Here is a 57,671-nt window from a genome sequence, read left to right on the forward strand (position 1 = left end):
CGCCGCGAGCCGCGCGGTCACCGTGGCGTCGTTGAACGTGTTCGCGATGTCGCCGATCGACTCGAGGTGCGTCCCGACCTCGGCGACCGCGAGCCCGAGGACGACCGACACCGGGTCGTTGTGCGGGTGCCCGAACGACACCGGTTCGCGCAGGGTCACGACGGCCAGCCCGTCCCGCAGCACCGCCGGTCCCGGCCGGGCGTGCGCGAACGCGAGTCCGGGCGAGATGACGATGTACGGGCCGTGCTCCTCGACCAGGTCGATCATCGCGTCGGTGTACGGCGGCGTCGCCGACCCCGAGGTGACGAGCGCGGCACCGGCGAGCCGGAGCGCGTCGCGCCACGAGGACGCGCTCGCTCCGAGCACGACGGCGTCGTCCGGCAGCGGCGGCAGGGACATCGCTAGGCCTCCTGGTGTCCGGCCGTGATGGTCGCGATGATCTCCTCGCGGTCCTCGAGCGGCAGGAACGAGCCGAGCGCGGCGTTGATCTGGAACGCGGCGAGGTCGTCGAGGTCGTAGCCGAAGGTGCCGGCGAGCAGGGCGAGCTCGCGTGACAGCGACGTGCCGCTCATCAGGCGGTTGTCGGTGTTCACCGTCACGCGGAAGCCGAGCTGGTACAGCACGTCGAACGGGTGGTCGGCGAGGTCGTCGCCCCACGCGGCGATCGCACCGGTCTGCAGGTTCGACTGCGGGGCGACCTCGAGGGGGATCTCGCGGTCGCGGACCCACGACGCGATCTCGCCCAGCGACGCCAGCGTGGAGCCGTCACCGGCGTCCGACAGGGTGATGTCCTCGAAGATCCGGACGCCGTGGCCGAGGCGGAGCGCCCGACCGTCCACCAGTGCCGAGCGGATCGACGCCAGCCCGTCGGCCTCGCCGGCGTGGACCGTCACCGGGAACAGCTCGGATGCCAGGTACTCGAACGCCGCACGGTGGTTCGCGGGCGGGAAGCCTGCCTCGGCCCCCGCGATGTCGAAGCCGACCACGCCGCGGTCCCGGTGCCGGACGGCGAGCTCGGCGATCTCGAGCGACCGGTCCGCATGACGCATCGCGGTGACCAGCTGGCCGATCCGGATCGCGCCACCGGCGGCGTCGACCGCCTCCTCGATGCCGGCCTGCACCGCCTCGACCGTCTCGTCGAGCGTCAGCCCACCCCGCAGGTGCTGCTCCGGTGCCCACCTGATCTCGCCGTAGACGACCCCGTCGGCCACGAGGTCCTCGACGAACTCCTTCGCCACACGGTGCAGCTGCGGCGCGGTCTGCATCACCGACGTCGTGACGTCGAAGGTCTTCAGGTACTCGACGAGCGAGCCGCTGTTCGACTGCTCGGCGAACCATGCGCCGAGTGCCTCGGGGTCGGTCGTCGGCAGCTCGATGCCCGCCTCGTCCGCCATGTCGACGATGGTCGCCGGGCGCAGACCCCCGTCGAGGTGGTCGTGCAGCGAGACCTTGGGCAGGTCGTCGATGACCGCTCCGGCGTCGGGCAGGCGGTAGGTCGGGGCGTCGGCGCTCATGCTCCCAGGCTAGCGGTGGTCGCCGACGCCGCGTCGGCACCTGTGCACAACAGACGGACGGACCGACTGGAGGCTCCCCACAGACGAGTGGGGAGCCTCCGGTCGGTGTGGCCGGGTCGCGGCCGCGGCGCTCAGCCGGTGATGCGCTCCCGCACGATGGGGCCGCGCTCGGGCGCGGACGACCCGATCGCCCACGCACCCTCGAGCGACTCCAGCGCGCGGTCGAAGCGCGCCGGCTCGTCGGTGTGGAGCGTCCAGAGCGGCTGGCCCGCGGTGACGGTGTCGCCGGGCTTGACGTGCAGCTCGATGCCGGCTCCCGCCTGCACCGGGTCCTGCGCGCGGGCCCGGCCGGCGCCGAGACGCCACGCGGCGATGCCGAACGGCAGGGCGTCCTGCTGGACGAGCACACCCGACTCCGTCGCCGTGACCACGTGCTGCTCGCGGGCGACCGGCAGGTCCGCAGCGGGGTCGCCGCCCTGTGCCTCGATCATCCGGCGCCACGTGTCCATCGCCCGACCGTCGGCCAACGCTGCCGCCGGATCGGCGTCCGGCAGACCGGCGAGCCGCAGCATCTCCGACGCGAGCTCGACCGTCAGCGAGACCACGTCGGACGGGCCGCCGCCGGCGAGGACCTCGACCGACTCCCGGACCTCGAGCGCGTTCCCGATCGTCAGGCCGAGCGGGACCTCCATGTCGGTGAGCAGCGCCGAGGTCGCCACGCCCGCGTCGTTGCCGAGGTCGACCATCGTCTGCGCCAGCTCCTTCGACGCCTCGTACGTCGGCATGAACGCACCGGAGCCGAACTTGACGTCGAGCACGAGCGCACCCGTGCCCTCGGCGATCTTCTTCGACATGATGCTCGACGCGATGAGCGGGATGCACTCGACGGTGCCGGTGATGTCACGGAGCGCGTAGAGCTTCTTGTCCGCCGGTGCCAGTCCCGAGCCGGCCGCGCAGATGACCGCGCCGACGTCGCGGAGCACCTCCATCATGCGGTCGTTCGAGATCGACGCCTGCCATCCGGCGATCGACTCGAGCTTGTCGAGCGTGCCGCCGGTGTGGCCGAGCCCGCGGCCGGAGAGCTGGGGCACCGCCACCCCGAACGACGCGACGAGCGGCGCGAGCGGCAGCGTGATCTTGTCCCCGACGCCTCCGGTGGAGTGCTTGTCCACCGTGGTCTTGCCGAGGGCGTCGAACGACATCCGCTCCCCCGACGCGATCATCGCGAGCGTCAGGTCCTTGATCTCCCGCCGTTCCATGCCGTTGAGGAAGATCGCCATCGCCAGGGCCGCCATCTGCGGGTCCTCGACGAACCCGCGCGTGTACGCGTCGACGAGCCAGTCGATCTCGGCGGTGGCCAGGGCCTCGCCGGAGCGCTTGGTGCGGATGAGGTCGACGGTGTCGAAGGGCTCGACTGCCATGTCAGTGCTCCTGCTGGTAGGTCGCGAGGGTGCGGGGCCCGAACGCGTCGGGGAGCACCTGGTCGATCGTGCGGATGCCCGAGACCGTCTCGAGGAGCATGCCCTCGGTCGAGTGCTCGAACAGCAGCTGCCGGCACCGGCCGCACGGCATGAGCGTCGCACCGTCGCCGTCCACGCAGGTGAACGCGACGAGCTTGCCGCCGCCGGTCATGTGCAGCTGCGAGACGAGCGAGCACTCGGCGCACAGGGTGACCCCGTACGACGCGTTCTCGATGTTGCAGCCGGAGACGATCCGTCCGTCGTCGGTGAGCGCAGCAGCGCCGACCGGGAACGACGAGTACGGCGCGTAGGCCCGCCGCATCGCGGCGGTCGCAGCGTCCCGCAGGGCGCTCCAGTCGACGTCGACGCTCGCGTCGATCACGGTGTCCGGGTCGGACGGGAGGCTCGTGGCCGGGTCCGTCCAGGACGGCTCGCCGGTCGCGGGGCCGGTGGTGACCTCCTGGTCACCGGAAGGGTTCGTGTCGGTCATGTGCCGCGCCTCCAGGCCGTCAGCTCTTGGTGTACGGCTTGCCGGCGGCCGCCGGTCCGCGCGACTGCCCGACCAGGCCGGCGACCGCGAAGATCGTGACCACGTAGGGCAGCATGAGCAGGAACTCGCTCGGCACCGGGGAGTCGATCGCGCCGAGGATGTTCTGCAGGTTCGACGCGAAGCCGAACAGCAGCGCCGCGAGCGTCGCCCGGATCGGGTCCCAGCGACCGAAGATGACGGCGGCCAGGGCGATGTAGCCCGCGCCCGCGGTCATGTCCTTCGTGAACGGGCCGACCGCGTCGAGCGTGAAGTACGCGCCGCCGAGACCGGCGATCGCGCCGGCGAGCGAGACGTTCCAGAAGCGCGTCCGCGCGACGTTGATGCCCACCGTGTCCGCGGCCTGCGGGTGCTCGCCGACCGCGCGGAGGCGCAGGCCCCAGCGGGTCTTGAACAGCGCGAAGGTGACGACCGCGACCGCGACGTAGGCGAGGTAGACGACGACCGTCTGCTCGAAGAACACCGGGCCGATGACCGGGATCTGGTGCAGGACCGGGATCTCGAGCTTCGGGAAGCGCACGCCGATGTTGAGCGTCTGCTCGTTCGGCGAGAGCACCTGCGAGTAGAGGAAGCCCGTCAGGCCCGAGATGAACGCGTTGATGACGACACCGACGATGACCTGGTCGACCAGGTACTTGATGCTGAACGCCGCCAGGAGGAACGAGACGAGCACGCCGGCGACGAGCGCACCGACGAGGCCGACCCACGCGGAACCGGTCAACGAGGCGATCATCGCCGAGGTGAACGCGCCGGCGAGGAACTGGCCCTCGATGGCGATGTTCACGACGCCGACACGCTCCGAGATGACGCCGCCGAGGGCTCCGAACACGAGCGGGACGCTGAGACCCAGGGCGCCCAGGAGCAGGCCCGGCACGGGGATGGTGTCACCGGCGGCCGACCAGGCGAGGAAGCCGACGACGAAGACGACCGCGAAGACCGCGGTCAGCCAGAGCGGGATCCGGCGGTTCGCTCGGACCTCGACGACGGCGTACACGGTGGCGAGCGCCAGCAGGACGATGACGACGATGCCGGTGCCGGTCGCGGGGAGCGGCACGTTCGGCAGCGCGAAGAAGTCGCCGCCGTTGGCGAGCCGGAACGTGGTGTCGCCGGCACGGTGGAGCACGCCGAAGAACAGCAGCGCGAGCAGGGTGAAGACGCCGAAGCCGATCGGGGCCTTCCAGCTCCGGGTCGTCTCGATCGGGCGGTCGGACAGCGCCGGTGCGGGCGCCGCGGTGGTGGTGGTGCTCATGCGGCGACCGCCTTCCGGGAGTTCTTCGCGGCACGACCGCGACGACGCGCACCCGGCTGCGGGATGCGGAAGATCGCGCGGACGAGCGGCGGTGCGGCGATGAACAGGACGATGAGCGCCTGGATCACGCCGACGATGTCGATCGGGATGTCGTTCGCGGCCTGCATGGCGTAGCCGCCGTTCTTCAGGACGCCGAACAGGATCGCGGCCCAGAACACGCCCCACGGCTTCGAACGGCCGAGGAGGGCGACCGTGATCGCGTCGAAGCCGATGCCGGCGTCGATGCCCGAGGTGAAGCCCGAGGTCACGGCGCCCTGCACCTGGTAGGCGCCGGCGATGCCGACGAGCGCACCGGAGATGACCATCACCCAGATGGTGAGCGCGGGGACGCTCATGCCGGCGACGCGGGCGGCGCGCGGGTTCTCACCGATCGTCCGGAAGCGGAAGCCGAGCGACGACTTGTTGACGAGCCACCACACCACGACCACGGCGATCAGCGCGACGACGAAGCCGAGGTCGATGCCGTACCGGGGACCGAACAGCGCCGGGAAGACCGCGCTCTCCTTCGTGGCGGGCGAGATCGGGTTCGAGCTGCCCGGCGCCTGCAGCAGCCCCGGCGTGCGGAGCAGGTAGCTGACGAGGTAGAGCGCGACGTAGTTGAGCATGATCGTCAGGACGACCTCGTTGGCACCGGTGCGGGCCTTGAGGACCCCGACCAGGCCGCCCCAGACCGCACCGCCGACGATGCCGGCGACGACGGTGAGCGGGATGTGGATCGCGGCGGGGCCGTCGAACGAGAAGCCGACCCAGCCGGCGGCTGCGGCACCGATGAGGATCTGACCCTGGCCGCCGATGTTGAAGAGGCCGGCCCGGAAGGACAGCGCGATGCCGAGGCCCGCGGCGATCAGCGGCACGGCGTAGTCGACCGAGCGCGTGATCGGCGCGATGGCCTGCGCGAAGGAGCTCGCGCCGAAGTTCACGACCGAGCCCTGGAAGAGCGACCGGTACGCGCCACCGACCGCGGTGCCGACGGCCTGGAAGGTGTCGGCGGGGCGGGCGAAGAAGTACCCGGCCGCCGCGCGGACGTTCTCGTCGGTGACGGCGATCAGGATGCCGCAGGCGACGAGGGCGAGGACGACGGCGAGGACGGTCACGAGCACGGAGCCGTTGACGATGCTTTGCAGCGCCGTGCTCCAGCGGTCACCGCCGGCAGCCCGACGCTCGGTGTCGTCCGCCGAGTCCGTCATGAGGTGCGGGGTGCCCTCGACGTCCTGCATGCGGTCGTCGGTGGGTGCCTCGGCCGGGGTCGCCGGCTGCGTGTTGTCTGGCGTGGGGGTGCTCACGCTGCCAGCTCCGTTCCTTCTGGGATCTCCCCGGCCATCATGAGGCCGAGGACGTCGCGCGGGGTGTCCGCGGGGACGATGCCGACGATGCCGCCGCGGTACATGACCGCGATCCGGTCGGCGAGCGCCACGACCTCGTCGAGCTCCGTGGAGACGACGATGACCGGGACGCCGGTGTCGCGGGTGGCGACGATGCGCTTGTGCACGAACTCGATCGAGCCGACGTCGATGCCGCGCGTGGGCTGCGCGGCGACGAACAGCCGCAGCTCGCGGCTCAGCTCGCGGGCGAGGACGATCTTCTGCTGGTTGCCGCCCGACAGCCGACCGGCCGCCGTGGTGCGGGACGGCGTGCGGATGTCGAACTCGGCGATCTTCTCGTCGGCGAACGCGTCGCGCTCGGCGGCGCGGATCGTGCCGGCGCGCACGAACTCGTCGTGGTCGGCGCGGTCGAGCATGAGGTTCTCGGCGATCGTGAACTCCCCGACCAGGCCGTCCTCCTTGCGGTCCTCGGGCACGAAGCCCACCCCCGCGTCGAGGACCTGCTTCACCGTGCGACCGGTGAGCTCCTTGCCGTCGAGCGTGATGCGACCCGCGTGCACGGGCTCGAGGCCGATGATCGCCTCGGTCAGCTCGGTCTGCCCGTTGCCCTGCACACCGGCGATGGCGAGGACCTCGCCGCGGCGGACGGTGAACGAGACGTCGTCGACGAGCACGACGCCCGACGGGTCGGTGACGGTCACGCCCTCGACCACGAGGGCGTCCTCGCCGCCGGACGCGGGCGTCTTGTCGACGACGAGCGAGACGGCCCGGCCGACCATGAGCGCAGCGAGCTCGTTGTTCGTCGCGGTCGGCGAGGCCTCGCCGACGACCTTGCCGAGGCGGATCACCGTGATCCGGTCGGCGACCTCGCGCACCTCGCGCAGCTTGTGCGTGATGAAGACGATCGCGGTGCCGGCCTCGCGGAGCTGGCGCATGATGCCCATCAGCTCGTCGGTCTCCTGCGGCGTCAGGACCGCCGTCGGCTCGTCGAAGACGAGGACCTTCGCGTCGCGGGACAGCGCCTTGATGATCTCGACGCGCTGCTGCACGCCGACGGGCAGGTCCTCGATGCGGGCGTCGGGGTCGACGTCGAACCCGAAGCGGTCGCTGATCTCGCGCACGCGCTTGCGGGCGCCGGCGAGGTCGAGACGACCGCCGAAGGTCGTCTGCTCCTGACCGAGCATGACGTTCTCGGCGACGGTGAACACCGGCACGAGCATGAAGTGCTGGTGCACCATGCCGATGCCGGAGCGCATGGCGTCACCGGGGCCGTCGAAGTCCTGGACGACGTCATCCAGGAGGATCTCGCCCTCGTCCGCCTGGTACAGGCCGTAGAGCACGTTCATCAGGGTGGACTTGCCCGCACCGTTCTCGCCCAGGAGGCAGTGCACCTCACCGGGTTCGACCGTGAGGGAGATGTGGTCGTTCGCGACCAGGGGGCCGAACCGCTTGGTGATTCCGCGGAGCTCGAGCTTCATGTTGTCTACTGCGTTCCTGTTGGTCAGCGCGTCACCCGTCGGTGGACGCGCGGAAACGCGGGCGGAGGATCGATCCCCCGCCCGCGTTCACCCGACTACTTGTCCGACTGCGTCTCGACCGTGATCGAGCCGTCGATGATGCCCGACTTGATCTTGTCGAGCTCGTCCTGCAGACCCGAGTCCACCTTGGACTCGTAGTCGTGGAACGGCGCGATGCCGACGCCGTCGTTCTTCAGGGTGCCGACGTACGGCTCCTTCGAGAACTTGTCGTCCGCCGCCTGCTCGACGACGTCCTTGACCGCCGGGCGCATGCCCTTCATCACCGAGGTGAAGGCGATGTCCTTGTAGCGGGGGTCGGCCTCGTAGAGGTCGCTGTCCGCGCCGATCAGGACCGAACCGTTGTTCGCGTCCTTGATCGCCTCGGCTGCCGACTGGTAGATCGGGCCACCGACGGGCAGGATCACGTCGGCGTCCTGGTCGAGCAGGGTCTGCGCGACCGACTTGGCCTGCGTGCCCGCCTCGAAGCCACCGGTGAAGGAGCCCTTGCCGGTCTCGACGTTCCAGCCGACGACCTTGACGTCCTTCTTCTTCTGCTCGTTGTAGTACTTCACGCCGTCCGCGAAGCCGTCCATGAAGATGGTGACGGTCGGGATCTGCATGCCGCCGAAGGTGCCGACGACGCCGGTCTTCGAGTAGGACGCCGCCGCGTAGCCGGCCAGGAAGGCGGCCTGCGAGGTGTCGAACGTGATCGGCTTGACGTTCTTCGCGTCGATCGAGTTGTCGTCGATGATCGCGAACTCGGTGTCGGGGTTCGCAGCTGCCTGCTTCTTCGTGGCGTCTGCGAGGTTGAAGCCGACCGTGATGATCATGTTGCAGTTCTGGTTGACGAGCTGCTCGATGTTCGAGTCGTAGACCGTGGCGTCCTTGGACTCGGCCTTGTTGTAGTCGGCGCCGAGCTCCTTCGCCGCGTCGACCATGCCGTCGAAGCCGAGCTGGTTGAAGGACTTGTCGTCGAAGCCACCGGCGTCGGAGACCATGCAGGGGCGGAAGTCGGTCTTCTTCGCCGAGGTGGTGTCGGACGGGGCAGCCGAGCAGCCGGCCAGGACGGCCATGGTGCCGGCGAGCGCGAGGCCGCTGAGCAGGACCTTGCGGGTACGAGATGTCACGGGTTGGTTCCTCCGGGGGGCGGTGCCCGGACCACGTGCGTTCCGGGCGATCGTGGCGACAGTACACGACCGTCGGGCCGGTACAGAACGCCCCTGAGGGACTCCTGGGATCAGTTACACGATCGCGACCCCGACGAAACGCGCTCGTAACGCCGACGTCCCCCGGGGACCCGGTCCGGGGGACGATCCGAGGATTTCGTGGTGGAGCGCTACAGCGAGCGACACCTGCCGTCGTTCGTGCACGGAAGCACCAGACGACGGTCCTGCATCACTCGTCGGCCTGCTGCTCCGCAATGCGGTCGGCGTCGCCGGGGAAGCACAGGGACACTGCCTGGACCGTGGAGTTGCCGGGGGAGGCGTACGCACTGATCGAAGCGATCTGTTCACCGCCGCGCCCGAGCACCGCCGGTCCGTCGTCTGGATCACGGACGATGACCCGCAGCCCCTGCCCACGCCAGTGCTCCGCAATCCGGGCGCCGTCCTCGGACGGGTCACCCGCCAGCGTGCTCCCCGAGAGGTACCGCCACTGCGCACCCTGCTCGCCGTCGGACAGGACGCAGTCCTCGGGGTGGTCAGGTCCGGCTCGCGCCTTCCAGTGCCCGCCGAGGAGTCGGGTTGCATCGTCCACGGCGTCGATCATCTGCTGTTTCGCGGTCGCTGCATCCGGGTAGGACTCCGTTCGTCGGTCCGTCGCTGTGTCGGTCGCGCTGGGGACACAGCCGCGCAGCAGACCCGCGAGCGCGAAGACGACGGCGGAGCTCGCGACGATCCGCTCGCTGCTCCGGCGAACGGAGACCGCCGTGAACGATGCTCCGTGCGTCACCCGTCGGCCTGCTGCTCCTCGGCCCGTGGTCGTGGTCAGACGACGCGCGGGCCGTCCTGCGTGCATGCGCATCCTCCTTCGACGGAGCGGATCAGGACCCGCTGCTCTGCTCCTCTTCGATCTCGTCGGCACTCCCCGGGAAGCAGAGCGATTCGGCCTCCAGCGTGTACTTGCCCGGGAACGCGTACAGATCGATCAGCGCGGTCGAGGCTCCACCCCGTCCGACGACGACCGGGCCGTCAGGATCCGCGACTCGTCCGACGGTCATGCCCGCGGACTGCCAGGTCTTCGTGACCGCCGCAGCATCGTCGTCCGGATTGCCCCCTCCGTCCGTCCTGGTGGTCAGGTAGACCCAGTTGGCTCCTTGTCCACCGTCGGGGAGCGTGCAGCTGTCGACGTAGTCCGGACCCTGCGTGGTGACCCATTCGCCCCCGAGCGCCGCAGCGGTCCTGTCGACGAGCTCGGTCATCTTCCGCTGAGCAGTCTCGGGGTCCACCTGGGCCGTCCTTCCATCGTCGGACAGCGTCTCGCCGACCGGAGGGTGTTGCGTGCAACCGCTGATGACGATCAGCAATGCGAGGGGTGTGAGGGCAACGCTCGTCAGGCGCCGCATGGTCAGCTCGGCAGACATTCGTCTCCTCTCGAGACGCTCCGGCGTCTCGTCCTCGGAGGCTCACTCGACCTCGTCGGCGTCGTCCTCGGCCATGCGGTCGGCGTCGCCGGGGAAGCACAGCGAGACGGCCTGGACGGTGTAGTTGCCGGAGACCGCGTAGAAGCTGATGGACGCGATGTCCCCGCCTCCCCCACCGAAGACCACCGGCCCGGTGCTCGTGTCCCGCGCGCTCACGCGCTTGCCCTGCGCACGCCAGTGGTCGGCCATCGCCGAGCCGTCTTCCTCCGGCCGCCCCTCGATCGCGCTCCCCGTCAGGTACCGCCAGTGTGCTCCGCGCTCCCCGTCCGGCAACGAGCACCGCTCCGCTGCGTCCGGTCCGGTCCGCGCCGTCCACACTCCGCCGAGGAGCTCGGTGGCGTCGTCCACAGCGGCGATCATCTGTTGCTTCGCGGTCACTGCGTCCACGATCGGATCCGTTGCGCTGGCCGTCCTCGTCTCGACCGCTCGGGACGCACACCCGGTGCTCAGTCCCGCGAGCGCGAGGACGACGATGAGGCTTGCGAGGTCGCGCGCGCTGATCCGGCACGGCCAGGACACCACGAACCCGGGATCGCGGGTCATTCGTCGGCCTGCTGCTCCTCGATCTCGTCTGCGTCGCCAGCGAAGCACATCGAGAGCGCTTGGATGCTGTAGTTGCCGGGGAAAGCGAAGAAACGGATCATCTCGACGCGATCGCCGCCGCGAGCGACCACCGCCGGCCCCTTGGAGTCAGCGAGTCGGTCCACGGTCAGACCGGCGGACCTCCAGACATCGGAGGCAGCAGCAGCGTCCGCCTCGACGTCGGCGGACTCTGCTCGAGCAACTCGGTACACCCACCGAGCTCCTTCCTCGTCGCTCGACAGCTGGCAGCTCTCGACGTAATCGGGAGACGTCCGCGTCTCCCATTCGCCGCCGAGCGCGGCCGTTGTCTGATCGACGATGTCGATCATGTTTCGCTTCGCAGTGTCTGCGTCCACGGAGTACGTCCTCTCAGTCGGTCGGGTTGCATCATGTTGCTGCCCGGCACATCCGGCGGTCACGACGACGACTGCCAGTAGCGCCGCCGTCGCCGCGAGTGCGCGACGAGCACGGTGTCGTGCGTTCATGTGCCTCCTCCTTCGTCGGACCGGGTCATCGATCTCGCGCCCCGGTCAGCAACTCGTCCTGACCTGTGGTGGCGAGTGCCACGTTGTGCAGTGACTCGGTACCACGGTCCAGGTAACCTCGGTGGTCCTTGAACACCGGGGCGTGATGCAGGACCGACGCAAGGGTCTGCCCCTCGCTCCCAGTCCCGCCGTCGGCGCCGAACACGGTCGCTCCGAAACCCTGCGCGGTCGGGTCGACGCGATGGGCGAGGCTCTTCTCCCGGCCGAACGTCGCCCATTCGTCACCCTGTCCGGACTCGCCGGTGGGGCCGTCCTTCGCCTGAGCCGCGAAGACCTGGTCTGCGTGCAGCTGCTGCGCATCGTCGAGCCCATCGGGCAGCCCGGCAGAACCCAGTGCGACGAACCGATCAACGTGGACACCCCGCTCGGCCAGAGCCACAGCGCCCGCGGTCGTGCCGTAGGAGTGCGCCACGACGTTCGTCTGCACGTCATCAGTTCCGCGGACGGCTGAGAACCCGCGGATCGAATCTGCGAGACGCTTGCCGCCCTCCTTCGCCTTGGCCATGAGGAGCACATCCTGTGGTCCCGGGGTGGTGTAGCCGACCCAAGCGACGACTGCTCGATCCGAAGGGTCTGCGACGTCTGTGGTGTCCGCAACGTCCGTTTGCTCATCGGCGATGTTCTGAGCGGCCCTCGCCCACGTCGTCATGTCCGCTGTCGTGGTGTCCATACCAGGGACAGCCCAGGTCGCTGACTTCGCACGATCGAGATCGCCGATCGAGACAGCAGCGAGCGGCGGTCGATCGTCGGTGAGTGCGATGAGGAAGCGCTTGCCGTCGGAACCCTTCTTCGTCAAGGCAGCATTGACGTTCCGGAGGGCCTTGCGGTCCGCGTACCGCGCCGTCAGTTCCCGCGCCAACACCCGTGAGCCGTCACCCGCCGATGCGACCGTCCGCTCCAGCTGCTCGATCTGGCACTCCACGTCGACCAGTCGCTGGTTCAGCACGAGGGCGTTCGCCGTACTCCGCGCCCAGTACGGGACACCCTCGAGGTTCCCGAGTCGCGCGAGGACGTCCGTCGGGAAACCGTCGAACACGCTGGCGTCGGCCGTCGTCAGCCCGAGCGCAGCCCAGCGCTCCGCGACCTCCGTCGGCGTCAGGTGCTCCGCGAACAGCCGTTGGAGGGCAGGCGCCGCCTGTCCGGTCGCCGCGATGTCGAGAGCCGCGTTCGACAGCGACCCACTGCCGCCGGCGGCCTCGAAGGCGTCGGCGATCCTGCCGATCCAGCTCCGATCCTCGTCGTTCTCGCGCACGTAGCGCGCGAAACCCGCCGGCATGCTCGCGCGGTCGACCGTGACCCAGGCGCAGGAGGACCGGAAGGAGGACCACGCCGATCGCACGCGCTCGGACTCGGCCGACGCGGTCGTGCCCGGTCCCGAGGTCGTCGTCACGAAGGCCCGGAGCGCGCTCGGATCGGCAGAACTCCTGCCACGGCTCGCTCCGTCGCCGTAGCGCGCACACTCCCGACCGCGGAACTCGGCGTCGACCTCCGGCCTCGGCTCGGGTTCGGTCGCCGGCTCGGGATCGGTGAAGCGCTCCAGTGCGTCGACGACCGATCGTCCTGCGGACCGGCGAAGGCCTCGGCCACGGACGCCGCCCGTTTCCGGTCGGCGTCACGCGCCTTCCAGTCGGCGTGGTCACGCTGGCGCTCCCGTTCGCGCTCCGCAGCAGCGACCGCGGCGTCGATCTGGTCGGCGAGGTCGACCAGCAAGGTCGGCGGACCGTCAGAGCACGTCCCCCCGACCGCTCAGCTTCAGTGCGTCCACCACGCCCTTGACCCGCTGCGCGTTCGCGCTCGTGGTGACGAGCAGCGCGTCCGGGGTGTCGACGACGACGATGTCCTCGACCCCGATGAGCGAGATGAGTCGCTGGCTGTGCGCCACGACGATGCCGCTCGACGAGTCGGCGAGGATCCGCGCGCCGTCCCCGAGCACGGCGAGGTTGTTCGCCCGCCCGCCGGACTGCAGCTTCGCGAGCGAGGCGAAGTCGCCGACGTCGTCCCAGTCGAAGTCGCCGGGCACGACGGCCATGCGCCCCGCGGCGGCGGCGGGCTCGGCCACGGTGTAGTCGATCGCGATCTTCTCGAGCCCCGGCCAGATCGCGTCGACGACCGCGCCGCGCGAGGAGGTGTCCCACGCCGCGGCGAGCTCCTCGATGCCGGCGAGCAGCTCGGGCTTCGTGCGGCCGATCTCGGCGAGCAGCACGTCGGCCCGCGCGATGAACATGCCGGCGTTCCAGAGGTACGAGCCGTCCTCCAGGTAGCCGCGGGCGGTGTCGAGGTCGGGCTTCTCGACGAACGACTTCACCGCGTGCACCGTCGACGCACCCTCGACCGGGAGCGCAGCGCCGTCGGCGTGGATGTAGCCGAAGCCGATCGCCGGCTCGGTCGGGGTGATGCCGATGGTCGTCACGTACCCGGCGCGTGCGGCGGCGACGGCCTCGCGCACCGAGCGGCGGAAGCCCCGGGCGTCACCGATGACGTGGTCCGCCGCGAACGAGCCGATGACCACGTCCGGCTCACGGCGGCGCAGGATGGCGGCGGCGAGCCCGATGGCCGCGGTCGAGTCCTTCGGCTCGCTCTCGAGCACGACGTTGTGGTCGGCCACGCCGGGCAGCTGCGCCTCGACGGCTGCTCGGTGCGCCCGCCCGGTCACGACCATGATCCGCTGCTCGCCGGCGAGCGGTGCGAGCCGGTCCCAGGTCTGCCGCAGGAGCGACGCGCCGGACCCGGTCAGGTCGTGCAGGAACTTGGGCGCGTCGGCGCGCGAGAGCGGCCAGAGGCGGGAACCGATGCCGCCGGCCGGGATGATCGCGTAGAAGTCCTCGAGTGCGTCTGCCACCCGCTCACCGTACCGGTGTCGCCGGACGTGACCTGGACGCCACCCGGACGACCGCCGCACCGCTCCTGCGGGTGCCCGCAGCGGCCGCTCGCAGCGGGACGGGCCGCAGCCGACGGGACGGCCGGGCCCCGCGCCTCCCGACCGGCTCGCAGCGCAGCGCGAGTTCACCGGCTGCGCGCCGCCCGTTCACCCGCGCCGCCCCGGCCGGTCACGGCGCGCGCGGACCATGGACAGCACCATGAGCGCACGCAGCGTGGAGCGCGGCACGTCCCAGCGGACCGTCGCCGTCGTGACCGAGAGCTTCCTGCCCACCCTGAACGGCGTCACCACCAGCGTCCTGGCGGTCCTCGACCACCTGGAGCGCCGCGGCCACCGCGCGGTGGTGATCGCCCCGGACACCCCCGGTCTCGCTCGGTTCCGCTCGGGGACCCGGGTCGAGCGCTACCGGTCATTCGACGTGCACCGGGTGCCCGCCGTGGCATACCGGCAGTTCCCGGTCGCGCTCCCCCACCCCGTGCTCGACACGATCCTCGCCGCCTCCGGCGCCGACGTGCTGCACGCTGCGAGTCCGTTCCTGCTGGGCGGTCGCGCGATCACGGCGGCCGGGAGGCTCGGCATCCCCTCCGTCGCCGTCTTCCAGACCGACGTGGCCGGGTTCGCCCGCCGCAACGGGCTGACCGCGACCGTCCCGTTGGTCAGGAGGATCCTGGGCCGCATCCACGCGGGGGCGTCGCTGACGCTCGCCCCGTCCAGCGCGACCGCGGCGATGCTCGCCGAGGACGGCGTGCCCCGCGTCGCCCGCTGGGGCCGCGGTGTCGACACCGACCTGTTCCACCCGGACCGGCGACGCTCGGCGCACGTCCGTGCGGCGCGGCGGCGGATCGCACCGGGTGGCGAGACCATCGTCGGCTACGTCGGTCGACTCGCGCCCGAGAAGGAGGTCGAGCGGCTCGCCGAGCTCGGCGGCGTCCCGGGCATCCGGCTGGTCGTCGCCGGCGGCGGGCCGTCGCGTGCGTCCCTCGAGCGTCGGCTGCGACACCTCGACGTCACGTTCACGGGACCCCTGCGCGGCGACGCCCTGGCCGACGCCTACGCGATGCTCGACGTCTTCGTGCACACGGGTCCGGCCGAGACCTTCGGGCAGACCCTGCAGGAGGCCCACGCGAGCGGCCTGCCGGTCGTCGCGCCGGCATCGGGCGGCCCGATCGACCTCGTCGCGCCCGGCCTCGACGGCGAGCTGTACGACCCCGACGTGCCCCAGGCACTCCGTCACGCCGTGCTCGGGCTCGTGACGGACCCGGCGGCGGCCGCACGGATGGGCTCGGCCGGGCGTCTCCGGGTCGAGGGCACCACGTGGGAGGCCGTCGGCGACCAGCTCCTCGCACACCACGACACCGCCCGCACGATCGGGGCTCCGCCGACCCTGTCCCGGACCCTCCGTGTCGGGTGGGACGAGAGTGTCAGCGCACGCGCATAGGATGGGTCGTGTTCCACACGAACACGAACGGCAAGGGCTCGCCGATCGGACGAGCCCGTCCTATGGGAGGACTCGCTCATGGCCGAGCAGACCGCAGGCGGGACGACGATCGTCGAACCGAGAGTGACGATCGAGGCGCCCCGTGCGTCCCGGAAGCTCGAAGGAACGCTGTACCGCGGGTCCACGGGGATGTGGTCCTGGGTGCTGCACCGCATCACCGGTGTCGCGATCTACTTCTTCCTGCTCGTGCACATCCTCGACACCGCGCTGGTGCGCCTGTCCCCCGAGGCGTACAACGCCGTGATCGGCACCTACAAGACGCCGATCATGAACATCGGTGAGATCGCGCTCGTGATGGCGATCGTCTTCCACGCGCTGAACGGGCTGCGGATCATCCTGGTCGACTTCTGGTCGAAGGGGCCGAAGTACCAGCGCGCCATGTTCTGGATCGTCCTGGTCGTGTGGGCCGTCCTGATCGCGGGCTTCCTGCCCCGTCAGCTCATGAACCTCGTCGCGGACTTCCAGTAGGCGAAGGGACCCACGGACATGACCACGCAGATCGTCGAGCCGCCTCGTTCGGCCGCAGCAGCCCGCCGCACCACCAACTGGGAGAAGTGGGGGTGGATCTACATGCGCGCCTCGGGCGTCCTGCTCGTCGTGCTGATCTTCGGCCACCTCTTCGTCAACATGGTCGCCGGCGAAGGCGTCAAGCAGATCGACTTCGCCTTCGTCGCCGGCAAGTGGGCGAACCCCTTCTGGCAGGTCTGGGACTCCCTGATGCTCGTCCTCGCCCTCGTGCACGGCTCGAACGGCATGCGGACGATCATCAACGACTACGTCGCGAAGCCCGGCATCCGGAAGACCCTGCTGCTCGCGGTGCTCATCGCGTGCGTCGCGCTGGTCGTGCTCGGCCTGCTCGTCTGCTGGACGTTCGACCCGTGCCCGGCCGGCGCCGCCGCTGCCGACCTGCCGTCGTTCTGCCCCGCGCAGTAGCAGCACGGCTCGGCCACGAGCACCGCGCCGTAGACCCACGCGCACGCCGCGACCACCCCGCCGGCGCGCTGACCCACCCCGAAAGGCCCCAGTGAGCGAGACCACCGTCCACCACCACCAGCACGACATCGTCATCATCGGCGCGGGCGGTGCCGGCATGCGTGCCGCCATCGAAGCCGGCCCGAAGGCGAAGACGGCCGTCATCTCGAAGCTCTACCCGACGCGCTCGCACACCGGTGCGGCCCAGGGCGGCATGGCTGCGGCCCTGGCCAACGTCGAGGAGGACTCGTGGGAGTGGCACACCTTCGACACGATCAAGGGCGGTGACTACCTGGTCGACCAGGACGCCGCCGAGATCCTGGCGAAGGAGGCGATCGACGCCGTCATCGACCTCGAGAACATGGGCCTGCCGTTCAACCGCACGCCCGAGGGCAAGATCGACCAGCGGCGCTTCGGCGGGCACACGCGTGACCACGGCAAGGCCCCCGTCCGCCGGGCCTGCTACGCGGCCGACCGCACGGGCCACATGATCCTGCAGACGCTGTTCCAGAACTGCGTGAAGCTCGGCGTCGAGTTCCACAACGAGTTCTACGCGCTGGACCTCGTCATGGTCGACGTCGTCGGCGACGACGGGGTCACCCGCCAGCAGCCCGCCGGCGTCGTCGCCTTCGAACTCGCGACCGGTGAACTGCACGTCTTCCACGCCAAGGCCGTGATCTTCGCGACCGGCGGCTTCGGCAAGATGTACAAGACGACCTCGAACGCCCACACCCTGACCGGTGACGGCGTCGGCATCGTCTGGCGCCAGGGTCTGCCGCTCGAGGACATGGAGTTCTTCCAGTTCCACCCGACCGGCCTCGCCGGCCTCGGCATCCTGCTCACCGAGGGTGCCCGCGGCGAGGGCGCGATCCTCCGCAACGCCTCGGGCGAGCGCTTCATGGAGCGGTACGCCCCGACCATCAAGGACCTCGCGCCCCGCGACATCGTCGCCCGGTGCATGGTGCAGGAGGTCGCCGAGGGGCGCGGTGCCGGTCCGAACAAGGACTACGTCCTCCTCGACTGCACCCACCTCGGTGCCGAGGTGCTCGAGACGAAGCTGCCGGACATCACCGAGTTCGCCCGCACCTACCTCGGTGTCGACCCGGTCGTCGAGCCGGTACCGGTCATGCCGACCGCGCACTACGCGATGGGCGGCATCCCGACGAACACCAACGCCGAGGTGCTCTACGACAACACCACGGTCGTGCCCGGCCTGTACGCCGCCGGCGAGTGCGCCTGCGTGTCCGTGCACGGCTCGAACCGCCTCGGCACCAACTCGCTGCTCGACATCAACGTCTTCGGCAAGCGCTCGGGCAACAACGCGGCCGAGTGGGTGCAGACCGCCGAGTTCCTCCCCCTGCCCGAGGACCCGGCCGCCGGCGTCCGCGGGATGCTCGACCAGCTCCGCGCCTCGACCGGGACCGAGCGCATCGCCGTCCTCCGCAAGGAGCTGCAGGACGAGATGGACAAGAACGCGCAGGTGTTCCGCACCGACGAGTCGCTCGGCAAGATGACCGAGACGATCCACCAGCTCCGCGAGCGGTACCTGAACATCGCCGTGCAGGACAAGGGCAAGCGCTTCAACACCGACCTGCTCGAAGCCGTCGAACTCGGGTTCCTGCTCGACCTGGCCGAGGTGGTCGTGTTCTCCGCGCGGAACCGCAAGGAGAGCCGCGGCGGCCACATGCGCGACGACTACCCGAAGCGCGACGACGAGAACTACATGCAGCACACCATGGCGTACCTGACGGGCGACCCGCACTCGTCACTCGCCGACGACCACATCACACTCGACTGGAAGCCCGTCGTCGTGACGCGGTACGAGCCGATGGAGAGGAAGTACTGATGACCGACACCCTGGTCTCCGACAGCCCGCGCACCGACACCGTGCAGAGCGCTCCTCCCGGATCGTTCCCCGTCACGATCATCGTTCGACGGTTCGACCCGGACGTCGACGACGAGCCGCGCTGGCAGGACTTCGACGTGATGATGCTGCCGACGGACCGCATCCTCGACGCCCTGCACCAGATCAAGTGGGAGCAGGACGGCTCGCTCACGTTCCGTCGGTCCTGCGCGCACGGCGTGTGCGGCTCGGACGCGATGCGCATCAACGGGCGCAACCGGCTCGCGTGCAAGACCCTGATCAAGGACCTCGACGTGTCGAAGCCGATCTACGTCGAGGCGATCAAGGGCCTGCCCCTCGAGAAGGACCTGGTCGTGGACATGGAGCCGTTCTTCCAGTCCTACCGCGAGGTCCAGCCGTTCCTGCAGGCCTCGAGCAAGCCGGAGAAGGGCAAGGAGCGCGTGCAGTCCGTCGCCGACCGCGCCCGGTTCGACGACACCACGAAGTGCATCCTCTGCGCCGCGTGCACCTCGTCGTGCCCCGTGTTCTGGACCGACGGGCAGTACTTCGGCCCGGCGGCGATCGTCAACGCACACCGCTTCATCTTCGACTCGCGCGACGACTCGGCGAACGTGCGCCTCGACATCCTCAACGACAAGGAGGGCGTGTGGCGGTGCCGCACCACCTTCAACTGCACCGACGCCTGCCCGCGCGGCATCCAGGTGACCAAGGCGATCTCCGAGGTCAAGCAGGCGATCATGCGCGGCGGCGTGTGAGACGTCGACCCACCGGAGGCACGGCGGTGTCTCGGCGAACGGCATGGAAGCGGCCGGTAGGCTCGCGCCCATGACGTTCGCGGAGACCCGCCCCATCCTGGACCAGCTCGGCTACACGATCCGCTACGTGCAGCTCCCCGGTGAGACGCTCGGCGAGCCCCCGGTCGAGGGTGCACTCCGGGTCGTCCCGACCGAGGCCCACGGCGACTTCGCGCTCGAGGTCGTCGACTACGGCACCGCTCGCCGACTCGCCACCGCGCGTGGTGAGGACGACGCCGTCGAGATGCTCCGCCGCTTCCTGAACCGCGCCTTCCCGGCACCGCGGGACATCCCCCGGCACGAGCTCGACGGGCTGCGTGACCGTGCTGCGTCGACGTACCCGCAGCTCGCGCAGCAGGTCGGCCAGGCCGGTCCGCAGGGGCTCACCATCCAGATCCCGGTCGGCGTCCCCGTCGACCGCGTCGGCGGCCCCGACGGCTACCTGCTGCACCCGCTCGACACCCCGCTCCCCCAGCGGTCACTGCCGCCGCACGTCGCGGCGGCACCCGAGGTGCACCGCTACGTCGTCGACCGCCCCTTCATGGTCACGGTCACGTTCGTGCAGCCCTGGTTCGACCAGCCGGGAGGCGCGCTCCGGTTCGCGACGGCCGACCCGTCCGTCACGGTGCGCGACCTCGTCGTGGACGGTTCGCTGGTCCGTCTCCGGGTGGTCTGAGCCTCCGCCCATCTCCCTGACCTGACGAAGCGGCCCACCCCTGCCGGGGTGGGCCGCTTCGTCGTGTCCGGGTGCTCAGACCTGCGGGCCGGGTGCCTCCGGTCGGTCGTACTGCGCCCCGGCGGGGCTCGACTCCAGGCACCCGAAGACGATGCCGGCGACCCCAGCCGCGAAGGAGACCAGCCAGAAGGGGCCGGCGAGACCGGCGTCGTGCACGCGGCGCCAGCCGAGCGCGAGGGACGGGACGAACGTCGCGAGTCCCCACAGCCCGAGCAGCCCGGCGAACAGGAGCGCGACCGCCGGGAAGCCGCCGGTCGAGGTCGTGGTGCCGTACTCGTCCGTCGTGGTGGCCCCGGCCGCCCAGACGAGGATCGAGGCGATGTACGCGCTGAACAGGACCGTCACCACGATCGCGTTCGCCAGGTACCACCACCAGAACTCACTGCGGCTCGCGCGCCCGTCGAACCGGGCGTACTTCTTCCAGAACCGGACGAAGGCGTCGAGGAACCCGGCGCCGTACCAGGGCGCCCAGAGCGGCGGGGCGCCGCTGGCGTCCGTCGGGATCGGCGCCTGCTGCTGGTACTGCGGGTACGGCTGCTGCTGCTGGGGGTAGGGCTGGCCGTACGGCTGCTGCTGGCCGTACGGCTGCTGCGGCTGCTGCGGCTGCGGCGGCTGCGGCTGCTCAGGGTTCCGGTCGTGCTGCTCGCCGTTCGTCACCGCGATCCCTCCGGTCGGTCGAAGCGGGCGCCTGCGGGCTTGGAGTCGAGCAGGGTGAAGACGAGGAGCGCGATCCCGCCGAAGAACGGGACCAGGCCGAGGAAGAAGAACGGGCCCGCCAGGTTCGCGTCGTGCAGGCGTCGCCACGCCAGGGCGATCGAGGGCAGCACGATCACGAGCATCCACAGGGTCCCCACGTACCCCATGATGAAGAACAGCGCGGACGGCTCGCTGACGACCGTCTCGACCCCGGACGGCGTCACGTACGTCTCGCGGCCGGACTGCGCGAACCCGATGCCCCAGATCGCGCCCAGCACGACGGAGATCGCGACGTTCCAGAGGTACACCCACCAGAACTCGCTGCGGCTCGCACGCCCGTCGAAGCGGACGTACTTCCTCCAGTAGCGCGCGTACGCCTGGACGAAGCCGATGCCGTACCAGGGTGCCCAGAGCGGAGGGCGCCCGTCCGGTCCCACCGGCGCCGTACGCTCGAACAGCGCCTGGCCCTGCGGTCGGAACTGCGGCGGCTGGTCGTACTGCGTCTGCTGGTACTGCGGCTGCTGGTACTGCGGTGCCGACGGTGGGCCCGTCGGTCCCGGTCGATCGGACGGTCGTTGGTCGCTCACGTGATCCCCCTCGTGGTGTTCGGTCGTGCGACGTACCCGTCGAGTCAACCAGAACCGAGTGCGCTCACGGGATCAGTGCGAGCTTGCCGCCCGGGTGCTGCGACTCGAGCAGCTCCGCCGCGGCCTTCGCCTCGGCCAGCGGGAACGTCCGGGCCACCGGCACCTCGAGCTCCCCCGCCGCGGCGAGGTCGACCAGCCGCTGCCGCACGGAGTCCCGGAAGGCCTGGCTCTCCGGCTGCGCGCCGCCCACCGCGGGGAAGCCGTCCTGCTGCGCGCGGCCGAAGGCCGCGATGGTCACGATGCGGGAGCGGTCGGCGACGAGTGCCAGCGACACGTCGACCGCCTCGTCCGTCCCGACGCAGTCCAGCGCCACGTCGACACCGGAGGGTGCGAGGTCCCGGACGCGCGCCTCCAGGCCGTCACCGTACGCGACCCACTCGCCCCCGAAGCGGCGGACGGTCTCGGCGTTGCGTTCCGAGGCGGTGCCGATGACGCGTGTGCCGAGCTGGCGGAGGAGCTGCAGGACGGCGACCCCGACCGCACCGGAGGCGCCGTGCACCAGGACCGTGTCGCGCCCCTCGGCACGGGTGACCCGGATCATGTCGGCGGCGGTGGTCCCGGCGAGCAGCAGGTTCGCGGCCTGCGGGTGGTCGAGCGACGCGGGCTTGGCGAAGACGTCCGCGGCCGGGACGGTGATGCGCTCGGCCCAGCCGCCCTCGACCCGGAAGGCGAGGACCTCGTCGCCGACCGCTCCCCCGCCCGACGCGATCTCGGTGCCGGGACCGACCGCGCTGATCACGCCGGACACCTCGTACCCGACCGCGATCGGCAGGTCGGACCGGTCGCCCTGCCGGGTGTGCTTCGTGTCGGCGGGGTTCATGCCGGCGGCACGGACGTCGATCGTGACCTCGCCGGTGCCGGGGGCGGGCACCTCGACGTCGATGTACTCGAGGACCTCGCTGCCGCCGAACTCGGGGGCGACCCAGTGCTTCGTCATGGGGTGGACGCTACGCTCCGGGACCGGCCTGCCCTCAGGTCCGGGCGGCGCCGCAGCGTGACGGCGGCGTCTCGTCGAGACGCCGCCGGGTCGGCGAGACAACGTCGGATCCGGCGGTGTCTCGCGGGCAGCGCGGCGTCTCGCGGGCGGCGCGGTACCCGGACGCACGGGAGGCGCGGTGCCGGCCGGCACCGCGCCTCCAGAGCGTCGTGTCGTCGCGTCAGCCGCGCGCCGACCGCACCCGGTCGGTGAACGCCGCGTGCAGCGGGTGCTGTGCGTCGAGCCCGGTGATCTCGGTCGCCACGTCGGCGTCCGAGCGGTCCGAACGCAGCAGCTGCTGCAGCTCGACGCTCTGCTCGTCGTCGGCGACGTCGAAGCGCAGCGCAGCGCCCATCGCGTCGAGCAGCGCGGTCGGCTCGGTACCGTCCTCGGCGAGGGCGGCCGCGGGCGAGACGAAGCGCTCGTCACGCGACAGCTTGCGGAGCGGCTGCCGACCGACGCGGGTGACCGTGTCGGGCAGGTGCGGGTTCTCGAAGCGGCCGATGATCGCCTGCACGTACGAGCGGTGCACCTCGGGGTCGAGCTCGTGACGACGCACCAGCAGGTCGCTCGTCTCGGCGAGCACCGACTCGAGCTCCGACCGCACGGCCGGGATCGCGATCGCGTCCGAGATCTTGTCGGCGCCGGCGAGGAAGCCGTGGTACGCGACCGTGGCGTGTCCGGTGTTCACCGTGAAGAGCTTGCGCTCGATCGACGCGGCGAGCCCGTCGACGTAGTGCGCACCGGGGATCTCCGGCTCGTTCCCGCCGAAGGGCGTTCGGTCGATGGCCCACTCGAAGTACGTCTCGACCGTCACGTCGAGGCCGGCGCCCTCGGGCTGGGCCGGGACGATCCGGTCGACGGCGGTGTTCGCGAACACGGCCTTGGCCAGGGCCTCGTCGCGCGACTCGGCCGGGAGCGCCTCGACGATGAACTCGCGCAGGCGGTCGGTCGCGTTGATCGCGTTCTCGCACGCCATGACGGCGAGGGGCGCGGCACCGGCGTCGCGCTGCTGGAGCGCCTTCGCGATGACCGGGGCGATGAACTTCAGGACGGTCGGCCCGACGGCGCAGGTCACGATGTCGGCGGCGGCGACCTCGGCGACCACGCCGGCCTCGTCCTGCGCGCTGTTCACGGCACGGAAGCCGGTGACCTCGTGGTCCTGTGCGCCCTGGCCGACCTCGTGCACGGTGTACGAGTCGGCGGCGGCGAGGGCGTCGATGAGCGGCGCGGCGACGTCCGCGAAGACGACCTCGTAGCCAGCTTCGTGGAGCAGGAGCCCGACGAAGCCGCGCCCGATGTTGCCGGCGCCGAAGTGGACGGCGGTCCCGGTCACTCGTTGACCTCACCGAGGATCGACAGGATCGCGGCGGTGTCCGGCGCGTCGGTGAGCTTCTGGACCTCGTCCTCGTCCGAGAACACGATCGCGATCTTCGACAGGATGTCGAGGTGCTCGTTGTTCACGCCGGCGATGCCGACGACGAAGCGCACGGGGTTGCCGTCCCAGTCGATCGGGGTGGCGTAGCGGATGAACGACAGGGCCGAGGACTTGATGGCGTCCTTGGCGTCGTTCGTGCCGTGCGGGATGGCGAGGAAGTTCCCCATGTACGTCGAGACGCTCTTCTCACGCTCGAGCATCGCCGGGTAGTAGTCCGCCGTGACCGCGCCCGCAGCCTCGAGGATCTCGGCCGCCTCCTTCATCGCCTCCGACTTGGTCGGGGCGGTGTCCTCGGTGTGGATGCGGATCTGGCTCTCCTGCAGGACGGGCATCGGGGTTCTCCTTGTTCTCGACGGACGTGGTGGAGGGGACGGGTTCGCACCCGTCCCCTCCGATACTGCACTTCGTTACTGGTTCTTGAGCTGGTCGACGACCTGGTCGTACTGCGGCGCGTTCATGAAGTTGCCGACCGACACGTGCTGTGCGTTCGGGTTCTTCTGCTTCGCACGGTCGGTCAGTTCCTCCTGCGTGATGATCAGGTCCTCGGTGCCGTCGAGGTTCGCGATCGCCTTGTTGACGACCGTGACGCCCTCGATGCCCGCCTTCTTGACCTTGTTGCGCAGGACGCTGGCGCCCATGGCGCTCGAGCCCATGCCCGCATCGCAGGCGAACACGACGCTCTCGACCCGGGTCGCCGTCGCGGTGGACGCCGAACCGACGCCACCGAGCGCGGCCTCGGCCTCCTCGTCGTTGGCCGGCGCGTTGTTGCCGAGCAGGCCCGAGGTCGCGGCGTTGACGTCGCGGCCCTTGTTGGCCTGGAGCTTCGCCATCGCGGCGCTCATGTCGCCACCGTTGTTCGCCAGGTCACGCTTGCGGCTGGCGAGCAGGAAGAACGAGGCCACCGCGAACGAGACCGCCGCGGACAGGATCACCGAGAGGATGACGCCGACGTAGCTGTCCTTCGCCGTGGCGGTGAGGACGGCGATGATCGAACCGGGCGAAGCCGGGGCGACCAGGCCGGACTGGAACGCGACGTTGGTCGCGACACCGGTCGCACCGCCGAGGATGACGGCGAGGAACAGGACCGGCTTCTGCAGCACGTACGGGAAGTAGATCTCGTGGATGCCGCCGAAGAACTGGATGAGGATCGCACCGGGAGCGGTCGAGCGGGCGATGCCGACACCGAAGAAGGTGAAGGCGAGCAGGATGCCGAGACCCGGGCCGGGGTTCGCCTCGAGCAGGAACAGGATGCTCTTGCCCGACTCCTGGACCTGCTGCGCACCGAGCTGGTCGAGCACGCCGTGGTTGATCGCGTTGTTGAGGAAGAAGACCTTGGCGGGCTCGATGATGACGCTGGCGAGCGGCAGGAGCGAGCTGTCGACCAGGAACTTCACCGCGGCACCGAGGCCCTCGGCGATGAGCTTGAACAGCGGCGCGAGCCAGAAGAAACCGACGAGCGCGAGCACGAAGCCGAGGATGCCGGCCGCGTAGTTGTTCACGAGCATCTCGAAGCCGGGCTTGATCTTGCCGTCCCAGATCTTGTCGATCTGCTTGATGAGCCACGCGCCGAGCGGGCCGCAGATCATCGCGCCGAGGATCATGATCGTGCCGTTGGCGCCGATGATGACACCCATCGCCATGATCGAGCCGACGACGGCGCCGCGGGTCTCGTAGATCATCCGGCCGCCCTGGAAGGCGATCGCGAGCGGGATGAGGTAGGTCAGGATCGGGCCGACGAGACCGATGTTGGCCACGCCGTCGGTCTCACCGAAACCGCCGAGGACGCCCACGGGGGTCCAACCGGTCTCGATGAAGAACGCGGTGATGAGGCCCCACGCGATGAAGATCGCGATGTTCGGCATCACCATGCCGGAGAGGAACGTGCCGAACTTCTGGACGGCGACGCGTGCGCCGCCCCGCGACTTCGCGGGTGCGTCGGGCGCTGCAACGGACGACGTTGTCATGTGCCTGGCTTTCTGTGATGGGTGCTGCTGCGGTGTGAAGGGGTGCTGGTGCTGCGGTGGTGCGGGTGCTGCGGTGGTGCGGGTGCTGCGTGGGGTGGAGCTGGTCGGGTCAGACGGCGTGCGCGGCAGCCGCGGCGGACTTGGCCGCCGCCGCGGTGCTCGCGGCGAGTGCCGCCTTCGCCATCTCGCGGGCCTGCTCGAGCGAGTGCTTGCCGAGTTCGGTGCGCACGTCGGCCAGGGCCGCGGGGGTCATGGACAGGGTGGTGGCGCCGAGGCCGACGAGCACGACGGCGAGCAGCGGGTCGGCCGCGGCCTCGCCGCAGATGCCCACGGCCTTGCCCGCGTCGGCGCCGGCCGCACCGAGCTGTGCGACGAGGCGCAGCACGGCGGGGTGCCACGGGTCCTGGTAGGACGCGACGGTGCCGAGCATGCGGTCGGCGGCCATCGTGTACTGGGTCAGGTCGTTCGTGCCGATCGACACGAAGTCGGCGTTCGTGAAGACCTGCTCGGCCATGAGTGCGAGCGAGGGCACCTCGGCCATGACACCGGCGGTGCGGATGCCGAGCTCGCGGGCCAGGTCGACGAAGTACTCGGTCTCCTCGGCGTCGGCGACCATCGGTGCCATCACCCAGAGGTCGGCCTCGGTCGCCGCGTCGGCCTGGGCGAGCGCGGTGAGCTGGTCGCGGAGGACCTCCTCGTGGTTCCGCAGCGCGCGCAGTCCGCGACGGCCGAGTGCCGGGTTCTCCTCGTCCTTGTCGGTGAGGAAGGGCAGCGGCTTGTCCGCGCCGGCGTCGAGCGCGCGGACGACGACCTTCTTGCCGGGGAACGCCTCGAGCAGCTGGCGGTAGGACTCGGTCTGCTGCTCGACGGTCGGCGCCTTCGGCGAGTCGAGGAAGAGGAACTCGGTGCGGAAGAGCCCCACGCCCTCCGCACCGAGAGCAACGGCGCCGGCGGCGTCGGCGGGGCTGCCGAGGTTCGCGAGCAGCGGGACGGTGTGGCCGTCGGCGAGGGCACCGGCGGTCAGCGGTGCGGCGGCGGCGGCGAGGCGGTCCGCGATGCGCTGGTCGACGTCGGCCACGAGCTCGGTGGACGGGTCGGTGACGACGGTGCCGGCCGCGGCGTCCACGACGACGTGGGTGCCGTCGGACAGGTCGTCGGCGCCGGTGACGCCGACGATCGCGGTGATGCCCTTGGCACGGGCGAGGATCGCGGTGTGGGAGGTCGGGCCGCCGTCACGGGTGACGAGGGCGAGCACCTTGTCGAGGTCGAGCAGCGCGGTGTCGGCCGGCGCCAGGTCACGGGCGACGAGGACGAAGGGGGTGTCCGACTCGGGGACGCCCGGGGCGGGGACACCGCGGAGCTTCGCGATGATGCGCTGTGCCACGTCGTCGAGGTCGGCCGCGCGCTCCCCCATGTAGCCGCCCATGCCGGCGAGCAGGTCGCGGAACTGGCCGAACGCCTCGAACACCGCACGCTCGGCGTTGGTGCCGCCGTCGATGCGGGCGTGCACGTCGTCGAGGAGCGTCGGGTCCTGCGCCATGAGCGCCTGCGCCTCGAGCACGGCCTGGGCGTCGCCGCCGGCGAGCTGTCCGCGCTTGTTGAGGTCCTCGGCCACGGCCGCGAGCGCCTCGGCGACGGCGTGCTTCGCGTCGTCCGCCGTGCCGGCCAGCGCGTCCTTCGAGGGTTCGCCGAGCGGGTCCGCCATGCGGAGCACGGGGCCGTGGGCGACGCCACGGCCGACGCCGGTGCCGAGCAGTTCGGACATTCGAGACTCCTTCATCTCCACGCGCTCACGGTGGGGGTGGTTCGTTCGGTGCGCAGCGACACGAACGGACCACGCCCGTGCGGCTTGGCAGCACACTACCCCGATCCGCGTTGACAAACAAACACATCCGGGGATAAAAATGCAGAAACAGATGCCCGTTTGCGTCTGGCGGACGAAGCGATCCGGACGGATCCGGCGCCGGTCTGCCCGAGCATGCCCGTTCTGTTCCGAGCAGGCCGATCGACCGAGACGACGAGGTCCATGTACGCACCAGAGCGCCACCAGCGCATCGTCGAGCGCGCCAGGTCGCAGGGACGGGTCGACGTGAAGGACCTCGCCGAGCTGCTCGAGGTCACGCCCGAGACCATCCGTCGTGACCTCACCAGCCTGGAGCGCCGTGGGCTCGTCCGTCGTGCACACGGTGGCGCGATCCCCGTCGAGCGGATCACCCTGCACCCGGGCGTCGGCGACCGCGGCGGCATCAACCAGGCCGAGAAGATGGTCATCGCCGAGGCGGCCCTCGCCGAGCTGCCGGAGAACGGCTCGGTGATGATCGACGCCGGGACCTCGACGATCTGCCTGGCCGAGATGCTCCCCACCGACCGCGGGCTCACCGTCGTGACCCACTCGCTGCCGGTCGCCATGGCCGTCGCGAACCGGTCCGGCATCGACCTGCACCTGCTCGGTGGCAACATCCGCAGCGACTCGCTCGCCGGCGTCGGCACGTGGACGCACCAGCTCATCGGCATGGTCAGCGTCGACGTCGCCTTCATCAGCATCAACGGCATCACGCCCGAGCGCGGGCTGACGACCCACAACATGGCCGAGGCCGCCGTGAAGAGCGCGATGATCAAGTCCGCCCGCAGGAGCATCCTGCTCGCGGACCACACCAAGTTCGGCCGCGAGGAGTTCGGTCGCGTCGCGCCGCTCGCCGCGATCGACACGATCATCACCGACCCCGGCGTGAACGCCGACCTCGTGCGCGAGGTCGAGGCCGCCGGCACCGAGGTCCTCTGGCCCGGTCGCGACTGACCGGCGCCGGTCCCCGGGACCGCCCACCACGCGCTCGCTAGCATGAGCGCACCACCCGTCGACAGGAGTCCATCGATGTCCGAAGCCACCCGCACCGTCACCGTCGCCAGCGCGTCCGGCCTGCACGCCCGCCCCGCGTCCCTCTTCGTCCAGACCGTCACCGCGTCCGGTCACCAGGTGACGATCGCCAAGGGCGACAAGTCCGGCAACGCGGGCAGCATCCTCGCGCTCCTCGGCCTGGGCATCGAGAACGGCGACGAGGTCACCCTCACGGTGACCGGCGACGACGCCGAGACGACGGCCGACAGCCTGGTCGAGTTCCTGCAGACGGACCACGACGCGGCCTGAGCAGGTCGGTCGCGCGACGCGACCACGTGACGGACGGGAGGCACGGTGCCAGCTGGCACCGTGCCTCCCGTCCGTCTGTCGCGACCCACGGCGACGGGCTGCGACGGAGCCGTCGGCCCGCGTCGGTAGGGTGGTCGGCATGACACGCCTGCGCCTCGCATCCGTCAACGTGAACGGCGTCCGCGCCGCGTTCCGGAAGGGCATGGGCGACTGGCTCGCCACCCGCGACGTCGACGTGCTCGCCCTGCAGGAGGTCCGCGCCTCGACCGACGACCTGGCGGGGCTGCTCGGCGACGAGTGGGACATCGTGCACGACCCCGCGACGGCGAAGGGCCGCGCGGGGGTGGCGATCGCCTCGCGGCACCGCGCGCACGTCCACCGTGTGGAGCTCGGCCCGTCCGACTTCGACTCCGCCGGGCGCTGGATCGAGGCCGACTACGAGCTCGACGGCACCACGGTCACGGTGGTGTCCTGCTACGTCCACTCGGGCGAGGTCGACACCCCCAAGCAGGACGAGAAGTGGAAGTTCCTCGACGGGATGACCGAGCGGCTCCCCGCGCTGCGCGAGCACAACCCGCTCGCGGTCGTCGTCGGCGACCTCAACGTCGGGCACGACCAGCGCGACATCAAGAACTGGAAGGGCAACGTCAAGCGCGCCGGTTTCCTGCCGCGGGAGCGCGCCTACTTCTCGCGGTTCTTCGGCGCCGAGGGCGAGCAGGTCGAGGGCGCCGACGGGTCCACCGCGCCGGGTCTCGGCTGGGTCGACGTCGGCCGTGAGCAGGCCGGCGACGTCGACGGTCCCTACACGTGGTGGTCGTGGCGCGGGCAGGCGTTCGACAACGACTCCGGATGGCGCATCGACTACCAGGTGGCCACCCCCGACCTCGCCGCGAAGGTCACGAGCTGCACGGTCGACCGCGCTGCGGCGTACGACCAGCGATGGTCCGACCACGCCCCCGTGGTCGTCGACTACGAGCTCTGACCCCCTCCCCTCCACGCAGTACAGGAACACCCTCATGACCAAGACGCGCATCTTCTCGGGCATCCAGCCGTCGGCCGGATCCCTCCACCTCGGCAACTACGTCGGGGCGCTCATGCAGTGGCGCGACCTGCAGGACGACCACGACGCCATCTACTGCGTGGTCGACATGCACGCGATCACGTCCCCGCAGGACCCCGCGGAGCTCCGCGCGAGCACCCGGGCGACCGCGGCGCAGTACATCGCCTCCGGCATCGACCCGACGAAGTCGACCCTGTTCGTGCAGTCGCACGTGCCGGCGCACGCCGAACTCGCCTGGGTGCTGAACACCCTGACGGGGTTCGGCGAGGCGAGCCGCATGACCCAGTTCAAGGACAAGTCGGCACGGCAGGGCGCCGAGGCGGCCTCGGTCGGGCTCTTCACGTACCCGGTCCTCATGGCGGCGGACATCCTGCTCTACGACACCGCCGTGGTGCCGGTCGGCGACGACCAGCGACAGCACGTCGAGCTGACGCGGGACCTGGCGACCCGGTTCAACTCCCGCTTCGGCGACACCTTCGTCGTCCCGAAGGCGCAGATCGGCACCGAGACCGCACGCATCTACGACCTGCAGGACCCGACGAGCAAGATGAGCAAGTCCGCCGCGTCGGACAACGGCCTCATCCGCCTGCTCGACGACCCGAAGCGCACCGCGAAGAAGATCCGCTCCGCCGTCACCGACACCGAGCGCGAGATCCGGGCGGACCGCCAGGAGAAGCCCGGCGTGACCAACCTGCTCGCGATCCTGTCGGCGTTCACGCGGACCCCGGTCGCGTCGCTCGAGGAACGGTTCGTCGGCAAGGGCTACGGCGACCTCAAGGGTGCCGTGGCCGACGCCGTCGTCGCCGAGCTCGAGCCCGTGCGCGCCCGGACGCTCGAACTGCTCGACGACCCTGCGGAGCTCGACCGGCTGCTCGCCGTCGGCGCCGAGCGTGCCGAGTCCATCGCGCAGGCCACGCTCGCCCGCGTGTACGACCGCATCGGCTTCGTGCCCCGCTCGCGCGGCTGACGATGCTCCCCGTGACGCTGTCGTCGGACCGGGTGCACCTCACGGTGCCGACCCGGTCCGACACCGCGGCCATCACGCGGGGCTGCCAGGACCCGTCGGTCGTGCGGTGGACGACCGTCCCGACGCCGTACACGGACCGCGACGCGCAGACCTTCGTCGACGCGCTGGTCGGTCCGGGGTGGGCGTCCGACCGCGAGTACACCTGGGGCATCCGGCGCCCGGGGTCGACGTGGCTCGAGGGTGTGGTGTCGTTCCGCACCGAGCACCGCGACCTCGGCTTCTGGCTCGCACCGACGGCCCGTGGCGAGGGGCTGATGCACGCGGCGGTGGAGCTCGTCGTCGCGTGGGCGTTCTCCCAGGGGGCGCCCGACGTGTACTGGGAGTGCTACGAGGGCAACGTCGGCTCCGCCTCGGTGGCCCGCGCCGGCGGCTTCGCGTTCACGGGCACCGGGACCGCCCGGATCCCCGACCGGGACGGCGGGCCGACGACCGCGTGGACCGGCCTCCGTCGCGCCGACGGCGTCCCTGCGTCCGACCTGCCCTGGCCCGCGGCGTCGTTCGCTGACAGGGGACAGCAAGGTGACGCGTCATCGACGCCTCGTCGGTAGTGTCGGAGCGTGATGTCGCCGTCCGACCCGCGCGCCCGCCCCGAGGAACTCCGGGCGATGCGCCGCGCCCTCGAGCTCGCCGCGCTCGGACCGGTCGTCGGTGACCACGCCCGCGTCGGTGCCGTGCTGCTCTCTCCCGCCGGGGACGTCCTCGCCGAGGGCTGGCACAAGGGCGCGGGGACCCCGCACGCCGAGGTCGACGCGATGGCGAAGGTGCCCGCCGAACAGCTGCGGGGCGCCACCGCCGTCGTGACGCTCGAGCCGTGCAACCACGTCGGTCGCACCGGCCCCTGCGCGCTGGCCCTGATCGAGGCCGGCGTCGGCCGCGTCGTCTACGCCGTCGACGACCCGGGTGAGCAGGCGAGCGGCGGGGCCGAGCGACTGCGGACGTCCGGCGTCGAGGTCGTCAGCGGCGTCCTCGCCGACGAGGCCGAGGCGTTCCTCGAGCGCTGGCTGCTGTCCGTCCGCACCGGGCGCCCGTGGGTGACCGTGAAGTGGGCGTCGAGCCTCGACGGTCGCGCGGCCGCCGCCGACGGCACGAGCAAGTGGATCACCGGCGCGGCAGCCCGACAGCACGTGCACGAGCAGCGTGCCGCCCACGACGCGATCCTGGTCGGCACCGGCACCGTGCTCGCCGACGACCCGAGCCTCACCGCACGCGGCGACGCCGGCGAACTGCTCGCCGACCAGCCGCTCCCCGTCGTCGTCGGCGACCGCCCGGTACCCGACGACGCGGCCGTCCGACGCCACCCACGCGGCCTGCTCGCCCTGCCGGGGCACGACCTCGCCGCCGCGCTGCGCACCCTGCGTGACCACGGCGTGCACAGCGTCCTCGTCGAGGGCGGTCCCACCGTGGCCTCGGCGCTCGTCGCCGCGGGCCTCGTCGACGAGCTGCTCGTGTACCTCGCGCCCGTGCTGCTCGGTGGCCCGCGCGTCGCGATCGGTGACGTCGGCGTGGGAAGCATCGGCGACCGCCACCCGTTGGACATCACATCGACCACCAGCCTGGGACCCGACCTCCTGGTCCGCGCTCGACCCCACCGCGCCCGGACCGCCCGTGCCGACGACGCGACGTCGACGGCCGCGACGACCAGGACCGCCGACCAGGCACAGAACGACCGGAGCACCCCATGACCGACGCCCTCACCTCCCCCACCCCGGGCAGCCCGGTGCAGTTCGAGGTCGCGACCACCGTCCCGACCACCCACGGCACGTTCGAGATGCGGGCCTACCGCGACCTCGTCACGAGCGCCGAGCACGTCGCGATCATCGCCGCGCTGCCCGACGGATCGGCCCCCGGGGACGACGCCCTGGTCCGCGTGCACTCGGAGTGCCTGACCGGCGAGGCGTTCGGGTCGCTGAAGTGCGAGTGCGGGCCGCAGCTCGACGCCGCGCTCGACACCATCGCCACCGAGGGCGGGGTCGTGATCTACCTGCGCGGGCAGGAGGGACGCGGTATCGGGCTGATCAACAAGCTCAAGGCCTACCGCCTGCAGGAGGACGGTCTCGACACGCTCGACGCGAACCTCGCGCTCGGACTGCCGGCCGACTCCCGCGAGTACGGCGGCGCGGCGGGCATCCTCACCGACCTCGGCATCGCCCGCGTCCGACTGCTCTCGAACAACCCCGAGAAGCGTCGGCAGCTCGAGGAGCACGGCATCGCGGTGTCGTCGCTGGTCCCGCTCGTGGTCGGCGTCGTCGCGCAGAACGCCGGGTACCTCGACACCAAGCGCGACCGCATGGGCCACCAGCTGCCCGCGCACCTGGAGACCGGCGCGACCAGCTGACGGCGGTGGCCGGCTGACGGTCGTGGCCGGCTGACGGCGGTGGCGGCGGCTGACGGACGCTCCGCGACGCGCGGACGCTGCCACGGGCCTCCCGGCCGATTTCCAGCTGCGCGACGGGTGTCGTAAGGTGAGGGTTCCGTCACGAGCGGTCCACCACCCACCGAACGCACCCGGTCCGAGCCCGCGCCACCCCGCGCGACCGACCGGTGTCCGCAGCCTCGGTACACCGCCGCGCTCCTCGTGAGTGCTCCCCTCGGAGTCCCCGTACATGACCGCCGCCCCGGCACCCGCCGCCACGACCGACACGAAGGCCACCGGCAACCCGCGCTCCCGCGTGATCATCGCCAGCCTCGTCGGAACCTCCATCGAGTTCTACGACTTCTACGTCTACGCGACCGCCGCCGTCCTCGTCTTCCCCACGCTGTTCTTCCCCAACGAGGACCCGACGGCCTCGCAGCTGTCGTCCTTCGTCACCTTCGCCCTGGCGTTCTTCGCCCGCCCGGTGGGGTCGATCGTCTTCGGCCACTTCGGCGACCGTGTCGGTCGCAAGGCCACCCTCGTCGCGTCGCTGCTCGTGATGGGGACCGCCACGTTCCTGATCGGCTGCCTGCCGACCTTCGCGTCGATCGGCATCTGGGCACCGGTCCTGCTCGCCGTGATGCGCTTCGCCCAGGGCGTCGGGCTCGGCGGCGAGTGGTCCGGCGCGGCGCTGCTCGCGACCGAGAACGCGCCGAAGGGCAAGCGCGGCGTGTTCGGGTCGATGCCGCAGCTCGGCGCCCCGATCGGCTTCCTGCTCGCGAACGGCCTGTTCATCGCGATCAACGCCGCGATGCCCGCCGGTGCGGACGGCACCCCGAACGCCGAGTTCCAGGCGTGGGGCTGGCGCATCCCGTTCCTGCTCTCGGCCGTCCTCGTGATCGTCGGCCTCTACGTCCGGTTCAAGCTCGTCGAGTCCACGGTGTTCCGCGGCGTGCAGGAGTCCGGCTCGGTCGCCAAGGTGCCGCTCGGACGGGTGTTCCGCACCTCGTGGAAGGCCCTGATCGTCGGCACCTTCGGCATGGTCGCGACCTACGTGCTCTTCTACTTCATGACGACGTTCACGCTGTCCTACGGCACCACCGCCGCCGAGGCCGGCCCGCTGGTGCCGAAGGTCGGCCTCGGGTACAGCCGGGGCGAGTTCCTCACGCTGCTCATGATCGGCGTCGTGTTCTTCGGCGTGTTCACCCCGATCGCCGGGTGGCTCGCCGACAGGTACGGCCGCCGACGCACGCTCATCCCCACCACGATCGGCATCGCCCTGTTCGGCCTGACGTTCCAGTTCTGGTTCGCCGCGTCGACCGGGCCGATCACCGTCGTCACGTTCCTGGTCGTGGGGCTCTCGCTCATGGGCCTGACGTTCGGTCCGATGGGGGCCCTGCTGCCGGAGCTCTTCCCGACGAACGTCCGCTACACCGGGTCGGCGATCGCCTACAACGTGGCGTCGATCCTCGGGGCGTCGCTCGCACCGACGATCGCCCTGGCGCTGTGGCAGCCGGACGGCACGATCGTCTGGGTCGGGCTCTACCTGACGCTCGCCGCCGTGGTGACCGTGGTCGCGCTGTTCTTCGTCCGTGAGACGAAGGGTGCGGGGCTCGACGAGGCCGACGCAGCCGGTTCGCCGGACGCTGCTCCGGCAGACGTGCGGGCATGACCGGCGCGTCCTGACGCGACCACCCGACGGACGGGAGGCGCGGTGCCGGTCCGGCACCGCGCCTCCCGTCCGTCGCGTCCAGGGTCGCGCGCGCGATGTCGCCTGCGCGTGCTGCCGCTGTGGGACGACACCCCCGACGTCGTCCGACAGCGGGGATGTCGTTCAACGGCGAGACGACCAACACGACGCCGCGCACCACGCTCCCACGGGACGGTGCGAAGATGGACGACGGCCGCCAGCACACCTCGCACGGGCGGCAGGAACCAGGAACGATGAGCCTCTTCTCCGCACGCCGCAAGCCGTCCGAGGGCCCACGGGCGAGCTTCGGCCGCCTGCTGACCTACCTGTTCGAGAACAAGCCCGCGATGGCCGTGATCATCGTGCTGAGCGTCCTCGGAGCCGGCGCGTCGCTCGCGCAGCCGTTGCTCGTCAACCAGGTCGTCACCGCCGTGCAGCACGGGGAGACGCTCTCGATCCTGGTCTGGGCGCTCGTCGCCCTCGTGCTCGTCTCGGGCGTCCTGAACGGCGTGCAGCACTTCCTGCTCCAGCGCGCCGGTGAGGGCGTGGTGCTCTCCACCCGCCGCAAGCTCATCGCGCGGATCCTCAACCTGCCGATCTCGGAGTTCGACACCCGCCGCACCGGCGACCTCGTGTCCCGCGTCGGCAGCGACACGACGCTCCTGCGCGCCGTGCTCACGCAGGGACTCATCGAGTCGATCGGTGGCGCCCTGACGTTCGTCGGCGCGATCATCGCGATGGCGGTCATCGACCCCCTGCTCCTCGGCATCACCGTCGTCATCGTCCTCGTCGCGATCGTCGTCGTCGGCGGGCTCAGCCGACGCATCCGCGTCGCGTCGAAGCGTGCCCAGGAGAAGGTCGGCGACCTGACCGCGGCGGTCGAGCGGGGCATCGGTGCCGTCCGCACGATCCGTGCCGCCGGGGCCACCGGCCGCGAGGTCGCGGAGGTCGACGGCCACGCCACCGAGGCCTACCGCCGCGGCCTGGACATCGCGAAGATGTCGGCGTTCGTGGTGCCGGTCGCGAGCATCGTGATGCAGGTCGCGTTCATCGCCGTGCTCGGGGTCGGGGGTGCACAGGTCGCCGCGGGGCAGATCACCATCGCCACGCTGATCACCTTCATCCTGCTGCTCTTCATGATGGTCATGCCGCTCGGGCAGGCCCTCGGCGCAGCCGTCGCGGTCGCGCAGGCACTCGGCGCCCTCGGCCGCATCGAGGAGATCCTGCACCTGCCGACGGAGGACCAGGACGACGGTGCCGTCCGGGTCGCCGCGGCGACGGAGACCGACGACGCGATCGCGTTCGAGCACGTGACGTTCCGGTACGCGCGGGCTGCGGATGCGACGGGCGCGGACGGCGCGTCGGGCGCGGGTAGCGCGTCGGGCGCGGACGGCGCGACGGGCGCGGGCAGCGCGACGGACCGGTCGGGAGGCTCGGGTGCCGTCGACGCCGCACCCTCCGCCGAGGACGTGGTGCTGGACGACGTGTCGTTCCGCGTGCCCCGCGGCGCGCGGGTGGCGCTGGTCGGTCCCTCCGGGGCCGGCAAGTCCACGACGCTCGCGCTCATCGAGCGCTTCTACGACCCGACCTCGGGTGTGATCCGGCTCGGCGGCGTCGACGTCCGCGGGCTCGACCGCGCCGAGCTCCGCGCGCAGATCGGGTACGTCGAGCAGGACGCCCCCGTGCTCGCCGGCACCATCCGGGCGAACCTGCTGCTCGGCTCCCCCGACGCGTCCGAGGCCGAGTGCGTCCGGGTGCTCGAGGCCGTCAACCTCGGCGACGTGCTGCACCGCGACCCCCGCGGGCTCGACGCCCAGGTCGGTGAGGACGGCGTCATGCTGTCCGGTGGTGAGCGGCAACGGCTCGCGATCGCCCGGGCACTGCTCGCCGCGCCCCCGATCCTGCTGCTCGACGAGTCGACGTCCTCGCTCGACGGGGTGAACGAGCAGAAGATGCGGCTCGCGATCGACGCCGTCGCGGCCGACCGGACGCTGCTCGTCATCGCGCACCGGCTGTCGACCGTCGTCGACTCCGACGTCATCGTCGTGCTCGAGCACGGCCGTGTCGTCGGCACGGGCACGCACTCGGAGCTCGTGCAGTCCACCCCGCTCTACCGCGACCTCGCGAAGCACCAGCTGCTCGTCTGACGTCGATCCCGCGGAACGCAACGTCGGCGGTTCCTCGCAGGGCTGTACCGTTGCGGGGAACCGCCGACGTTGCGTCGTGCGGAGGGGGGTCAGGCGGCGAAGGGGTCCGGCGTGAGGACGTAGACCGACTCCAGGTACTCCTCGAGGCCCTCGTGCGAACCCTCGCGGCCGAGCCCCGAGGACTTGACCCCGCCGAACGGGAACGCCGCGTTCGACACGACGCCCGTGTTCAGCCCGAGCATGCCCGTCTCGAGACGCTCCGCGAGCCGCTGACCGCGCCGGAGGTCGGTCGTGAAGGCGTACGCGACGAGCCCGTACTCGGTGTCGTTCGCGAGGCGGATGCCCTCCTCCTCGGTGGCGAACCGCGTGATCGACACGACCGGCCCGAAGATCTCGGTGGTGAGGATGTCCGACCCCGGCGGGACCTCGTCGAGCACCGTCGGTGCGTAGAACGTGCCCGGACGGTCGACCCGCTCCCCGCCGGTCACGAGCCGGGCACCCCGCTGCACGGCGTCGTCGACGAGCCCGGCGGCCTTGTCCACGGCGCGGTCGTCGATGAGCGGACCGATGGTCGTCCCGTCCTCGGTGCCCCGGCCGATCCGCAGTCCGTCGACCTTCGCGGTGAGCGCCGCGGTGAAGGACTCGGCGATGCCCTCCTGCACGAAGAAGCGGTTCGCCGCCGTGCAGGCCTCGCCGACGTTGCGGAACTTCGCCTGCATCGCCGCCGTGACCGCCTCGTCGAGGTCGGCGTCGTCGAAGACGAGGAGCGGAGCGTTGCCGCCGAGCTCCATGCTCGTCTTGAGGACGTTGTCGGCGGCCTGCTTGAGGAGTGCCGACCCGACCGGCGTCGAACCGGTGAAGGTGAGCTTGCGGAGCCGGCGGTCGGCGATGATCGGCTCCGACAGCGCCTTCGCATCGCGCGAGGGCACCACGTTGAGCACGCCGTCGGGCAGCCCGGCGCGGCGGAACAACTCGACCAGGAAGAGCGTCGTGAGCGGCGTGAGGTCCGCCTGCTTCAGCACGACCGTGCAGCCGGCCGCGAGTGCCGGGCCGATCTTGCGCGTCGCCATCGCGAGGGGGAAGTTCCACGGCGTGATCGCGTAGACGGGACCGACGGGGCGTCGGAGCACGATGCCGCGTCCGGTGCCCTCCGGGTTGGTGCGGTAGTCACCCGAGATGCGGACGGCCTCCTCCGAGAACCACCGGAGGAACTCGCTGCCGTAGGCGACCTCGCCCCGGGACTCGGCGAGGGGCTTGCCCATCTCGAGCGTCATCAGGGCGGCGAGGTCGTCCTCGTGCTCGTGGGCCAGGTCGAACGCCCGGCGGAGGATGTCCGACCGTCGCCGCGGCGCGGTCGAGGCCCAGGCCTCCTGCGCGGCCACGGCGGCGTCGAGGGCGGCGATGCCGTCCTCGGGCGTCGCGTCGGCGACCTCGGCGAGGACCTCGCCCGTGCTGGGGTCGCGGACGGGGAAGGTCGCGCCGCCGCTCGCGGAACGCCATTCGCCACCGATGAACAGCCCGGTGGGGACGTCGGCGACGGTGACGTGGTCGTCCGAGACGGTGGTGGTCGGGCCGGCCGGGGTGGGTCCGCTGGTCGTGGTGGTGGGTGCGGTCACAGTACTGCTCCTCCGGGGTTCGCGAGCCCCTCGTCCATGTCGCTGTGGTCGACGTGCCCGCCGACCGCGCTGATCTCGTCCAGGGCCCGTGCGCTGCGGTCCGGGTCCACCCCGGCCACGAGGTCGTCGTAGACGGCGACGTCGTACCCGGCGGCCCGCGCGTCGAGCGCCGTGGCGCGCACGCAGTGGTCGGTGGCGATGCCGACGATGTCCACCGTCGTCACCCGACGGTCGGCGAGGAGGTCCGGCAGCGCGGTGCCGTCGTCCGTGCTCGCCTGGAACGCCGAGTAGTCCGGCCGGCCCCGCCCCTTGAACACGTCGACGTCGATGACGCTCGTGTCGAGGTCCGGGTGGTACGCCGCACCGGGCGTGCCACCGACGCAGTGCACCGGCCACGTGTCCACGAAGTCCGGCCCCTCGGGTCCGGCGAAGTGTCCGCCGTTGTCGTCGTCGCCGTGGTGCCAGTCGCGGGAGCCGACGATGAGGTCGTACTCGTCCGCGTGCCGACGGAGGAACGCGCTGATGCGCTCCGCGACGGCCGCGCCCCCGGTCACACCGAGCGCGCCGCCCTCCGTGAAGTCGTTCTGGACGTCGACGACGAGCAGTGCCCTGGCCATGTACCCATCCTGCACCCGGCACCCTGCGGCTGCGTGGACGTCAGGACGAGGTCAGGCTCCCACCGCACCGGTACGTCGCCGCGGTGACGGCGTCGAGCGCCGGCAGTGCCGCGGCACGCGGAGACCCGATCGCGTAGAACGCGAAGGTGAGGCGTCGGCCGTCCGCCGCGTCGATGTACCCGCCGAGCGTGTTCGCGCTGTCGATCCACCCGGTCTTCGCGTGCACCTTGCCGCGCGCCACCGCGTTCTCCCCCGTGAACCGGCTCGACAGGGTGCCGGACACGCCGGCGACGGGGAGCGCCCCGGACAGCACGCCGAGGCCCTTATCCCCCGCGGCGACCGCGACCATGAGGTGGGCGACGAAGGACGGCGACACCGCGTTCGCCGCGCTCTCCCCCGAGCCGTCCTTGATCGTGATGCCCGCGGGATCGACGCCGTAGCCGGCGAGTGCCTCCTGGTAGACGCCGGTCAGCGACGCCGCCGACCCGCCTGCACCGGACTCCTTCGACGAGACGCGCGCCAGCATCTCGGCCAGGGTGTTGTCGGAGTTCGGGATCATCTGCCCGATCAACGTCGACACCGGCTGCGAGGAGACCGAGGCGATCTGGTCCGTGCTCGTGGTCGCGCGCTGCACCACCTGCGCGTTCCCGGCTCCTGCGACGCCCGCGTTCGCCAGTGCCGTGCGGAAGGCTGCTCCGGCGCGACCGACCGGGTCGGTGGAGCGGGGCGAGGTCGCAGCGGCCGGGTTCGCCCGGTCGCCGTCGACCATGAGCGCGGTGACCCGGGGCTGGTACCCGATGGTGCGCTCGCTCTCCGGCCAGGTCGGGTCCCACGCGTCGGCGTCGTCCCAGTAGCTGTCGTCGGCGACGATCGTCGTCACCGGGGCGTCACCGAGGGCCGCCTTCACCTGCTGTGCGAGCTGCGCGAGGGTCGGCGCGCCCGGGTACACCGTGCCGTTGCCGGCCGAGAGCGTCGCATCGCCGTGACCGACGAGCGCGACGGTGCCGTCGGCCTCCTTCGTCACCGTGGTCGGGATGCGGTGGTCGCCGCCGAGGACCGCGAGGGCCGTGGCGCTCGTCAGCGTCTTCATCACGCTGCCGGTCTGTGCCGCCTCCTCCCCGTTCCGCGAGAACAGCGTCTCCCCGGACTCCGCGTCCATGACGAAGCCCTCGAAGGACCCGAGGCCGGCTGCCGAGGCCGCGGCGTCGATCGTGCAGGTCCGCAGGGCCGACGGGCCGGCGGCGTCGTCCGGCACCGAGCGGGACTCGTCCGTCGGCGTCGCACTCGGTGTCGCGGAGCTCCGGGGCGTGTCCGACGGCGCGGTCGTCGCGGCGGCCGACCGCGTCGCCGCGGACGGGCGGGACGGCATCGTCGCGGCAGCCACGGCGACCGAGGCGCCCGAGCCCAGCAGGAGGACACCGACGAGACCACCGGCGATCCACGGGACCGGTCGGCGAGCCGCGGAGCGGCGCAGGGACCCGACGGCGCCGCGGAGGCGTGCCGGGACGGACTTCGACGTGGGCTGCTGGTCGGACATCGCGACCGATCCTACGGAACCGCGGGAGGAGCCTCCAGACCGGATCGGTCACCGGCGCACCCGCCGGCGGACGTCAGTCGGCCGACGGCGCGTCCGATCCGTCGTCGTCGGCCGCGTAGCGGACGCCCACCTGCCGACGGGCCTCGTCCATGACGGCCGTGATCGCGATCGTCTCCTCGGGGTCCATCGGGCCGCCCTCGTGCGTCCCGGAGGTGACCATCGCCTCGAACGCACGCGCCTCGTGGGCGTAGCCGGCGAGCTCCTCGCGCGAGTCGAACTCCTCGAGGACCGTGCCGTCGCGGTCACGGAGCCGCCACGTGGTGGGCGTGTACCAGGTGTCGTCGAGGTCGATGCGCCCGTCCTCGCCGATGATCGACGCGGTGTTCGGGCTCCGCAGGTCCAGGCTGAAGTGGATCATCGACTGGGCACCGCCCTCGTGGGTGAGCACCAGGCCCATCTGGGTGTCGACGCCCTGGTCGCTCAGCGTGCCCGCGGCCGTGACCGCGGTCGGCACACCGAGCACGTCCACCGCGAACGAGATCGGGTACACGCCGAGGTCGAGGATCGCGCCGCCGCCGAGCGCCGGGTCGTTCAGCCGGTGGCGGGGATCGCTGGGCAGGGCCTGGTGGTGGGTGGCCTCGACCAGACGCGGGCGTCCGATGCGCCCCTCGGCCACGAGCTCGCGGATCATCCGCATCTGCGGCAGGAAGCGGGTCCACATCGCCTCGGTCACGGCGACGTCGGCGCGGCGGGCGGCGTCGACCACCCGACGCGCCTCGGCCGCGGTGATGGTGAACGCCTTCTCGACCAGGACGTGCTTGCCGGCGTCGATCGCGAGCAGGGCGTCCTCGGCGTGACGCGAGTGCGGTGTGGCGACGTAGACGGCGTCGACGTCCGGGTCGGCGACCAGGTCTGCGTAGGAGCCGTGCGCGCGGGCGATGCCGTGCTCGGCGGCGAAGGCTTCGGCGGACTCGCGCGTGCGGCTCCCCACCGCGACGAAGTCGATCCCCGCGGCGGTGCAGTCCGCCACGAACGAGTGGGCGATGCCGCCCGTACCGATGACTCCCCAGCGAACCGTCATGGCACCTGTCTACCAGCCGGTCGCCGGGCGACGACGCGGCGGGCACCTGTACGGACCCACATGGACCACTCGGCTGACCGACAACTAGCGTGCTGCTGTCCCCCGATCGGGGGCGGTCCCCGACTCGAAGGTCAGCAGGTCTCCATGCGCCGATCCCTCCGCACCGCCGTCGCCACGAGCGCGGCACTCCTCGTCGTGTCCACCGTCCTCACCGCGGCGCCGGCCGACGCGCACGGCTGGACGCCGCCCGCTCACGGCCCCGACTCCTCGCTCGCCCCGAGGACGCACTTCACGATGGCCGCGGACGGCTCCTCCGGCGCCACCGAGGGCGGCGAGGGCATCCCGAACATCGACTCCGTCAAGAAGACCATCGCCACCTACTACGGCGACCCCGGCACCGGACTCGCGAACCGAACCGACTCCCCCTACGTCCGCGAGGTGCGGTCGATCGTCGACCGCGAGACGCGCCAGCTCCGCCGCATCCACGACCGCGCCGTCCGGCACGGGCAGCGCCCGGCGATCGTCCTCGACGCCGACGACACCACGCTGTGGACCTACGACATGGAGGTCGCGGACATGCACTTCGTCTTCGACCCCGCGCGCCAGGACGAGTGGGTGCAGGACCAGCGCTTCCCCGCGACCCCGTCCATGGTCGGCTTCGTGAACCGCGCGCAGGCGATGGGCTTCACCGTGTTCGGCCTGACCGGCCGCACCGACGACCAGAAGACGGCGACCGTGCAGAACCTGGCGAAGGTCGGCTACACGGCCTTCTCCGAGGACCACTTCTTCACGAAGTGGACGGGGACCGGCGCGTCCCAGCAGCCGTCCTGGATCACCTGCGCAGCCGCGAAGTGCACCACCGTCGAGTACAAGGCACTCACCCGGAAGCACATCGAGCAGGACCTCGGCTACGACATCGCACTGAACGTCGGTGACCAGTGGAGCGACCTGCAGGGCGGGTACGCCGACCGGACGCTGAAGCTGCCGAACCCCACGTACTCCCTGCCCTCGGCGGACCTGCCCGGCGTCCGCGAACCCCGCCTCGCCCCGAGGACCCACTTCACGATGGCCGCCGACGGCTCCTCCGGCGCCACGCAGGGCGGCGAGGGCATCCCGAACATCGACTCCGTCAAGAAGACCATCGCCACCTACTACGGCGACCCCGGCACCGGACTCGCGAACCGCACCGACTCCCCCTACGTCCGCGAGACGGCCCGGCTCGTGTCACGGCAGGCCCCCGCGATCGCCCGGCAGTGCGCCGTCGCCCGGCAGCAGCACCGCAACCCGGCGATCGTCCTGGACGCCGACGACACGACGCTGTGGACCTACGACATGGAGGTCGCCGCGATGCACTTCGTGTTCGACCCCGCACTGCAGGACGAGTGGGTGCAGGACCAGCGCTTCCCCGCGACGCCGGGCATGCCGACGCTCGTCGCCGCCGCGCAGCAGGCGGGCTGCACCGTCATCGGCGTGACCGGTCGGAACGAGGCGCAGCAGGACGCCACCATCGCGAACCTGCACGCCGTCGGCTACCCGCAGTTCGCCGCGACCACCGACGGGAACCGGACCTACTACACGAAGTGGACCGGCACCGGCAGCTCCCAGCAGCCGTCGTACGTGACCTGCGCCGCCGCGAAGTGCACGACCGTCGAGTACAAGGCGCAGACCCGGGCGCACATCGAGTCCCCCGCCGGCGGCGGGTACGACGTGGTCGCGAACCTCGGCGACCAGTACAGCGACCTGCTCGGCGGATCGTCGGACCGGAGCGTCAAGCTGCCGAACCCGACCTACTACCTGCCCTAGCCGAGCGGCCCGACAACGACGGAACCCCCGGTCGGACAGTGTCCGACCGGGGGTTCCGGTGTCGAGCCGCCTGTCGGAATCGAACCGACGACCTATTCATTACGAGTGAATCGCTCTGCCGACTGAGCTAAGGCGGCGGACGCTCCGTTCCCGGAGCGGCACGAGCAATGACTATACAGGTTCAGACGAGCGAACGCGAAACGAGCGCGCCGAGCTCGTCGAACGACCGCTGGAGCTCCTCGGTCAGCTGCGTCTCGGTGGCCCCGTCGGACCACTCCCACCAGGCGTGTCGGAGCGCTGCCAGCGCCACCACCGACGCGAGCCGGGCGCGGCGCCGCAGCGCGTCTGGGTCCGACGCCAGGTCGGGTTCCGTGTCCGCGAGCCGCCCCGCCACGGCCTCCTCGATCTCGGCCTGGAACTCCTTCATCGAGGCCATCCGCCGCGTGAACAGCTCCGGAGCGGCGCGGAGCACCTGCTGCCGTTCCGCGAGCAGCCCGCGTTCTTCCACCAGCTCGCCCGTCGCGTGCACGAGCAGGGTGCCGAGGTCGGACAGGAGCTCGCCGCTCGGTCCCCCGGCGCGGAAGGTGTCGAGCGCCGGTCCCGTCGGCAGCGTCGGGTCGTCCCCGAGGAGCGCCTGTTCCTTGCTCGGGAAGTAGTTGAAGAACGTCCGCGGGGACACGTCCGCTCGTCGGGCGATCTCGTCGACGGTGACGGCGGGCCAGCCGGAGTCGAGTGCGATCCGCAGGGCGGCCTGCTGGATCGCGAGACGGGTGGCGCGGCGCTTGCGCTCACGCAGTCCGGGTGCGGCTTCGGGCATGTCGCGATCTTCTCACGGTGGTCGGGGCGATCGGCTGCGGGGTCGCGCAGGGTCCGGTGGGTGGAGGCTGACCGGCCGGGAGGCTCGGCGCACGCCCGCCCCGCGACCCCGGTCGCCAGGGGTCCGGTGTCACGGCGGTCCGGGCCGCGCGGGTCAGGGTGGCGCGGGCCGCACGGGTCAGGGTGGCGCGGGCCAGCGGGTCGCGCGGGTCAGCGGGCCACGCGGGTCAGCGGGTCGCGCGGGCCACGGTCACGAGCAGCGCCTCGAGCGCGAGCAGTGCCGCGACGTTCGCCGCGATCCGCGAGCGGGCGAGCGACACCGCGTCGAGCACCTCGAGCGCCGCGGACGGCGGCACCACCTCGAGCGCCCGGTCCAGCTGGTCGCGCATCGACAGGTTCACCGGCTCTGCCGGCGCACCGAGGCCGAGCAGGAGCAGGTCGCGGTACAGCGACGAGACGTCGACGAGGATCCGGTCGAGTCCGTCGCGCAGGCTGCGGGTCGCCCGGCGCTTCTGGTCCTCCTCCAGCGCCCGCAGCTGCGACCGCAGCGCCGGTGGCACCGTGCCGCCCGGCTCCACGCCGAGTGACCGCAGGGCTGCGTCCCGCTCCTCGCCGTCCCGCTGCTGCGTGATCGCCTTGGCGTCCTCGTCGGCGACCGCCAGGAGCTCGGCGGCGGCCATCACGGCGTCGCCGACCGAGCGCACCCCGAGCACGGTCTCGAGTGTCCGGCGTCGGCGTGTGCGGGCGTCCTCGCTCGTCGCCAGTCGCTGCGCCATCCCGATGTGGCTCTGCGCCTGCCGCGCGGCATCGGTCGCGAGGGCCCGGTCGACCCCGGTCCGGGCCACGATGAGCTCCGCGACGGACGCGACGTCGGGCACCCGGAGCCGCACCGAGCGCACGCGGGACCGGATCGTCGGTAGCAGGTCCGCCTCGCTCGGCGCGCACAGGATCCACACCGTCCGCTCCGGCGGCTCCTCGAGTGCCTTGAGCAGCAGGTTGGAGGTGCGCTCCGTCATGCGGTCGGCGTCCTCGATGATCACCACGCGGTACCGACCGACCGAGGGCGAGTAGTACGACGACGTCACCAGCTGACGGATCTCGTCGATCGTGATGATGACGCGTTGTGTGGTGAGCACCGACACGTCGGGGTGCGTGCGCGCGGTGATCTGCCGCAGGGCGTGGTCGTCGTCCGCTCCGGCACCGACCAGGGCGGCAGCGAAGGCGGTGGCGACGTTCGACCGGCCGGACCCGGGCGGCCCGGTGATCAACCACGAGTGGGTCATGCCACTGGTCCCGTCGGGAGCCTCGGCCGCACTGCGCAGGGCCGCGACGGCGTCGTCCTGTCCGGTCAGGCCGTCCCACACGCTCACGAGGACATCCTGTCAGCAGCCACCGTCACGCCGGACCGTCCTCGTCCGCGATCCCGACGACGGCACCGACCGCGGCGCGGACCGCGCGGTGGACCGTGTCGGCAGGCTGCCCGGCGTCCACGACGAGGAAGCGTTCCGGCTCCGCATCGGCAGCGTCCAGGAAGGCCCGTCGGACGGTCTCGTGGAACGACGCCGCCTCGGACTCCAGGCGGTCGAAGACGTCGCCCCGAGCTGCCGCGACCCGGCTCCGCCCGACCGTGACGTCGAGGTCGAGCAGCACCGTCAGGTCCGGGAGCAGGCCGTCGGCCGCCCAGTCGGACACCGAGCGGATGCGCTCGGCACCCAGACCCCGTGCAACGCCCTGGTACGCCACCGACGAGTCGATGTACCGGTCCTGCAGGACGACCTCCCCCCGGGCGAGCGCGGGGCGGACGACCGTCTCGACGTGGTGCGCCCGGTCCGCGGCGTAGAGGAGGGCCTCGGCGCGCGCCGAGACGTGCCCGCGCTCGTGCAGCACCATCTCGCGGATGCGCTGCCCGAGCTCCGTGCCGCCGGGTTCGCGCGTGCGGACGACCGTCCGACCGTGCTCCTCGAGCCATCTGCTGAGGAGCTCGGCCTGGGTGGTCTTGCCCGCGCCGTCGCCGCCCTCGAGCGTGATGAAGCGCCCGGTCACTTCTTCTTGGCCGCGGTCTTCCGCGCCGGCGCCTTCTTCTTCACCGGCCCCTTGGCACGCTTGTCCGCGAGCAGCTGCACGGCACGGGCGTGGTCGACGGTCTCGACGTCCTCGCCGCGCGGGATCGTCGCGTTCGTCTCACCGTCGGTGACGTACGGACCGAAGCGGCCGTCCTTCACCTTGATGGGCTTCCCGGACACGGGGTCCGCCTCGAACTCCTTGAGCGCGGCCGTGGCAGCGCGTCGGCCGCCGTACTTGGGCTGCGCGAAGAGCTCCACCGCACCGGGCAGGTCGATCTCGAAGATCGCGTCCTCGCTCGGCAGCGTGCGGGTGTCCGTGCCCTTCTTGATGTACGGGCCGTAACGACCGTTCTGCGCCGTGATGTCGTCGCCGGACTCCGGGTCCTTGCCGACGACGCGGGGCAGGTCGAGGAGCTTGAGCGCGGTCTCGAGGTCCACGGTCTGCGGGTCCATCGACTTGAAGAGCGACGCGGTGCGTTCCTTCGGCGCCGCGGCCTTCTTCGTCGTCTTCTTCGCGGGGGCCTTCGCGCCCTTCGCGGTGGTGGTCGCCTGGTCCGCGGCTGCGGGTGCTGCATCGGCGGCCGGCTCGGTGACCTCGCCCGTCGACGGGTCGACGGTCGGTTCGGGCTCGGGGGTGCGCTCGGTGACGTACGGCCCGAAGCGACCGTCCTTCGCCAGGACCTCCTTGCCCGTCTCGGGGTTGATGCCCACCACGCGGTCGCCCACGACGGGTGCCTCGACGAGCTCGCGGGCCTTGTCGGTCGTCAGCTCGTCGGGCGCCAGGTCCTCGGGCACGTTGACGCGACGGGGCTTCTCGGGGTCGTCGCTCGGCACCTCGATGTAGGGGCCGTACCGCCCGATCCGCAGGGTCAGACCCGGCGCGAGCTCGACGGAGTTGATGTCGCGCGCGTCGATCTCGCCCAGGTTGTCGATGACGGTCCGGAGCCCGCGGTGGTCGTCGCCGCCGAAGTAGAAGCCCTTGAGCCAGTCGGTGCGGTCGGCGTCGCCGCTCGCGATGCGGTCGAGGTCCTCTTCCATGCCGGCGGTGAAGTCGTACTGCACGAGGTCGCCGAAGTGGTCCTCGAGGAGCCGGACCACGCTGAACGCGATCCAGTTCGGGACGAGGGCACTCCCGCGCTGCGTGACGTACCCGCGGTCCATGATCGTCGAGATGATGGCGGCGTAGGTCGACGGACGACCGATGCCGAGTTCCTCGAGCGTCTTCACCAGGCTCGCCTCGGTGTAACGCGGCGGAGCCGACGTGTCGTGGCCCTTGGCCTCGACCTCGGTGACGCCGAGGTGGTCGCCCTCGGCCATCTGTGGGAGCTTGGCATCGCCGTTCTCGCCCCCGCCGTGGCGCTCCTCGTCGCGGCCTTCCTCGTAGGCGTTGAGGAAGCCGCGGAAGGTGATCACGGTGCCCGACGCGGTGAACTCGGCGTCCGTCCCGTTCGCCGTCGAGGCGACCCCTGCGACGCTGTCGGTCGACGTGATGCCGAGGACGACCGACGCGGTCGAGCCCTTGGCGTCGGCCATCTGCGAGGCGACCGTCCGCTTCCAGATGAGGTCGTAGAGCTTCCAGTCGTTGCCCCGCAGCACGCCGTTCATCTCGGACGGGGTGCGGAACGTGTCGCCGGCGGGGCGGATGGCCTCGTGGGCCTCCTGCGCGTTCTTGCTCTTGCCGGCGTAGCTGCGTGGCTTGTCGGGGATCGTCTCCGGCCCGTACAGCGCCGAGGCCTGCTTGCGCGCGGCGGTGATCGCCTGCTGCGACAGCGACGAGGAGTCCGTACGCATGTAGGTGATGTGGCCGTTCTCGTACAGCGACTGCGCGACGCTCATCGTCTGCCGAGCGGAGAAGCGGAGCTTGCGAGCCGCCTCCTGCTGCAGGGTCGACGTCGTGAACGGTGCGGCGGGCCGACGGGTGTACGGCTTCGACTCGACGCTGCGGACGACGGCGTCGCCGGCCCGCTCGAGCACGGTGGTGAGCGCCGCGGCCGAGGCCTCGTCCAGGCGGACGGCCTCGCCCTTGAGCGCGCCGCGGTCGTCGAAGTCGCGACCCGAGGCGACACGGGTGCCCTGCAGTCGGGCGAGGCGCGCCGTGAAGGCGGTGTCGCCGACCTTCTCGAACCGAGCCGTCAGGTCCCAGTAGTTCGCCGACACGAACGCCAGGCGCTCGCGCTCCCGGTCGACGACGAGTCGCGTCGCCGCCGACTGCACACGACCGGCGGACAGCCCGGGGCCGACCTTGCGCCACAGCACCGGCGAGACCTCGTACCCGTAGAGACGGTCGAGGATGCGGCGGGTCTCCTGCGCGTCGACCAGGGCGGTGTCGAGCTCACGGGTGGCCTCCTTCGCACGCTGGATGGCCTCCTTGGTGATCTCGTGGAACACCATGCGCTTGACCGGCACCTTCGGCTTGAGCACCTGCAGGAGGTGCCACGCGATCGCCTCGCCCTCGCGGTCCTCATCTGTTGCGAGGAAGAGCTCGTCGGCGTCCTTCAGGGCGCGCTTCAACTCCGTGACGGTCTTCTTCTTCGCGTCGGAGACGACGTAGTAGGGCTCGAAGCCGTTGTCGACGTCGACCGAGAACTTCCCGAGGGAGCCCTTCTTGAGCTCAGCCGGCAGGTTCTTGGGCTCGACGAGGTCGCGGATGTGTCCGACGGACGCCTGGACCTCGTATCCGTCGCCGAGGTATTGCGCGATCGTCTTCGCCTTCGCAGGGCTCTCGACGATCACGAGCTTCTTCGTGCCTGGCACGTGACTCCTTGATCGATGGTGCGCGCCGGCCCAGGACCGCAACGGTGTCCGGGTCGACCGGGACAACGGTGACCGGGGGCCGACGTGCACACCATACACACACTGGTCGGGCAGCCCGCGTGGCGGCCCGGCGACGGCCACTGCGCTCACGGCGAACGGTCCGGAGCCCGCCACCGTCCGGACCCGGGCGGCGGAGCCCGCGGTGGCGCAGGCGTCGAGTGCGGCACCGTTGGCGCGTGCCACGCGTCCGGCGACGGCGCAGGGGGCGCCGGGAAGACGGTGCACGAGCACCGCAGCGGCGGCGAGCACTGCGGCGTCGGCGGCGGTGCGCGTCCGTTCGAGCAGCACGCGCGTCCGAGCACCGGCGAGCGCCGCGGAGCCGACGAGCAGCGCGAGCGCCAGCACGGCGACGAGGGCGACGGTCACCGAACCGCGGTCCTGCGCCCTGCGGACCGCGACGGTCCCGGTCGGCCGCACGCGCCGGTCGGGTCCCGACGGCCGCGTCATCCGCCCCCTCCTGCCGCGCAGCCGGTCGCGCGGAGCGGCAGGACCGCGAAGGGACCGGCCGGGGGCCCCTGCACGTCGACGCACACCAGACCGTCCTCGTGGCGGACCCGTGAGGTGGCACCGGGCACGGCGGCGAGTGCCGCGGCGGCCGTCCGCTCGTCGTCGCGCCCGAGCGCCCGTGCCGCCGTGCCGGCGACCGACCCGAGCCGTCCGGCACGGTCGACCAGGACCACGCCGGCGACCAGGGAGACCAGGACGAGGGCGACGACCGGGAGCCCGACGGCGAACTCCACGGTCACACTGCCGCGGTCGGACGCGGACGGACGGAGCCCGGTCACGGGACCAGTGCCCCGCGGACGAGGTCGGTCAGGATCTGCTGGACCTCGCCCGAGCGCATCACGGCGACGAGCACACCGGCGAACGCGACCGCGGCGAGGATGACGACGGCGTACTCGGCGGTGGCCGACCCGCGGTCGTCCCCGGGGCGGCACCGACGACGTCCGGCACCGGGACGAGCGGGGACGTGCACGCTCGCGGCCCACCCTCGGGCGACGCCCGCCGTGTGTCCCGGTGACGGCGCCGGCGCCGGGACCCGTGTCGGCTGCGGAGGTGTCGAGTCGGTCATGGTGTTCCCCTCTCTCTGTGGTGGTCCCACGGTCGCCCACCGGGGGCACCGTCCGACGCTCGGCGGGTCGGTCTGTGGACGGTTCAGCGGAGACCGCCGACGGTGGAGGAGAGGACCCCGACCACGACCGGCACGACGCCCACCAGGACGAACGCCGGCAGGACGCACACGCCGAGCGGCAGCACGAGCCGGACGGCCAGTCGCTCCGCCGCAGCGAGGCCCGCCGCAGCGGCGTCGTCCCGGGCGTCCTCGGCAGCGGCGCGCAGCAGCTCCGCGGCGGGCACCCCGGCGCGACGACTCAGGACCAGCACCTCGTGCAGTCGCGCCGCCTCGACCCCGTCACCGGCGGTTGCTCCGAGGGCTCCACGCACGGCTGCTTCCGCCGACTGCCACGACCCACCACCGGTCAGCGCCACCGCCCACGCGTCGAGCAGGATGCCCGGCACGTGCCCGTCCGGCGTCACGGCGTCGACCAGCCGTCGGGTCCAGCGCTGCCCGACGAGCACGAGTCCTGCCGCCGCTGCGCAGCAGATCCACCCGACCGGCCGGGTGAGGAGCACGACGAACGCGTCCGCGCCCCACACCGAACCGAGTCCGAGCCCGAGGAGCGGCAGCGCCAGCACGACCCGAGCACTCGTGCGCGGTCCCGACAGGGCGACCCGGACGGCACGGTCGGACGCGGCTGTCCGGCGCATCGCCGCGGCGAGGGCGCGCAGGGCACCGGCAGAGGGCGCCCCGGTCCGCTCCGCCACCTGCAGGACGAGGCGGACGTCCTGCCAGGCGGGAGCGTCGGCCTCGGGCACGCCACCCAGGAGGGCCCAGGCCCGCGGTGGTGGCACCCCCGCACCGACGAGCACCGCGACCCGGTCCAGCACGCGCGCGGCTCCAGCTGCGTCCGGACCGACCCGACCGTGGCGGCGACTCACGGGCCGGCGCGTCCGACCGGGCGGACCTCGAGCCGCCCGTCGCGGTCGATCCCGCACGTCCCGACCGCCGTGATCCCCCGCCACGACGACCGCCGCTCGACGTGCACGACGAGGTCGACCGCGCTGACGACCTGTCGCGCGAGTGCCTGCGGGCCGAGACCGGCCAGTGCCCCGAGGGCCTCGAGCCGCGCTCCGACGTCGGCCAGACCGTTCGCGTGCAGGGTGCCGGCCCCGCCGTCGTGCCCGGTGTTCAGGGCCCCGAGGAGCTCACGGACCTCGGCACCCCGGCACTCCCCCACCACCAACCGGTCCGGGCGCATCCGGAGTGCCTCGCGCACGAGCCGGTCGAGCCCGAGCGCACCGGTGCCCTCGGCGGTCGCCTGTCTCGCCTCGAGCGTGACGACGTGCGGGTGCTCGACCCGGAGCTCCGCGGTGTCCTCGACCGTGACGATCCGCTCGTCGTGCGGCACCGCGCCGAGCATCGCCGCGAGCACGGTCGTCTTCCCGCTGCCGGTGGCGCCCGTGACCAGGACGTTGCGCCTCCGGGCGACCGCGTCCTCGAGCACGGCCCGGGGGACGACCCGGAAGGCACCGAGGCGTTCCAGGCCGGCGAGCGTCGGGCGCTCCGGCCGCGGCAGCCGGACGGACAGCGCGGTGCCGCCGACGGACACCGGCGCGAGGACGACGTGCACGCGCACCCCGTCGCCGTGCCGCACGTCGGCGCACGGCGTGGTCTCGTCGACGTGGCGGCCGCCGAGGGCGACGAGCTCGGCGGCGAGCGCTCGCGCACGCCGCTCCGGGAGCTCGGGGCGGACGCGTTCGAGGCCGCGACCCCGGTCGATCCAGGTGCCCTGCCCGCCGACGACGAGCACGTCGGTCGTCTCCGCGTCCGCGACCAGGGCCGCGAGTTCCTCGAACACCGACGGATCGAGGGTCCTGCGCCGCCGAGCACGCGCGGCGCCCGGCAGGAACGGCACGCCGCCCGGCTCAGCAGGGACACCGGGACCGGTGGCGTCGTGATCGGCCCCGGGGGCGTCGGCTCGGTGGCGGTGCATGCGGTCGACGCTAGGTCGGTCGGCGGCGGCCACGTCAGGAATCGGTATGTCGTGTGGACGGCTCCCGCTCGACACCCTCGAGGTGCCGTGTTGTACCCCGTTACGCAAAGCCGTACCCCGTTCGGTGTCCGCAGGCGACCGTGCGGAACCGACGGCACCGGGCCGGGCGGCCGGTCGCCCGGGCACCCTCCGAGCGGACGCCGTCGCGAGCGGCCCTGCAACGAGGACGTGGACAAGTCTGTCCACTCTTCGGCACCAGGACGCCGATCGAGCCGTGCCACCCGGACACGCTGCGCAACAGGCGTCGGGGAAAAAGAAGAGGCGGCACCTGTTGGGGGGAACCGGTGCCGCCTTGACATCGGTGGATTGGGGGGAATCCGGCCCGGTGCCACCGGAAACGAGTCCGGCAGGAACCACTGTACCCCATGACGACCCGTGCTCGGCAACCCCTCGGCCGGAATGTCCGCGGGGCCCCGCAGCACGGTCCCGCACCGGGGGTAGTCTCCGACTGCACCCCAGCCGCAACGATGCGAGAGGACACCGATGTCCACACCGACCCAGGCCGACGAACGCCACGAGGACGGCCCGACCTTCGCTCCGCCGGCGGACTTCGTCGCGGACGCCGTCGCGCGGGAGGACCTGCACGAGGCGGCCGCCGCCGACCGCGAGGCGTTCTGGGCGGACCAGGCCCGGACCCTGCTCGACTGGCGCACACCGTTCACCCGGACACTCGACTGGTCGGGCGCGCCGTTCGCGAAGTGGTTCGACGACGGCACCCTCAACGTGGCCGAGAACTGTCTCGACCGGCACGTCCGCGCGGGCAACGGCGACCGGGTCGCGATCCACTTCGAGGGTGCACCCGGCGACACGCGTCGGATCACCTACGCGGAACTCACCGCCGAGGTGCAACGCGCCGCGAACATGCTCACCGACCTCGGCGTCGCGCAGGGCGACCGCGTGGTCGTCTACATGCCGCTGATCCCGGAGGCGGTCGTCACGATGCTCGCCGTCGCCCGGATCGGCGCCGTCCACTCGGTCGTCTTCGGCGGCTTCAGCGCCGAGAGCCTGCGCGCCCGCATCGAGGACGCCGGCGCGAAGCTCGTCGTCACCGCCGACGGGGGCTGGCGGCGCGGCGCGGTCTCCCCGCTGAAGCCCGCGGTGGACGAGGCACTGGCCGGCGAGGGCACCGACTCCGTCGAGCACGTGCTCGTGGTCAGGCGCGGCGGCAACGACATCGCCTGGAACGACCGCGACCTGTGGTGGCACGACGAGCTCGCGAAGGCAGCCCCCGAGCACGAGGCGCGGGCGTTCCCCGCCGAGACGCCCCTGTTCGTGCTCTACACCTCGGGCACCACCGGGAAGCCGAAGGGGATCGTGCACACCTCCGGCGGCTACCTGACACAGGCCGCCTACACGCACCGGAACGTCTTCGACATGCACCCGGAGAAGGACGTCTACTGGTGCACCGCCGACATCGGCTGGATCACCGGGCACTCCTACGTCGTCTACGGCCCGCTCGCGAACGGCGTCACGCAGGTGCTCTACGAGGGCACCCCGGACGAGCCGCAGCCCGGCCGCTGGTGGGACATCGTCGACAGCTACGGCGTCACCGTCCTCTACACCGCGCCGACCGCCGTCCGCGCCGCGATGAAGGCCGGCCGGCAGATCCCCGAGGCGCGGAGCCTCGAGTCCCTCCGCCTGCTCGGCAGCGTCGGCGAGCCGATCAACCCCGAGGCGTGGCAGTGGTACCGGCAGGTCATCGGCCACGACCGGACGCCGATCGTCGACACCTGGTGGCAGACCGAGACCGGCGCGATCATGATCTCGGCGCTGCCCGGCGTGACGAAGCTGAAGCCCGGAGCCGCACAGACCCCGCTGCCGGGCATCGTCGCCGAGATCGTCGACGAGGAGGGCCACCGCGCCGACCCCGGCGAGAGCGGCTACCTGACGATCACGGAGCCGTGGCCGTCGATGGCCCGTGGCATCTGGAACGATCCCGACCGCTTCGTCGAGACCTACTGGAGCCGCTTCCCCGGCCGCTACTTCGCCGGCGACGGCGCGCGGCTGGACGGGCAGGGCGACATCTGGGTGCAGGGTCGCGTCGACGACGTCATGAACGTCTCCGGCCACCGGCTCTCCACCGCCGAGATCGAGTCGGCCCTGGTCGGGCACGAGGGCGTCGCCGAGGCCGCCGTCGTCGGTGCCGCGGACGAGACGACCGGCCAGGCCGTCGTCGCGTTCGTCATCCTGACCGCCGAGGCGGCCGAGGGTGCCGACCGCGACGCGGTCGCGAAGGAACTCCGCGACTGGGTCGGCAAGCGCATCGGTGCGATCGCGAAGCCCCGGCAGGTCGTCGTGGTCCCGGAGCTGCCGAAGACCCGCTCGGGCAAGATCATGCGTCGCCTGCTGCGCGACGCGGCCGAGGGCCGTCGCATCGGCGACACGACGACGCTCGCCGACCCGACGATCATGGCGACCATCGCAGAGCTCATGTAGCCGGAACGACGCGAGCCGCGCCTCCCGACCGGTCTGGAGGCGCGGCTCGCGTCAGCTGCGTCGCTGACGGTCGGTCAGTCGGTGAGTTCCACCACCAGCTCGACCTCGACCGGTGCGTCCAGCGGGAGCACGGCCACGCCCACCGCGCTGCGCGCGTGGACGCCGGCGTCCCCGAACACCTCGCCGACGAGCGTCGACGCGCCGTTGGCGACCGCGGGCTGCCCGGTGAAGGACGGGTCCGACGCGACGAACACCGTCACCTTGACGACCCGGGCGACCCGGTCCAGCGAGCCCGCGACCGACTGCACTGCGGCGAGGGCGTTGAGCGCGGCCACGCGCGCCTGGGCGGTGGCGGTGTCCGCGTCGACCGCGGCACCGACCTTGCCCGTGACCGACAACGCCCCGTCGACGAAGGGCAGCTGCCCGGCCGTGTACACGTACTGCCCGGTGAGGACGGCCGGCACGTAGGCGGCGACGGGCGCAGCCACCTCCGGGATCGTCAGGCCGAGTTCCGCCAGGCGGTCGGCGGTGCTCACGCGCCGGCCTTCGGGCGCTTCAGGTAGGCGACGAGCCCGCCCTCGGGGCCGCTGACGACCTGGACCAGCTCCCACCCCTCGGAACCGAAGTTGTTGAGGATCGCGGCCGTGTTGTGGATGAACAACGGAGCGGTGAAGTACTCCCACTGAGTCATGCGGTTCCTTGCCAGCCTTTCAGTCGTGGGCGTCGTTTAGGCTGCATCCTATGTCTGCCCAGAAGTCTGCCTCGCGGACCAAGCCCGTCTCCGCGATCGGCGCCTTCGTCGGTTTCGTCGGTTTCAGTGCGCTCGCTGGTCTGCTGGTCACGATCGGGGTCACCCCGGCGATCGCCGTCGCCGGCGTCACGACGACCTCGACCATCGGCGTGTTCGAGTCCCTGCCGGAGTACATCGAGATCGGTGACCTCCCGCAGCGCAACGAGATCTACGCCTACGCGAACGGGCAACCGGTCAAGCTCGCGACGGTCTACGACCAGAACCGCGAGGAGCTCAAGTACGACCAGATCAGCGACCAGCTGAAGAACGCCGCGATCGACGGCGAGGACAAGCGCTTCTGGGACCACGGTGGCGTCGACATGACCTCGCTCGTCCGCGCCGGCGTCGGCAGCATCGCCGGCGGCCTCGGCGAGTCCGGCGGTGGCTCGACCCTGACGATGCAGCTCGTCCGCAACATCAAGATGCAGCAGGCCCTCGAGCTCCCGTCCGAGGAAGAGCGCCAGAAGGCGTACAACGACGCCGTCGAGCAGACCATCCCCCGCAAGCTCGAGGAGATGAAGCTCGCCATCGGCCTGGCGAAGAAGTACTCGCACAAGGAGATCCTGACCGGGTACCTCAACATCGCCTACTTCGGCGACCAGACGTACGGCGTGCAGGCCGCCGCACAGCACTACTTCAACAAGTCGGCGACCGACCTCACGCCGGCCGAGGCGGCCTCGATCCTCGCGATCGTGCAGTCCCCGAACACGCGCAACCTGGCGAACGAGAAGAACTACGAGGCGAACAAGGCTCGCCGCGACGTCATCCTCAAGTCGATGTACGCGCAGAAGCACCTGACCAAGGACGAGTTCGACCAGGCGATCGCCTCGAACCCCGCGGACTACGTGCACCTGACCGAGCCGAACCAGGGCTGCCAGTCGGCGGCCGGCAACGGAGCGCAGTTCTTCTGCGACTACGCGGTCAAGGTCGTCAAGCAGATGTCGCAGCTGGGCGGGACCCAGAAGGAGCGCGACCAGGCGTGGCGCAACGGCGGGTACAAGATCCAGACGTCGCTCGACATCAACCTGAACGGGCAGCAGAAGGACCTGCTGAACACCTACGACCCGAACACCGAGTCGCGGCTGCAGCTCGGCAGCGCGCTCAACTCGGTCGAGGCATCGACGGGCCGCATCCTCACGATGGCGCAGAACAAGGACTACGACCAGTCCCTGCAGTCCCCGCCGACGGCGACGTCGATCAACTACAGCGTCGACAAGGAGTACGGCGGTTCGATCGGCTTCCAGGTCGGCTCGACCTACAAGGTGTTCACGCTGCTCGACTGGCTCAAGGCCGGGCACGGCCTGAACGAGAGCGTCAACGGCACCCCGCACAACACGTCCCAGTGGACGCAGTGCGGCTCGACGATCACGTCCCCGTGGGCTCCGAAGAACGACTCTGCGGGTGAGCGGGGCCAGTTCACCGTCGCCCGTGCGACCGCCCTGTCCGTGAACGCCGCGTTCGCGTCGATGGCCGCGAAGCTCGACCTGTGCGACATCCGGCAGACGGCCCAGGACCTCGGTGTGCACTCCGCCGACGAGAAGACGGAGCTGAACGCGTACCCGTCGTCCATCCTCGGGACCAACAACATCGCCCCGCTGACGATGGCTTCGGCCTACGCGACCATCGCCAACGGCGGGACCTACTGCGCCCCGATCGCGATCGA

At 71.4% G+C, this 57,671-nt stretch carries 53 protein-coding genes, 1 tRNA gene and 1 pseudogene (2 of these 55 running past the window's edge); 19 read left to right on the plus strand and 36 right to left on the minus strand.

Going from position 1 to position 57,671, the window contains the following annotated elements; translation table 11 throughout:
- The 13 genes from M3677_RS00505 to M3677_RS00565 form a co-directional block, all read right to left on the minus strand.
- Positions 1–399, minus strand: the 5' portion of a protein-coding gene (locus tag M3677_RS00505; RefSeq protein ID WP_066655083.1) for a PTS sugar transporter subunit IIA. Its footprint begins 48 nt before the window's first position; 399 of the gene's 447 nt are visible here — the first part of the coding sequence; the start codon lies at positions 397–399; the stop codon falls past the left edge of the window.
- A gap of 2 nt (positions 400–401) precedes the next feature.
- Positions 402–1,514 (minus strand): adenosine deaminase, encoded by a 1,113-nt coding sequence (locus M3677_RS00510; protein ID WP_209685139.1) that lies wholly within the window; start codon positions 1,512–1,514, stop codon positions 402–404.
- A 131-nt stretch (positions 1,515–1,645) separates the two neighbouring features.
- The gene (locus M3677_RS00515) at positions 1,646–2,935 is read right to left on the minus strand and encodes a thymidine phosphorylase (protein ID WP_251159537.1); all 1,290 of its coding nucleotides are present in this window, start codon (positions 2,933–2,935) and stop codon (positions 1,646–1,648) included.
- 1 nt (position 2,936) lies between these two features.
- Complete coding sequence (locus tag M3677_RS00520) at positions 2,937–3,356, minus strand: cytidine deaminase (RefSeq protein ID WP_066658412.1); 420 nt, start codon at positions 3,354–3,356, stop codon at positions 2,937–2,939.
- A 127-nt stretch (positions 3,357–3,483) separates the two neighbouring features.
- On the minus strand, positions 3,484–4,770 hold the full coding sequence (locus M3677_RS00525) for an ABC transporter permease (RefSeq protein WP_066655089.1): 1,287 nt from the start codon (positions 4,768–4,770) through the stop codon (positions 3,484–3,486).
- Complete coding sequence (locus M3677_RS00530; RefSeq protein WP_251159538.1) at positions 4,767–6,113, minus strand: ABC transporter permease; 1,347 nt, start codon at positions 6,111–6,113, stop codon at positions 4,767–4,769. Before M3677_RS00530 ends, M3677_RS00525 begins: the two co-directional genes overlap by 4 nt.
- A complete protein-coding gene (locus tag M3677_RS00535) occupies positions 6,110–7,630 on the minus strand; it encodes an ABC transporter ATP-binding protein (protein WP_066655091.1) in 1,521 nt (506 codons plus the stop codon). Before M3677_RS00535 ends, M3677_RS00530 begins: the two co-directional genes overlap by 4 nt.
- Before the next feature lie 95 nt (positions 7,631–7,725).
- The gene (locus M3677_RS00540) at positions 7,726–8,796 is read right to left on the minus strand and encodes a BMP family protein (protein ID WP_066655092.1); all 1,071 of its coding nucleotides are present in this window, start codon (positions 8,794–8,796) and stop codon (positions 7,726–7,728) included.
- A 268-nt stretch (positions 8,797–9,064) separates the two neighbouring features.
- Positions 9,065–9,424 carry a hypothetical protein gene (locus tag M3677_RS00545; RefSeq protein WP_209685135.1) on the minus strand — a complete coding sequence of 120 codons (360 nt, stop codon included), beginning with the start codon at positions 9,422–9,424 and terminating at the stop codon, positions 9,065–9,067.
- A gap of 286 nt (positions 9,425–9,710) precedes the next feature.
- Positions 9,711–10,250 carry a hypothetical protein gene (locus tag M3677_RS00550; protein WP_209685133.1) on the minus strand — a complete coding sequence of 180 codons (540 nt, stop codon included), beginning with the start codon at positions 10,248–10,250 and terminating at the stop codon, positions 9,711–9,713.
- Between the two features lie 42 nt (positions 10,251–10,292).
- Positions 10,293–10,688 carry a hypothetical protein gene (locus M3677_RS00555; protein WP_251159539.1) on the minus strand — a complete coding sequence of 132 codons (396 nt, stop codon included), beginning with the start codon at positions 10,686–10,688 and terminating at the stop codon, positions 10,293–10,295.
- A 161-nt stretch (positions 10,689–10,849) separates the two neighbouring features.
- Positions 10,850–11,221, minus strand: coding sequence for a hypothetical protein (locus tag M3677_RS00560; protein WP_066655099.1), 372 nt, complete (start codon positions 11,219–11,221; stop codon positions 10,850–10,852).
- A gap of 181 nt (positions 11,222–11,402) precedes the next feature.
- Positions 11,403–12,689: an alpha/beta hydrolase gene (locus M3677_RS00565; protein ID WP_251159540.1), complete on the minus strand. Its 1,287-nt coding sequence runs from the start codon at positions 12,687–12,689 to the stop codon at positions 11,403–11,405.
- 40 nt (positions 12,690–12,729) lie between these two features.
- On the opposite strand from M3677_RS00565, the gene M3677_RS00570 reads away from it, so the two are divergent.
- Positions 12,730–12,888, plus strand: a complete 159-nt coding sequence (locus M3677_RS00570; protein ID WP_251159541.1) for a hypothetical protein — start codon at positions 12,730–12,732, stop codon at positions 12,886–12,888.
- 272 nt (positions 12,889–13,160) lie between these two features.
- On the opposite strand, the gene M3677_RS00575 is transcribed toward M3677_RS00570, so the two are convergent.
- On the minus strand, positions 13,161–14,276 hold the full coding sequence (locus M3677_RS00575; protein WP_066655104.1) for a mannose-1-phosphate guanylyltransferase: 1,116 nt from the start codon (positions 14,274–14,276) through the stop codon (positions 13,161–13,163).
- Between the two features lie 238 nt (positions 14,277–14,514).
- Between M3677_RS00575 and M3677_RS00580 the strand changes: the two genes are divergently transcribed.
- The 6 genes from M3677_RS00580 to M3677_RS00605 all read left to right on the plus strand — a co-directional run bounded on the left by M3677_RS00580 (position 14,515) and on the right by M3677_RS00605 (position 20,119).
- Complete coding sequence (locus tag M3677_RS00580) at positions 14,515–15,753, plus strand: glycosyltransferase family 1 protein (RefSeq protein ID WP_251159542.1); 1,239 nt, start codon at positions 14,515–14,517, stop codon at positions 15,751–15,753.
- A gap of 78 nt (positions 15,754–15,831) precedes the next feature.
- On the plus strand, positions 15,832–16,281 hold the full coding sequence (gene sdhC, locus M3677_RS00585) for a succinate dehydrogenase, cytochrome b556 subunit (RefSeq protein WP_209685124.1): 450 nt from the start codon (positions 15,832–15,834) through the stop codon (positions 16,279–16,281).
- A gap of 18 nt (positions 16,282–16,299) precedes the next feature.
- Positions 16,300–16,746, plus strand: coding sequence for a succinate dehydrogenase, hydrophobic membrane anchor protein (gene sdhD / locus M3677_RS00590; protein WP_066655106.1), 447 nt, complete (start codon positions 16,300–16,302; stop codon positions 16,744–16,746).
- A gap of 91 nt (positions 16,747–16,837) precedes the next feature.
- Positions 16,838–18,631 (plus strand): succinate dehydrogenase flavoprotein subunit, encoded by a 1,794-nt coding sequence (gene sdhA / locus M3677_RS00595; protein ID WP_066655109.1) that lies wholly within the window; start codon positions 16,838–16,840, stop codon positions 18,629–18,631.
- Entirely contained in the window at positions 18,631–19,404 is a 774-nt protein-coding gene (locus tag M3677_RS00600; protein WP_066655113.1) for a succinate dehydrogenase iron-sulfur subunit, read from the plus strand. The genes sdhA and M3677_RS00600 overlap by 1 nt, the downstream gene beginning before the upstream one ends.
- 70 nt (positions 19,405–19,474) lie before the next feature.
- Positions 19,475–20,119 (plus strand): TNT domain-containing protein, encoded by a 645-nt coding sequence (locus tag M3677_RS00605; RefSeq protein WP_251159543.1) that lies wholly within the window; start codon positions 19,475–19,477, stop codon positions 20,117–20,119.
- Between the two features lie 75 nt (positions 20,120–20,194).
- Here M3677_RS00605 and M3677_RS00610 read toward each other — a convergent pair whose 3' ends face one another.
- The 7 genes from M3677_RS00610 to ptsP form a co-directional block, all read right to left on the minus strand.
- The gene (locus tag M3677_RS00610) at positions 20,195–20,836 is read right to left on the minus strand and encodes a DUF805 domain-containing protein (protein WP_251159544.1); all 642 of its coding nucleotides are present in this window, start codon (positions 20,834–20,836) and stop codon (positions 20,195–20,197) included.
- Positions 20,833–21,462: a DUF805 domain-containing protein gene (locus M3677_RS00615; protein ID WP_251159545.1), complete on the minus strand. Its 630-nt coding sequence runs from the start codon at positions 21,460–21,462 to the stop codon at positions 20,833–20,835. The genes M3677_RS00610 and M3677_RS00615 overlap by 4 nt, the downstream gene beginning before the upstream one ends.
- A 64-nt stretch (positions 21,463–21,526) precedes the next feature.
- Positions 21,527–22,459 carry an NADP-dependent oxidoreductase gene (locus M3677_RS00620; protein WP_251159546.1) on the minus strand — a complete coding sequence of 311 codons (933 nt, stop codon included), beginning with the start codon at positions 22,457–22,459 and terminating at the stop codon, positions 21,527–21,529.
- A gap of 220 nt (positions 22,460–22,679) precedes the next feature.
- The gene (locus M3677_RS00625) at positions 22,680–23,834 is read right to left on the minus strand and encodes a mannitol-1-phosphate 5-dehydrogenase (RefSeq protein WP_251159547.1); all 1,155 of its coding nucleotides are present in this window, start codon (positions 23,832–23,834) and stop codon (positions 22,680–22,682) included.
- A complete protein-coding gene (locus M3677_RS00630) occupies positions 23,831–24,268 on the minus strand; it encodes a PTS sugar transporter subunit IIA (protein WP_022907882.1) in 438 nt (145 codons plus the stop codon). Before M3677_RS00630 ends, M3677_RS00625 begins: the two co-directional genes overlap by 4 nt.
- A gap of 75 nt (positions 24,269–24,343) precedes the next feature.
- Positions 24,344–25,900: a PTS mannitol transporter subunit IICB gene (locus M3677_RS00635; protein WP_066655119.1), complete on the minus strand. Its 1,557-nt coding sequence runs from the start codon at positions 25,898–25,900 to the stop codon at positions 24,344–24,346.
- A gap of 109 nt (positions 25,901–26,009) precedes the next feature.
- Positions 26,010–27,665 (minus strand): phosphoenolpyruvate--protein phosphotransferase, encoded by a 1,656-nt coding sequence (gene ptsP / locus M3677_RS00640; RefSeq protein ID WP_251159548.1) that lies wholly within the window; start codon positions 27,663–27,665, stop codon positions 26,010–26,012.
- Positions 27,666–27,926: 261 nt separating this feature from the next.
- Here ptsP and M3677_RS00645 point away from each other — a divergent pair, with 261 nt between their 5' ends.
- The 9 genes and pseudogenes from M3677_RS00645 (at position 27,927) to M3677_RS00685 (ending at position 37,322) form a co-directional block, all read left to right on the plus strand.
- Positions 27,927–28,697: a DeoR/GlpR family DNA-binding transcription regulator gene (locus M3677_RS00645; protein ID WP_058728882.1), complete on the plus strand. Its 771-nt coding sequence runs from the start codon at positions 27,927–27,929 to the stop codon at positions 28,695–28,697.
- 75 nt (positions 28,698–28,772) lie between these two features.
- Positions 28,773–29,045 carry an HPr family phosphocarrier protein gene (locus M3677_RS00650; protein ID WP_066655121.1) on the plus strand — a complete coding sequence of 91 codons (273 nt, stop codon included), beginning with the start codon at positions 28,773–28,775 and terminating at the stop codon, positions 29,043–29,045.
- Between the two features lie 139 nt (positions 29,046–29,184).
- Complete coding sequence (locus M3677_RS00655) at positions 29,185–30,027, plus strand: exodeoxyribonuclease III (RefSeq protein ID WP_066658424.1); 843 nt, start codon at positions 29,185–29,187, stop codon at positions 30,025–30,027.
- Between the two features lie 34 nt (positions 30,028–30,061).
- On the plus strand, positions 30,062–31,072 hold the full coding sequence (gene trpS / locus M3677_RS00660) for a tryptophan--tRNA ligase (protein WP_251159549.1): 1,011 nt from the start codon (positions 30,062–30,064) through the stop codon (positions 31,070–31,072).
- 11 nt (positions 31,073–31,083) lie between these two features.
- Positions 31,084–31,680, plus strand: a complete 597-nt coding sequence (locus M3677_RS00665) for a GNAT family N-acetyltransferase (RefSeq protein ID WP_251159550.1) — start codon at positions 31,084–31,086, stop codon at positions 31,678–31,680.
- A 12-nt stretch (positions 31,681–31,692) separates the two neighbouring features.
- On the plus strand, positions 31,693–32,814 hold the full coding sequence (gene ribD, locus M3677_RS00670; protein WP_081984948.1) for a bifunctional diaminohydroxyphosphoribosylaminopyrimidine deaminase/5-amino-6-(5-phosphoribosylamino)uracil reductase RibD: 1,122 nt from the start codon (positions 31,693–31,695) through the stop codon (positions 32,812–32,814).
- A 29-nt stretch (positions 32,815–32,843) separates the two neighbouring features.
- Positions 32,844–33,467: pseudogene (ribA, locus tag M3677_RS00675) on the plus strand (GTP cyclohydrolase II); the annotation flags it as partial.
- A 268-nt stretch (positions 33,468–33,735) separates the two neighbouring features.
- The gene (locus M3677_RS00680) at positions 33,736–35,157 is read left to right on the plus strand and encodes an MFS transporter (protein WP_251159551.1); all 1,422 of its coding nucleotides are present in this window, start codon (positions 33,736–33,738) and stop codon (positions 35,155–35,157) included.
- A 272-nt stretch (positions 35,158–35,429) separates the two neighbouring features.
- Positions 35,430–37,322, plus strand: a complete 1,893-nt coding sequence (locus M3677_RS00685) for an ABC transporter ATP-binding protein (protein WP_209685112.1) — start codon at positions 35,430–35,432, stop codon at positions 37,320–37,322.
- An 89-nt stretch (positions 37,323–37,411) separates the two neighbouring features.
- Here M3677_RS00685 and M3677_RS00690 read toward each other — a convergent pair whose 3' ends face one another.
- The 4 genes from M3677_RS00690 to M3677_RS00705 form a co-directional block, all read right to left on the minus strand.
- The gene (locus tag M3677_RS00690) at positions 37,412–38,839 is read right to left on the minus strand and encodes an NAD-dependent succinate-semialdehyde dehydrogenase (RefSeq protein ID WP_251159645.1); all 1,428 of its coding nucleotides are present in this window, start codon (positions 38,837–38,839) and stop codon (positions 37,412–37,414) included.
- A 95-nt stretch (positions 38,840–38,934) separates the two neighbouring features.
- Complete coding sequence (locus tag M3677_RS00695) at positions 38,935–39,555, minus strand: isochorismatase family protein (protein WP_066655131.1); 621 nt, start codon at positions 39,553–39,555, stop codon at positions 38,935–38,937.
- Positions 39,556–39,595: 40 nt separating this feature from the next.
- Positions 39,596–41,092: a D-alanyl-D-alanine carboxypeptidase/D-alanyl-D-alanine-endopeptidase gene (gene dacB, locus M3677_RS00700; protein ID WP_245172195.1), complete on the minus strand. Its 1,497-nt coding sequence runs from the start codon at positions 41,090–41,092 to the stop codon at positions 39,596–39,598.
- 73 nt (positions 41,093–41,165) lie between these two features.
- On the minus strand, positions 41,166–42,173 hold the full coding sequence (locus M3677_RS00705) for a Gfo/Idh/MocA family protein (protein ID WP_251159552.1): 1,008 nt from the start codon (positions 42,171–42,173) through the stop codon (positions 41,166–41,168).
- 144 nt (positions 42,174–42,317) lie between these two features.
- Here M3677_RS00705 and M3677_RS00710 point away from each other — a divergent pair, with 144 nt between their 5' ends.
- Positions 42,318–43,976, plus strand: a complete 1,659-nt coding sequence (locus M3677_RS00710) for an HAD family acid phosphatase (protein WP_251159553.1) — start codon at positions 42,318–42,320, stop codon at positions 43,974–43,976.
- A 64-nt stretch (positions 43,977–44,040) separates the two neighbouring features.
- Here the strand turns inward: M3677_RS00710 and M3677_RS00715 are convergent.
- From M3677_RS00715 to M3677_RS00755, 9 genes are all read right to left on the minus strand, one after another.
- Positions 44,041–44,113: transfer RNA gene (locus tag M3677_RS00715), tRNA-Thr, on the minus strand.
- A 44-nt stretch (positions 44,114–44,157) separates the two neighbouring features.
- The gene (locus M3677_RS00720) at positions 44,158–44,793 is read right to left on the minus strand and encodes a TetR/AcrR family transcriptional regulator (protein WP_066655137.1); all 636 of its coding nucleotides are present in this window, start codon (positions 44,791–44,793) and stop codon (positions 44,158–44,160) included.
- A gap of 226 nt (positions 44,794–45,019) precedes the next feature.
- Positions 45,020–46,162 carry a DNA polymerase III subunit delta' gene (locus M3677_RS00725; protein WP_251159554.1) on the minus strand — a complete coding sequence of 381 codons (1,143 nt, stop codon included), beginning with the start codon at positions 46,160–46,162 and terminating at the stop codon, positions 45,020–45,022.
- Between the two features lie 25 nt (positions 46,163–46,187).
- Entirely contained in the window at positions 46,188–46,835 is a 648-nt protein-coding gene (gene tmk / locus M3677_RS00730; protein ID WP_066655139.1) for a dTMP kinase, read from the minus strand.
- On the minus strand, positions 46,832–49,609 hold the full coding sequence (gene topA, locus M3677_RS00735) for a type I DNA topoisomerase (RefSeq protein ID WP_209685275.1): 2,778 nt from the start codon (positions 49,607–49,609) through the stop codon (positions 46,832–46,834). The genes tmk and topA overlap by 4 nt, the downstream gene beginning before the upstream one ends.
- A 503-nt stretch (positions 49,610–50,112) precedes the next feature.
- Positions 50,113–50,454, minus strand: a complete 342-nt coding sequence (locus M3677_RS00740; protein ID WP_251159555.1) for a hypothetical protein — start codon at positions 50,452–50,454, stop codon at positions 50,113–50,115.
- Positions 50,451–50,741, minus strand: a complete 291-nt coding sequence (locus tag M3677_RS00745) for a DUF4244 domain-containing protein (protein WP_285844373.1) — start codon at positions 50,739–50,741, stop codon at positions 50,451–50,453. The genes M3677_RS00740 and M3677_RS00745 overlap by 4 nt, the downstream gene beginning before the upstream one ends.
- Positions 50,742–50,824: 83 nt before the next feature.
- Positions 50,825–51,667 (minus strand): hypothetical protein, encoded by an 843-nt coding sequence (locus M3677_RS00750; RefSeq protein ID WP_251159556.1) that lies wholly within the window; start codon positions 51,665–51,667, stop codon positions 50,825–50,827.
- On the minus strand, positions 51,664–52,722 hold the full coding sequence (locus M3677_RS00755) for a CpaF family protein (RefSeq protein WP_209685102.1): 1,059 nt from the start codon (positions 52,720–52,722) through the stop codon (positions 51,664–51,666). Before M3677_RS00755 ends, M3677_RS00750 begins: the two co-directional genes overlap by 4 nt.
- Positions 52,723–53,265: 543 nt before the next feature.
- Between M3677_RS00755 and acs the strand changes: the two genes are divergently transcribed.
- Positions 53,266–55,218: an acetate--CoA ligase gene (acs, locus tag M3677_RS00760; RefSeq protein WP_209685101.1), complete on the plus strand. Its 1,953-nt coding sequence runs from the start codon at positions 53,266–53,268 to the stop codon at positions 55,216–55,218.
- A 74-nt stretch (positions 55,219–55,292) separates the two neighbouring features.
- On the opposite strand, the gene M3677_RS00765 is transcribed toward acs, so the two are convergent.
- Positions 55,293–55,754 carry a RidA family protein gene (locus M3677_RS00765; protein WP_066655154.1) on the minus strand — a complete coding sequence of 154 codons (462 nt, stop codon included), beginning with the start codon at positions 55,752–55,754 and terminating at the stop codon, positions 55,293–55,295.
- Positions 55,751–55,909: a DUF4177 domain-containing protein gene (locus M3677_RS00770; RefSeq protein ID WP_251159557.1), complete on the minus strand. Its 159-nt coding sequence runs from the start codon at positions 55,907–55,909 to the stop codon at positions 55,751–55,753. Before M3677_RS00770 ends, M3677_RS00765 begins: the two co-directional genes overlap by 4 nt.
- Positions 55,910–55,959: 50 nt before the next feature.
- Here M3677_RS00770 and M3677_RS00775 point away from each other — a divergent pair, with 50 nt between their 5' ends.
- Positions 55,960–57,671 carry the 5' portion of a transglycosylase domain-containing protein gene (locus tag M3677_RS00775; RefSeq protein WP_251159558.1) on the plus strand. The gene runs 850 nt beyond the window's last position, so 1,712 of the gene's 2,562 nt are visible here — the first part of the coding sequence; the start codon lies at positions 55,960–55,962; its stop codon lies beyond the right edge, outside the window.

This window comes from Curtobacterium sp. P97 (assembly GCF_023712445.1).
Taxonomy (GTDB): domain Bacteria; phylum Actinomycetota; class Actinomycetes; order Actinomycetales; family Microbacteriaceae; genus Curtobacterium.

Excerpts from the sequence above, each read along its gene's own strand:
- dacB (WP_245172195.1), bottom strand. The coding sequence starts at position 41,092 with ATGTCCGACCAGCAGCCCACGTCGAAGTCCGTCCCGGCACGCCTCCGC.
- M3677_RS00710 (WP_251159553.1), top strand. The coding sequence starts at position 42,318 with ATGCGCCGATCCCTCCGCACCGCCGTCGCCACGAGCGCGGCACTCCTC.
- M3677_RS00605 (WP_251159543.1), top strand. The coding sequence starts at position 19,475 with ATGACGTTCGCGGAGACCCGCCCCATCCTGGACCAGCTCGGCTACACG.
- M3677_RS00650 (WP_066655121.1), top strand. The coding sequence starts at position 28,773 with ATGTCCGAAGCCACCCGCACCGTCACCGTCGCCAGCGCGTCCGGCCTG.
- ptsP (WP_251159548.1), bottom strand. The coding sequence starts at position 27,665 with ATGTCCGAACTGCTCGGCACCGGCGTCGGCCGTGGCGTCGCCCACGGC.
- acs (WP_209685101.1), top strand. The coding sequence starts at position 53,266 with ATGTCCACACCGACCCAGGCCGACGAACGCCACGAGGACGGCCCGACC.
- sdhD (WP_066655106.1), top strand. The coding sequence starts at position 16,300 with ATGACCACGCAGATCGTCGAGCCGCCTCGTTCGGCCGCAGCAGCCCGC.
- M3677_RS00560 (WP_066655099.1), bottom strand. The coding sequence starts at position 11,221 with ATGATCGACATCGTCGATCAGACAACGGCCGCGCTCGGCGGCGAATGG.
- M3677_RS00720 (WP_066655137.1), bottom strand. The coding sequence starts at position 44,793 with ATGCCCGAAGCCGCACCCGGACTGCGTGAGCGCAAGCGCCGCGCCACC.
- M3677_RS00745 (WP_285844373.1), bottom strand. The coding sequence starts at position 50,741 with ATGACCGACTCGACACCTCCGCAGCCGACACGGGTCCCGGCGCCGGCG.
- M3677_RS00580 (WP_251159542.1), top strand. The coding sequence starts at position 14,515 with ATGAGCGCACGCAGCGTGGAGCGCGGCACGTCCCAGCGGACCGTCGCC.
- M3677_RS00515 (WP_251159537.1), bottom strand. The coding sequence starts at position 2,935 with ATGGCAGTCGAGCCCTTCGACACCGTCGACCTCATCCGCACCAAGCGC.
- M3677_RS00535 (WP_066655091.1), bottom strand. The coding sequence starts at position 7,630 with ATGAAGCTCGAGCTCCGCGGAATCACCAAGCGGTTCGGCCCCCTGGTC.
- M3677_RS00655 (WP_066658424.1), top strand. The coding sequence starts at position 29,185 with ATGACACGCCTGCGCCTCGCATCCGTCAACGTGAACGGCGTCCGCGCC.
- M3677_RS00680 (WP_251159551.1), top strand. The coding sequence starts at position 33,736 with ATGACCGCCGCCCCGGCACCCGCCGCCACGACCGACACGAAGGCCACC.
- M3677_RS00685 (WP_209685112.1), top strand. The coding sequence starts at position 35,430 with ATGAGCCTCTTCTCCGCACGCCGCAAGCCGTCCGAGGGCCCACGGGCG.
- M3677_RS00770 (WP_251159557.1), bottom strand. The coding sequence starts at position 55,909 with ATGACTCAGTGGGAGTACTTCACCGCTCCGTTGTTCATCCACAACACG.
- M3677_RS00695 (WP_066655131.1), bottom strand. The coding sequence starts at position 39,555 with ATGGCCAGGGCACTGCTCGTCGTCGACGTCCAGAACGACTTCACGGAG.
- M3677_RS00645 (WP_058728882.1), top strand. The coding sequence starts at position 27,927 with ATGTACGCACCAGAGCGCCACCAGCGCATCGTCGAGCGCGCCAGGTCG.
- M3677_RS00635 (WP_066655119.1), bottom strand. The coding sequence starts at position 25,900 with ATGACAACGTCGTCCGTTGCAGCGCCCGACGCACCCGCGAAGTCGCGG.
- M3677_RS00600 (WP_066655113.1), top strand. The coding sequence starts at position 18,631 with ATGACCGACACCCTGGTCTCCGACAGCCCGCGCACCGACACCGTGCAG.
- trpS (WP_251159549.1), top strand. The coding sequence starts at position 30,062 with ATGACCAAGACGCGCATCTTCTCGGGCATCCAGCCGTCGGCCGGATCC.
- M3677_RS00510 (WP_209685139.1), bottom strand. The coding sequence starts at position 1,514 with ATGAGCGCCGACGCCCCGACCTACCGCCTGCCCGACGCCGGAGCGGTC.
- M3677_RS00620 (WP_251159546.1), bottom strand. The coding sequence starts at position 22,459 with ATGACGAAGCACTGGGTCGCCCCCGAGTTCGGCGGCAGCGAGGTCCTC.
- M3677_RS00630 (WP_022907882.1), bottom strand. The coding sequence starts at position 24,268 with ATGCCCGTCCTGCAGGAGAGCCAGATCCGCATCCACACCGAGGACACC.
- M3677_RS00525 (WP_066655089.1), bottom strand. The coding sequence starts at position 4,770 with ATGAGCACCACCACCACCGCGGCGCCCGCACCGGCGCTGTCCGACCGC.
- M3677_RS00550 (WP_209685133.1), bottom strand. The coding sequence starts at position 10,250 with ATGTCTGCCGAGCTGACCATGCGGCGCCTGACGAGCGTTGCCCTCACA.
- ribD (WP_081984948.1), top strand. The coding sequence starts at position 31,693 with ATGTCGCCGTCCGACCCGCGCGCCCGCCCCGAGGAACTCCGGGCGATG.
- M3677_RS00705 (WP_251159552.1), bottom strand. The coding sequence starts at position 42,173 with ATGACGGTTCGCTGGGGAGTCATCGGTACGGGCGGCATCGCCCACTCG.
- M3677_RS00755 (WP_209685102.1), bottom strand. The coding sequence starts at position 52,722 with ATGCACCGCCACCGAGCCGACGCCCCCGGGGCCGATCACGACGCCACC.
- sdhC (WP_209685124.1), top strand. The coding sequence starts at position 15,832 with ATGGCCGAGCAGACCGCAGGCGGGACGACGATCGTCGAACCGAGAGTG.